At 71.2% G+C, this 56,203-nt stretch carries 51 protein-coding genes, 3 pseudogenes and 1 riboswitch (2 of these 55 cut by a window edge); of the genes and pseudogenes, 33 read left to right on the top strand and 21 right to left on the bottom strand.

Annotated features, from left to right (window positions below):
• From ACSYGN_RS02360 to ACSYGN_RS02340, 5 genes are all read right to left on the bottom strand, one after another.
• Positions 1-277: the start of an aliphatic sulfonate ABC transporter substrate-binding protein gene (locus ACSYGN_RS02360; protein ID WP_460391275.1), read on the bottom strand. The gene continues 830 nt to the left of window position 1, outside the view; the window shows 277 of its 1,107 coding nt (coding positions 1-277); its start codon is at positions 275-277; the stop codon falls past the left edge of the window.
• Positions 278-488: 211 nt separating this feature from the next.
• A complete protein-coding gene (locus ACSYGN_RS02355; RefSeq protein WP_460403175.1) occupies positions 489-578 on the bottom strand; it encodes a putative leader peptide in 90 nt (29 codons plus the stop codon).
• Positions 579-869: 291 nt separating this feature from the next.
• The gene (locus tag ACSYGN_RS02350; protein ID WP_460391273.1) at positions 870-1,097 is read right to left on the bottom strand and encodes a hypothetical protein; all 228 of its coding nucleotides are present in this window, start codon (positions 1,095-1,097) and stop codon (positions 870-872) included.
• Positions 1,098-1,252: 155 nt separating this feature from the next.
• Positions 1,253-2,482: an acyl-CoA dehydrogenase family protein gene (locus ACSYGN_RS02345; RefSeq protein WP_460391271.1), complete on the bottom strand. Its 1,230-nt coding sequence runs from the start codon at positions 2,480-2,482 to the stop codon at positions 1,253-1,255.
• Between the two features lie 13 nt (positions 2,483-2,495).
• Positions 2,496-3,065 carry a winged helix-turn-helix domain-containing protein gene (locus ACSYGN_RS02340; RefSeq protein ID WP_460391269.1) on the bottom strand — a complete coding sequence of 190 codons (570 nt, stop codon included), beginning with the start codon at positions 3,063-3,065 and terminating at the stop codon, positions 2,496-2,498.
• A 1,331-nt stretch (positions 3,066-4,396) separates the two neighbouring features.
• Between ACSYGN_RS02340 and ssuE the strand changes: the two genes are divergently transcribed.
• Positions 4,397-4,963, top strand: a complete 567-nt coding sequence (gene ssuE / locus ACSYGN_RS02335; protein ID WP_460391267.1) for an NADPH-dependent FMN reductase — start codon at positions 4,397-4,399, stop codon at positions 4,961-4,963.
• Between the two features lie 60 nt (positions 4,964-5,023).
• Positions 5,024-6,178 (top strand): LLM class flavin-dependent oxidoreductase, encoded by a 1,155-nt coding sequence (locus tag ACSYGN_RS02330; protein WP_460391265.1) that lies wholly within the window; start codon positions 5,024-5,026, stop codon positions 6,176-6,178.
• Positions 6,179-6,265: 87 nt separating this feature from the next.
• Here ACSYGN_RS02330 and ACSYGN_RS02325 read toward each other — a convergent pair whose 3' ends face one another.
• Both ACSYGN_RS02325 and ACSYGN_RS02320 read right to left on the bottom strand, forming a co-directional pair.
• On the bottom strand, positions 6,266-7,048 hold the full coding sequence (locus tag ACSYGN_RS02325) for a glutathione S-transferase C-terminal domain-containing protein (protein WP_460391263.1): 783 nt from the start codon (positions 7,046-7,048) through the stop codon (positions 6,266-6,268).
• A 111-nt stretch (positions 7,049-7,159) separates the two neighbouring features.
• Positions 7,160-7,225: a putative leader peptide gene (locus ACSYGN_RS02320; RefSeq protein WP_351255692.1), complete on the bottom strand. Its 66-nt coding sequence runs from the start codon at positions 7,223-7,225 to the stop codon at positions 7,160-7,162.
• A gap of 36 nt (positions 7,226-7,261) precedes the next feature.
• A riboswitch (SAM riboswitch) is annotated at positions 7,262-7,407 on the bottom strand.
• A gap of 156 nt (positions 7,408-7,563) precedes the next feature.
• On the opposite strand from ACSYGN_RS02320, the gene ACSYGN_RS02315 reads away from it, so the two are divergent.
• The 11 genes and pseudogenes from ACSYGN_RS02315 to ACSYGN_RS02265 form a co-directional block, all read left to right on the top strand.
• Positions 7,564-7,698, top strand: coding sequence for a hypothetical protein (locus tag ACSYGN_RS02315; protein ID WP_382018561.1), 135 nt, complete (start codon positions 7,564-7,566; stop codon positions 7,696-7,698).
• Between the two features lie 165 nt (positions 7,699-7,863).
• Positions 7,864-8,868, top strand: a complete 1,005-nt coding sequence (locus tag ACSYGN_RS02310; RefSeq protein WP_460391261.1) for an amino acid ABC transporter permease — start codon at positions 7,864-7,866, stop codon at positions 8,866-8,868.
• Positions 8,865-9,701, top strand: coding sequence for an amino acid ABC transporter ATP-binding protein (locus ACSYGN_RS02305; protein WP_460391259.1), 837 nt, complete (start codon positions 8,865-8,867; stop codon positions 9,699-9,701). The genes ACSYGN_RS02310 and ACSYGN_RS02305 overlap by 4 nt, the downstream gene beginning before the upstream one ends.
• A gap of 49 nt (positions 9,702-9,750) precedes the next feature.
• The gene (locus ACSYGN_RS02300) at positions 9,751-10,770 is read left to right on the top strand and encodes an ABC transporter substrate-binding protein (RefSeq protein ID WP_460391257.1); all 1,020 of its coding nucleotides are present in this window, start codon (positions 9,751-9,753) and stop codon (positions 10,768-10,770) included.
• An 89-nt stretch (positions 10,771-10,859) separates the two neighbouring features.
• On the top strand, positions 10,860-11,636 hold the full coding sequence (locus tag ACSYGN_RS02295; RefSeq protein WP_460391255.1) for a GNAT family N-acetyltransferase: 777 nt from the start codon (positions 10,860-10,862) through the stop codon (positions 11,634-11,636).
• 109 nt (positions 11,637-11,745) lie between these two features.
• Positions 11,746-11,862 carry a putative leader peptide gene (locus ACSYGN_RS02290; protein WP_460391253.1) on the top strand — a complete coding sequence of 39 codons (117 nt, stop codon included), beginning with the start codon at positions 11,746-11,748 and terminating at the stop codon, positions 11,860-11,862.
• Between the two features lie 82 nt (positions 11,863-11,944).
• Positions 11,945-13,159 (top strand): LLM class flavin-dependent oxidoreductase, encoded by a 1,215-nt coding sequence (locus tag ACSYGN_RS02285; protein WP_460391251.1) that lies wholly within the window; start codon positions 11,945-11,947, stop codon positions 13,157-13,159.
• Between the two features lie 18 nt (positions 13,160-13,177).
• Complete coding sequence (locus ACSYGN_RS02280; RefSeq protein WP_460391249.1) at positions 13,178-14,551, top strand: NtaA/DmoA family FMN-dependent monooxygenase; 1,374 nt, start codon at positions 13,178-13,180, stop codon at positions 14,549-14,551.
• The gene (locus ACSYGN_RS02275) at positions 14,548-14,715 is read left to right on the top strand and encodes a hypothetical protein (protein WP_460403949.1); all 168 of its coding nucleotides are present in this window, start codon (positions 14,548-14,550) and stop codon (positions 14,713-14,715) included. The genes ACSYGN_RS02280 and ACSYGN_RS02275 overlap by 4 nt, the downstream gene beginning before the upstream one ends.
• 14 nt (positions 14,716-14,729) lie before the next feature.
• Complete coding sequence (locus tag ACSYGN_RS02270) at positions 14,730-15,857, top strand: LLM class flavin-dependent oxidoreductase (RefSeq protein ID WP_460391247.1); 1,128 nt, start codon at positions 14,730-14,732, stop codon at positions 15,855-15,857.
• A gap of 447 nt (positions 15,858-16,304) precedes the next feature.
• A pseudogene (locus ACSYGN_RS02265) lies at positions 16,305-16,856 on the top strand (molybdopterin-dependent oxidoreductase); the annotation flags it as partial.
• Between the two features lie 36 nt (positions 16,857-16,892).
• Here ACSYGN_RS02265 and metX read toward each other — a convergent pair.
• Together metX and ACSYGN_RS02255 are read right to left on the bottom strand one after the other, a co-directional pair.
• On the bottom strand, positions 16,893-18,014 hold the full coding sequence (gene metX, locus ACSYGN_RS02260) for a homoserine O-acetyltransferase MetX (protein WP_460391245.1): 1,122 nt from the start codon (positions 18,012-18,014) through the stop codon (positions 16,893-16,895).
• A gap of 20 nt (positions 18,015-18,034) precedes the next feature.
• The gene (locus tag ACSYGN_RS02255) at positions 18,035-19,396 is read right to left on the bottom strand and encodes a bifunctional o-acetylhomoserine/o-acetylserine sulfhydrylase (RefSeq protein WP_460391243.1); all 1,362 of its coding nucleotides are present in this window, start codon (positions 19,394-19,396) and stop codon (positions 18,035-18,037) included.
• 561 nt (positions 19,397-19,957) lie between these two features.
• Here ACSYGN_RS02255 and ACSYGN_RS02250 point away from each other — a divergent pair.
• From ACSYGN_RS02250 to ACSYGN_RS02240, 3 genes are all read left to right on the top strand, one after another.
• Positions 19,958-21,196, top strand: coding sequence for an isopenicillin N synthase family dioxygenase (locus ACSYGN_RS02250; protein ID WP_460391241.1), 1,239 nt, complete (start codon positions 19,958-19,960; stop codon positions 21,194-21,196).
• Entirely contained in the window at positions 21,193-22,596 is a 1,404-nt protein-coding gene (locus ACSYGN_RS02245) for a DEAD/DEAH box helicase (RefSeq protein WP_460391239.1), read from the top strand. Before ACSYGN_RS02250 ends, ACSYGN_RS02245 begins: the two co-directional genes overlap by 4 nt.
• A 211-nt stretch (positions 22,597-22,807) precedes the next feature.
• A complete protein-coding gene (locus ACSYGN_RS02240) occupies positions 22,808-23,050 on the top strand; it encodes a DUF5302 domain-containing protein (protein WP_460391237.1) in 243 nt (80 codons plus the stop codon).
• Between the two features lie 8 nt (positions 23,051-23,058).
• Here the strand turns inward: ACSYGN_RS02240 and ACSYGN_RS02235 are convergent.
• Positions 23,059-23,187, bottom strand: a pseudogene (locus ACSYGN_RS02235) (aldo/keto reductase); the annotation flags it as partial.
• Positions 23,188-23,366: 179 nt separating this feature from the next.
• Between ACSYGN_RS02235 and ACSYGN_RS02230 the strand changes: the two are divergent.
• Positions 23,367-23,855, top strand: a complete 489-nt coding sequence (locus ACSYGN_RS02230; protein ID WP_460391235.1) for a GNAT family N-acetyltransferase — start codon at positions 23,367-23,369, stop codon at positions 23,853-23,855.
• A 499-nt stretch (positions 23,856-24,354) separates the two neighbouring features.
• Here ACSYGN_RS02230 and ACSYGN_RS02225 read toward each other — a convergent pair whose 3' ends face one another.
• From ACSYGN_RS02225 to ACSYGN_RS02215, 3 genes are all read right to left on the bottom strand, one after another.
• A complete protein-coding gene (locus ACSYGN_RS02225; RefSeq protein ID WP_460391233.1) occupies positions 24,355-26,253 on the bottom strand; it encodes an FHA domain-containing protein in 1,899 nt (632 codons plus the stop codon).
• A 531-nt stretch (positions 26,254-26,784) separates the two neighbouring features.
• Positions 26,785-28,302 carry an aldehyde dehydrogenase gene (gene adh / locus ACSYGN_RS02220; protein WP_460391231.1) on the bottom strand — a complete coding sequence of 506 codons (1,518 nt, stop codon included), beginning with the start codon at positions 28,300-28,302 and terminating at the stop codon, positions 26,785-26,787.
• A gap of 260 nt (positions 28,303-28,562) precedes the next feature.
• A complete protein-coding gene (locus ACSYGN_RS02215; protein ID WP_460391229.1) occupies positions 28,563-29,801 on the bottom strand; it encodes a GAF domain-containing protein in 1,239 nt (412 codons plus the stop codon).
• A 236-nt stretch (positions 29,802-30,037) separates the two neighbouring features.
• Here ACSYGN_RS02215 and ACSYGN_RS02210 point away from each other — a divergent pair, with 236 nt between their 5' ends.
• Genes ACSYGN_RS02210 through ACSYGN_RS02200 form a run of 3 tightly spaced genes read left to right on the top strand, consistent with a single transcriptional unit; the run spans position 30,038 to position 33,640 of the window.
• Positions 30,038-31,435, top strand: a complete 1,398-nt coding sequence (locus ACSYGN_RS02210; RefSeq protein WP_460391227.1) for an iron-containing alcohol dehydrogenase — start codon at positions 30,038-30,040, stop codon at positions 31,433-31,435.
• A 10-nt stretch (positions 31,436-31,445) separates the two neighbouring features.
• The gene (locus ACSYGN_RS02205) at positions 31,446-32,957 is read left to right on the top strand and encodes a sensor histidine kinase (protein ID WP_460391225.1); all 1,512 of its coding nucleotides are present in this window, start codon (positions 31,446-31,448) and stop codon (positions 32,955-32,957) included.
• On the top strand, positions 32,954-33,640 hold the full coding sequence (locus ACSYGN_RS02200; RefSeq protein ID WP_460391223.1) for a MadR family response regulator transcription factor: 687 nt from the start codon (positions 32,954-32,956) through the stop codon (positions 33,638-33,640). Before ACSYGN_RS02205 ends, ACSYGN_RS02200 begins: the two co-directional genes overlap by 4 nt.
• A gap of 49 nt (positions 33,641-33,689) precedes the next feature.
• Here the strand turns inward: ACSYGN_RS02200 and mftM are convergent, their stop codons facing one another.
• From mftM to mdo, 4 genes are all read right to left on the bottom strand, one after another.
• Positions 33,690-34,604 (bottom strand): mycofactocin oligosaccharide methyltransferase MftM, encoded by a 915-nt coding sequence (gene mftM / locus ACSYGN_RS02195; RefSeq protein WP_460391221.1) that lies wholly within the window; start codon positions 34,602-34,604, stop codon positions 33,690-33,692.
• A 166-nt stretch (positions 34,605-34,770) separates the two neighbouring features.
• Positions 34,771-36,288: a VWA domain-containing protein gene (locus tag ACSYGN_RS02190; RefSeq protein ID WP_460391219.1), complete on the bottom strand. Its 1,518-nt coding sequence runs from the start codon at positions 36,286-36,288 to the stop codon at positions 34,771-34,773.
• 27 nt (positions 36,289-36,315) lie between these two features.
• Positions 36,316-37,635 carry an AAA family ATPase gene (locus tag ACSYGN_RS02185; protein ID WP_460391217.1) on the bottom strand — a complete coding sequence of 440 codons (1,320 nt, stop codon included), beginning with the start codon at positions 37,633-37,635 and terminating at the stop codon, positions 36,316-36,318.
• A 132-nt stretch (positions 37,636-37,767) separates the two neighbouring features.
• On the bottom strand, positions 37,768-39,060 hold the full coding sequence (gene mdo, locus ACSYGN_RS02180; RefSeq protein ID WP_460391215.1) for an NDMA-dependent methanol dehydrogenase: 1,293 nt from the start codon (positions 39,058-39,060) through the stop codon (positions 37,768-37,770).
• Positions 39,061-39,422: 362 nt separating this feature from the next.
• Between mdo and mftA the strand changes: the two genes are divergently transcribed.
• From mftA to ACSYGN_RS02140, 8 genes are all read left to right on the top strand, one after another.
• The gene (gene mftA, locus ACSYGN_RS02175; protein WP_460391213.1) at positions 39,423-39,545 is read left to right on the top strand and encodes a mycofactocin precursor MftA; all 123 of its coding nucleotides are present in this window, start codon (positions 39,423-39,425) and stop codon (positions 39,543-39,545) included.
• Between the two features lie 10 nt (positions 39,546-39,555).
• Positions 39,556-39,879, top strand: a complete 324-nt coding sequence (gene mftB / locus ACSYGN_RS02170) for a mycofactocin biosynthesis chaperone MftB (RefSeq protein ID WP_460391211.1) — start codon at positions 39,556-39,558, stop codon at positions 39,877-39,879.
• Between the two features lie 7 nt (positions 39,880-39,886).
• On the top strand, positions 39,887-41,104 hold the full coding sequence (mftC, locus tag ACSYGN_RS02165; RefSeq protein WP_460391209.1) for a mycofactocin radical SAM maturase: 1,218 nt from the start codon (positions 39,887-39,889) through the stop codon (positions 41,102-41,104).
• 49 nt (positions 41,105-41,153) lie between these two features.
• The gene (gene mftD, locus ACSYGN_RS02160; RefSeq protein WP_460391207.1) at positions 41,154-42,326 is read left to right on the top strand and encodes a pre-mycofactocin synthase MftD; all 1,173 of its coding nucleotides are present in this window, start codon (positions 41,154-41,156) and stop codon (positions 42,324-42,326) included.
• Position 42,327: 1 nt separating this feature from the next.
• Positions 42,328-43,428 (top strand): mycofactocin biosynthesis peptidyl-dipeptidase MftE, encoded by a 1,101-nt coding sequence (mftE, locus tag ACSYGN_RS02155; protein ID WP_460391205.1) that lies wholly within the window; start codon positions 42,328-42,330, stop codon positions 43,426-43,428.
• A complete protein-coding gene (locus tag ACSYGN_RS02150) occupies positions 43,425-44,207 on the top strand; it encodes a mycofactocin-coupled SDR family oxidoreductase (RefSeq protein ID WP_460391203.1) in 783 nt (260 codons plus the stop codon). Before mftE ends, ACSYGN_RS02150 begins: the two co-directional genes overlap by 4 nt.
• Entirely contained in the window at positions 44,204-45,697 is a 1,494-nt protein-coding gene (gene mftF, locus ACSYGN_RS02145; RefSeq protein WP_460391201.1) for a mycofactocin biosynthesis glycosyltransferase MftF, read from the top strand. The genes ACSYGN_RS02150 and mftF overlap by 4 nt, the downstream gene beginning before the upstream one ends.
• A gap of 170 nt (positions 45,698-45,867) precedes the next feature.
• The gene (locus ACSYGN_RS02140) at positions 45,868-46,419 is read left to right on the top strand and encodes an adenylate kinase (protein WP_460391199.1); all 552 of its coding nucleotides are present in this window, start codon (positions 45,868-45,870) and stop codon (positions 46,417-46,419) included.
• 92 nt (positions 46,420-46,511) lie between these two features.
• On the opposite strand, the gene ACSYGN_RS02135 is transcribed toward ACSYGN_RS02140, so the two are convergent.
• Entirely contained in the window at positions 46,512-48,974 is a 2,463-nt protein-coding gene (locus ACSYGN_RS02135) for a SpoIIE family protein phosphatase (protein WP_460391197.1), read from the bottom strand.
• A 246-nt stretch (positions 48,975-49,220) separates the two neighbouring features.
• Between ACSYGN_RS02135 and ACSYGN_RS02130 the strand changes: the two genes are divergently transcribed.
• Genes ACSYGN_RS02130 through ACSYGN_RS02120 form a run of 3 tightly spaced genes read left to right on the top strand, consistent with a single transcriptional unit; the run spans position 49,221 to position 52,026 of the window.
• Positions 49,221-49,535, top strand: a complete 315-nt coding sequence (locus tag ACSYGN_RS02130) for a FeoA family protein (RefSeq protein WP_460391195.1) — start codon at positions 49,221-49,223, stop codon at positions 49,533-49,535.
• Entirely contained in the window at positions 49,532-51,475 is a 1,944-nt protein-coding gene (gene feoB, locus ACSYGN_RS02125; RefSeq protein ID WP_460391193.1) for a ferrous iron transporter B, read from the top strand. Before ACSYGN_RS02130 ends, feoB begins: the two co-directional genes overlap by 4 nt.
• Before the next feature lie 14 nt (positions 51,476-51,489).
• Positions 51,490-52,026 carry a NifU family protein gene (locus tag ACSYGN_RS02120; protein ID WP_460391191.1) on the top strand — a complete coding sequence of 179 codons (537 nt, stop codon included), beginning with the start codon at positions 51,490-51,492 and terminating at the stop codon, positions 52,024-52,026.
• A gap of 31 nt (positions 52,027-52,057) precedes the next feature.
• Here the strand turns inward: ACSYGN_RS02120 and ACSYGN_RS02115 are convergent, their stop codons facing one another.
• Both ACSYGN_RS02115 and ACSYGN_RS02110 read right to left on the bottom strand, forming a co-directional pair.
• Positions 52,058-53,614 carry an acetolactate synthase large subunit gene (locus tag ACSYGN_RS02115; protein WP_460391189.1) on the bottom strand — a complete coding sequence of 519 codons (1,557 nt, stop codon included), beginning with the start codon at positions 53,612-53,614 and terminating at the stop codon, positions 52,058-52,060.
• A 114-nt stretch (positions 53,615-53,728) separates the two neighbouring features.
• On the bottom strand, positions 53,729-55,102 hold the full coding sequence (locus ACSYGN_RS02110; protein ID WP_460391187.1) for an FAD-binding oxidoreductase: 1,374 nt from the start codon (positions 55,100-55,102) through the stop codon (positions 53,729-53,731).
• A gap of 319 nt (positions 55,103-55,421) precedes the next feature.
• Here ACSYGN_RS02110 and ACSYGN_RS02105 point away from each other — a divergent pair.
• Positions 55,422-55,505 (top strand): annotated as a pseudogene (locus ACSYGN_RS02105) (hypothetical protein); the annotation flags it as partial.
• A 9-nt stretch (positions 55,506-55,514) separates the two neighbouring features.
• Positions 55,515-55,769 (top strand): hypothetical protein, encoded by a 255-nt coding sequence (locus tag ACSYGN_RS02100; RefSeq protein ID WP_460403173.1) that lies wholly within the window; start codon positions 55,515-55,517, stop codon positions 55,767-55,769.
• Here the strand turns inward: ACSYGN_RS02100 and ACSYGN_RS02095 are convergent.
• On the bottom strand, positions 55,750-56,203 hold the final stretch of the coding sequence (locus tag ACSYGN_RS02095) for a sensor histidine kinase (protein WP_460391185.1). 995 nt of this gene lie beyond the right edge of the window; 454 of the gene's 1,449 nt are visible here — the last part of the coding sequence; its start codon lies beyond the right edge, outside the window — the gene reads right to left on this strand; its stop codon occupies positions 55,750-55,752. The two genes, ACSYGN_RS02100 and ACSYGN_RS02095, sit on opposite strands and share 20 nt — an antisense overlap.

Raw genomic sequence — 56,203 nt, 5'->3', positions numbered from 1 at the left:
GGCCGGCGTTGAAGGTGGACGCCTTGATCTCGGTTCCGCCGAGTTCCTTCTGGAACAGGCCCTCCTGGACGCCCACCAGGGCCGTGGCGTGCGTGAGGTTGGGGAAATAGCCGATCTTCACCTCGTCGGTGGAGAGCTTCTTGGCACCCGCCGCGACCGCGGTCTGCTTGCCGTCGTCGGTGGACTTGGAACCGTAGCCACAGGCGGTCAGAAGGACGGGGATCGTGGCCATGACGGCGATGGTGCGCAGGGTGGTGAGCGGTCTCGCGGCAGACACGGAGGTGTCCTTTCAGGAACGGGTGATCAGGGCGGTACGAAAATGTGAGGCGAAAGCCTGTCGGACGCACCGACACCCCACTACCCCGCCCGTCGGCGGCACGCATGCCGGCGGGTGCTGAGAAGTGGGACGTGGGGGACGCGGTCGGCCGAGGGCGACCGATCCGTCGGCGAGGCGGAGCGGCGGGGAAACAGCGCTGGTTGGGAGAGAGTCAGGCTCTGTGGCGTCGGAGGGGCCGACAGATGGCACTGGAGGTACGACCGAGGTCGATGTGGTGACGCGAGGTCAGAAGGGGCAGCATGCGGCCCGTGTGGTCGAGCGTTCTCATGGCCACCCTCGCATATCCCTAGTTTTCCCACCTGGCTGATAGGGATCGTGGCAGAACGGCGCGCCCATCCCAAGGGGTCTTTCGTATGATGGACATAGCAATCTCACTTTATGAGATCGACTGTGAGTGGCCCAGTGTGTCAGGGGTTTACCAGGCGTCCGGAACGTTGGTCAACACGGGTAAATGGGTGGGCAGTTGGGCCGATGAGTAGTTGGCGAGCGACTCACCTTCAAGGATCTCGCGCACGTTGGACGGCAGCGCGATTCACAGGGAGAAGTCGCGACTGGGCGGGGTCGGCGAGGACAGCTCCGGGAGGCGAATCCCGCGCTCCGAGACCAGCGGTCCGTCCGCGGTGCGGATGACGTCGGCGATGCTGACGGACTCGGCGGGCAGCGTCCCCTGCGGCTTGCCGACCGTCATGGTCAGGCCGCGGTGGGGCGTCTGGTGGAGGTGTCGTCGCTTTGATGACGTGGCTGACGGTGCCGTCGACACGGCGGGGAGGATGCCGGCCGACCATGTCTGCCTGGGCGCCGGCCCATGCTCGCATGGCGGATGTCCCTCACGCCGAGCGGCTGTGAGACACCGAGCCCAGTTCATTGCGGAGCATCCGCGCCTTGTCGCAGATCCGGCGCTCCGGGGACTCTCGGTCAGACAGGCAGGACGAACGGAGGGTGCGCGCCGTTGAGGAAGTAGTCCCCGACGTCGCGGAGTCGGTGGGCGACGGGCTCGTACAGGGTGTGGGTCCGCGCATTGCGCCAGAAGCGGTCGAAGCCCAGCCGCGAGGATACGGAGGGGGCGCCGATGATGTCGAGGGCGCGGGTGGTGGATTCCTGCGCGGCCCTGGAGGCGGCGGCTTCGGCCATGGCCACGAGGACCGAGATGTCCGCGTACTCGTCGTAGGTGAGGTCTTCGCCCCGTGCCAGCCCCCTGTGCACGGCTTCCAGTGCTTGATCGGTGAGTGCGGAGGCGGAGCGGGTGAGGACGGTGAGTTCTCCGTAGGCGGTCAGCACCTGCGGGTCCCGGGGACAGTCGGCCGACCGGACGGGATGCCAGGGGGAGTGGCTCGCCCTGCTGTACTCACGGGCCTCGGCGAGTACTCCCTCGGCCATGCCGAGAAGGAGTTGGACGGAGAGGAGACGTCCGACCGGCGATGTGAGAGCAGCCAGGGGCGACAGGACGTCCTCGTCCGCAGACAGGGAGCCGAGTACGTCGTGGGCGGCGACCGGTACGGCGTCGAACTCTACGCTGCCGCCGCCCGCGAGCCGCTGGCCGAAGGTGTCGACGTCGCTGTCGATCCGCACGCCGTGATGAGCGGGATCGACGACGACGGCGAGTGGTTCGCCGGTGTCGGCCCGCTCGGCCCGCACGGCGAGGCGGTCGGCGACCAGGATCCCGGTGGCGTAGCTGTGCCGACCGTCGAGCACATAGCCACCGGCTTTCCTGGCCAGTCTCAGAGGCAGTTCCCGTTGGGCGAAACCGCCACCCCAGCACCACAGCTCCGCCGCGGACTGCCGCTCGACCTGCGCGGCGAGGCCGGGCTTGGTGAAGAACCGGGTGCTCCATGACAGGAAGTAGTGACAGCCAAGCAACTGACCGATCGCGCCGTCGGCGGCGGCGATCTCCCGGACGACGGCGTACGCCGTCGTCCAGTCCGCGTCGCCGCCCCCGAGCCCGGCCGGTATGAGGAGCGTCAGCAGTCCCGACTCACGCAGCCGGGACACCTCGTCGAACGGGGCCTTGCCTGCCTGCTCCCTGGCCGCCGCGTCCGTGGCCAGGTCGTCCGCCGTCTCCCGGGCCACACGCAGCCAGTACGCACTTCCGGGCCCGGTCCGGTCGGATTCCGGGGCGGGATCGGGCGGCGCGGTGGCAATGCCCATGGCGGTGGTCTCCTCAAGGTCGGCGGCAAGGCGCGGTGCCGGAGCTCTCTTGCTGGCCGGGCACGTACTTGTAGCCCACGCGCCGTACGGTGACAATCCGGTGCCGGTGAGTCTTGCCCAGCTTGCGGCGCAGCCGCGCGATGTGGACATCCACGGTGCGCCCGTCGCCGATGTGGTCGTAGCCCCAGATGCCGGCGATCAGCTGTTCTCGCGAGTGCACTTGATGGGGTTGGAGAACGAGATGGGCCAGGAGCCCGAACTCCAGGTAGGTGAGGTCGAGTTCGCGTCCGTCCAGTTCCGCGACATGGCGTGCGGGGTCGATGCGGATGACCCCGTCTGCCGTCTGTTGCGTGGGAGGCGAGTCCGTGTAGGCGACCGGTCGGATCTCCGGCCGTGTCACATCCTCGGCGAACAGTTCGGCGGGGTCGGTGCCCTCGGGGACGAGCACGAGGTAACCGACGAGGGGCGTGGAACCGTGCTCCTCGGAGCCGTTCTGCGCGGTGCCGTCCACGAGGCGGAGATGGCGCATGTCGGGGAGCGGTGAATCCGATGGAGTGGCCTGGGCCGGAAGTGCGCTGGTCATAGCGGTCGTCCTTCAGAGGTGTGTGGGCCACCAGGCGCAGTGGAAGGGGGCTCGCCTGATCGCCTGGGGTGAGAAGGAAGGAGCGGAGTGGCGCGCGCGACGTGTGAGCCGCATGCCCTACGCGCGGCAGCAGGCGGCGCTGACGACGTGACCAAAGTCGACATGCCGACGACGAACGAGTCGTTGCTGCATATGGAACATGTACGTCATCCTGCGCGGCCGCTGGGCGAGCCGTCAATGCTTCCCTAGTAAATCGATAGGAAAGATAGGGAAATTCCGCTGGGGTGGGCTCACCGGTCGCCGTCGACCGCCGGGCGGGCGTCGGGTGTGGTCCGTCGTGTCCAGCCGGACACGAAGCGAGGCCGGACGGCCGTCGAGTCTTTGCCGGGGGCGTGCGGCAGCGCGCGGGCGGAGCCACGCGCTCAGTGGCGCTCGACGTGGAACTGTCCCGCGCTGAGAAGGCGGCTCTCTTCCGGGTGGCGGCCCGGAGAAGGTGCCCGCTTGGATGAACGGCCACCGGCTGATCTTCGAAGTGTCGAAGCCTGAAGAGAGATCAGCACGATGACCGCACCTGACGGTCTGGCCCTGCGCGCTGACGGAAGACAACCTCGCCGACGCGAGTCCCGATGCGCTGCGCGCGATGGTCAAGACGCTCGCCGCGTCCCTCGACGCGGCCGGTGCGGCTGCCGCGTGCAGCGGAGCCGGTCCGGGCTCGACCGCGTGTATCCAACGCATGCATGTGTCAACCACGCGCAGGAACTGCTCAACGCCTGTCCACCAGCCGGGCCGTGGTTGACGAGCGGCACGATGTACTGCTCAATTAATCGTATGAATGCCGAGCGGCGCCTGGTCACCCGTGACCACATCGACTTCGGTCGGGTGTGGTCCGCCGCGTGTTGCGCCTGATGCGGCAACGCGCCCTCTGGTCGGCCCTTCCCTCCCTCGGTGACCCCGTTGGGGGCTGAGTTGCTCCCTTCGCGGCACCTTCGTATGCATGCGCTGAACACACGCTGAATCCGCGTACGGACGGTCGTGCGAGACCTGACATGCGCTGCCGCCGCCCCACCTTCGTCCGAGGCCATGCCCCGGCGTCATCACACCTGCTCACCACCTTGCTCTCTGCCTCTTGAAGTGCCGTCACACCCGGCCGCATCCGTGGACTGTTCCGCCGTGCCCGCATGCCGACCATGGCGCGGCCGCCTCCGAGGACTTGAGGAAAGGTCATCTCCCATGCCAGTAGCCGTCGCAGGGATACGGGGCCGCAGTATTGCCGTGGTACGCGGCCCCGCACCGCGATCTCACACCAACCTCACGCTCCCGAAGGGTCCGCCATGGCCACCGTCCTGTCCGTCTCCGGAAGTCCCTCCGCCACCTCTCGCACCGCCCGCCTGCTCCGCCACCTGGACCTGCGGCTCACGGCCCAGGGACACGAGGTGATCCCCCTGGACGTCCGCACCATCCCCGCCGATGCCCTGCTCGGCGCCGACTTCAGGCACCCGGCGATCGTCGAGGCGACCGAGTTGTTCGACCGCGCCGACGGGGTCGTCATAGGCACGCCCGTCTACAAGGCCGCCTACTCCGGGCTGCTGAAGTCCTTGCTGGACCTGCTGCCCCAGTACGCCCTGTCCGGCAAGACGGTCCTGCCGCTGGCGACCGGCGGGACCACGGCGCACGTCCTGGCGATCGACTACGCCCTGCGCCCGGTGCTCAGTTCCATGGGCGCCGCGCACATCGTCCAGGGCTGGTTCACGCTCGACAAGGACATCGCGGTGGGCGACGACGGCGCCCTGACCGTCGCCCAGGGCGCGGCCGAGGCCCTCGCTCAGGTCGTCGACCAGTTCTCCGACGCCCTCGGCAGTTGTACGGCCCTCCTGGCGGCCGCCAGGCGAGCGGCTTGACCGTCACGGCCGACGGCGAATGAGTGACCGACGACCACAAGGGAAAGGGCGTAAGCCTCCGTGAGCCTCACCTTCCACTGGTTCCTGCCCACCAACGGCGACAGCCGTCATGTCGTCGGCGGCGGCCATGGCACCGCGGTCACCGCCGCCGGCGGTGACCGGCCGCCGAGCATCGGCTACCTCACCCAGATCGCCCGCGCCGCCGAGGACCTCGGCTTCACCGGCGCGCTGACTCCCACCGGAGCCTGGTGCGAGGACGCCTGGCTGACCACCGCCATGGTCAGCCAGCACACCGAGCGACTGAAGTTCCTGGTCGCCTTCAGGCCCGGCTTCGTCTCGCCCACGCTCGCCGCGCAGATGTCGTCCACGTTCCAGCGGCAGACCGGCGGCCGACTGCTGCTCAACGTGGTCACGGGCGGGGAGAGCCAAGAGCAGCGCGCCTACGGGGACTTCCTCGACAAGGACGCCCGCTACGCCCGCACGGACGAGTTCCTGCAGGTCGTCCGCGTGCTGTGGGACGGTGGGACCGTGGATCTGGCGGGCGAACACCTCCGGATCGAGGACGCGCGGCTCGCCCGGGTGCCCGACCCGCTGCCGGAGATCTACTTCGCCGGCTCCTCGCCCGCCGCGGGCGAGGTGGCCGCCCGCCACGCGGACGTCTATCTCACCTGGGGCGAGCCGCCCGCGGCCGTCGCCGAGAAGATCGCCTGGATCCGGACCCTGGCGGAGAAGGAGGGGCGGAGCATCCGCTTCGGAATCCGCCTCCACGTCATCACACGCGACACCTCCGAGCAGGCGTGGGCCGAGGCACAGCGACTCCTCGACGGCTTCGACCCCGAGACCGTCGCCGCCGTACAGGCCGGTCTTGCTCGCAGCGAGTCCGAGGGGCAGAAGCGGATGCTCGCCCTGCACGGCGGCGGCCGCGACGACCTTGAGATCTACCCCAACCTGTGGGCCGGCATCGGTCTGGTGCGCGGCGGGGCCGGTACGGCACTGGTCGGCAGCCATACCGAGGTGGCCGAACGGATCGCCGAGTACCACCGGCTCGGCATCGACGAGTTCGTGCTCTCCGGATACCCGCACTTGGAGGAGGCGTACTGGTTCGGCGAGAACGTCCTGCCGCGCTTCGCCGCTCAGGGACTGTGGACCCGCGCCACTCGCGCGGACACACACGCCCGGCCTGCCGCCCGGAGCACAACTCCAGACAGGCCCTGAGGACATCGCCCTACGACGGTTCGCTGCAGAAATGGTCCTCCCGGGATCCGTCCCGACCGCTCGCGACGGGAACCTGAGCCCTGGGGCTCACGCCGCGTCTGACACCGCGTCCGCCCTGCCCCGGAAGGCGGGGTGGGCGCCGAGACGGCGTACGTAGTCCCGGAGCCGGGGGTGCGAGCTGAGGGTGCCGACCGGGCCGAGATGGACGAGCGCCACCCACAGGTCCACGTCCGCGGCCGTCAGATCCTCGCCCAGCACATAGGGCTGCCTGGCGAGTCGACGCTCCAACAGGTCCAGTGCCGCCGATCGCCTTGAGGCCTCGGCGGCCGGGGTGACGTCCAGCTCCAGCAGGTCACGGAGGGCGTCGATGTCCGCGGCGAGGGCCGACGGGCGCAGCGCGGAGGGGCAGGCCCCGTCGTGGCCGGACAGCAGGCCCGCAAGGTCGCGGAGGATGTCGGGGGTGTGGTTGCTGACGATGCGTCCGCTCCACCGGTCGCACAGCGCGGGTGCTGTCAGTGGTCCGTCGTAGTGATGGACCGTGGCCTCGTACGCACGGCGCAGTGCGGTGAAGGCGTCGGGCGTCTCGGCGGGGTGTGCCAGGAATGTGGTGGTGACCGAGTCCGTCAGGCCGAGCAGGTCGAGGGTGATTGAGATGCACAGCGAGTGCGGACAACTCGCCGACAGAAACAGCTCATAGCGGTGCGGTGCCGGGTAGAAGCCGCCGGCCGGACCGACGCCGATACGGCTGTGGAAGCGGTGGGGGAAGGCGGACGGTACGGCCGCTCCGGGGCGATGACCCGCAGCGAACGAACTCTGGTTACAGCCACTGGAGTTGTCCGTGCTGGAACTGCGTGAAGCTGTCTGGGGCATGACTCTCCCTTGGGGAACGAGGAAGCCACCGCCGCCTTGTGGGCACCAGCGGCCGAATGCCGGGCGACTGCGCTTGTCGCACCGGTCCGGATCGAACGGACCGGTGGCGGGTCAGTAAGCGCTGGAGACACGCAACAGATCGATGTGCAGGCGCCTCGTCAAGCCGTTCCAGGGCATTCCCACCGGTCCCACCTCCGGGGCTCGCGAGACGCGAGACCACGCTTGCCCCGCCGCGCCGGCGGGACCCGGTCGTCACCCGGGGCACCCCGTCGCGGTGGAAGGGTTGCCTGTCAGCGGGCCGGGGCCGATGACCACATGAGCGGGGTGAACCCGCGCCGTGGGCGCTGACAATCGTGACCGTCCACGTCAGTTTCGGCGCGCTCCGCGACGACGTCAAGAACGCCGAGTATGCGGTCTCACCTGGTGGTCACTCGCATTGACATTCCTTTCGGGACATGCCTAACTTGCGGCGCAGACCGAGATGCCCCAGGGCCGGAGAAGTGATGGTGACAGCGATGTACGCAGCTGACGGGACGGCCGCATGGCGCCGCCTCGGCCGCGTCCTGCTGTGCGCGGACCGCTCCGTCGACCTGCTGCGCGTCAACAGCGCGCTGTGTACGGCCGCTTGTCGCGCCCTCTGCCAAGGCTGACGGCTTTCTGAGTCTCTGACGACCACCGCTGTCGCGGTGTGCCCTCTCCCCGCCCGGCCCCCGTTCCGCGTGCACCCGTGCGTCGCCTCGTGCCGAGCCGCTCCCGCTCGGCGCGGTACTGCCGCATTCCGCGGTCCGGGGTCACCGAATCTGCTGGAGCCCACCATGAGTGAATCTCCGGGCATCGCTGTGTCCTCCGGATCAGCACCGCCCGCCGAGGCGATCCCCCGCCCCGACACCCCCGCCGAGCCGAAGCCCTCTGCGGCGCAGCGGGTCTTTCCGCTCCGGCGTCCCGGCCGCTGGATCATCACAGCCGTCGTGCTCGTGCTGGTCGCCCAGATCACCCACGGGCTGGTGACCAACCCGTTCTACCAGTGGGACCGCTTCCGCTACTGGTTCCTGCGCCCCACCATCCTCGACGGGCTCGTCATCACCCTCGAAGTGACCGCCTTCAGCGCGGTGTTGGGGCTGTTCGGCGGCATCCTGCTCGCGCTCGGGCGACTCTCCGGGAATCCGGTGCTGCGGGCCGTGACCTGGGTCTACACCTGGCTGTTCCGGTCCGTGCCGCTGATCGTCCTGCTGATCTTCCTCTACAACTTCAGTGCCCTGTACAAGACGGTGAGCCTCGGAGTGCCTTTCGGGCCCGCCTTCTTCACCTTCGACGAGTCGAAACTCGCCACCGACATGGCGGTCGCCGTCGTCGGCCTCAGCCTGAACGAGGCGGCGTACGCGTCCGAAGTGGTCCGCGGCGGCATCCTCTCCGTCGACCAGGGCCAGCACGAGGCCGCCGCGGCCCTAGGTCTGCCCAAGGCCTACCAGTTCACCCGGATCGTCTTCCCGCAGGCCCTCAGGTCCATCACCCCGAACTACGTCAACCAGCTGATCGGCCTGATCAAGGGCACATCGCTGGTGTTCTACGTGTCGCTGCTCGACCTGTTCGGCTCGGTGCAGACGATGGGCAGCACCTACCCCGGCGACATCGTGCCGCTGCTGCTGGTCGCCACCGTCTGGTACCTGATCCTCACCAGTGCCGTGTCCGTCGTCCAGTTCTACGTCGAGCGGTACTTCGCCCGGGGCGCCACCCGCACCCTGCCGCCGACCCCGTTGCAGAAACTCCGCGCCGGCCTCAGGGAGTTGCGGGAGCGGGCGCGCAGGGAGGCCGCCGTATGAGCACCGAGACCGCCGAGATCCTGACGACGGCGGCGCCCGCCGCCGTCGAGGTGCACGACGTGCACAAGTGGTACGGCGCCCACCGGGTTCTGGACGGCGTCGACCTGACCGTACGGCCCGGCGAGGTCACCGTCATCCTCGGCCCGTCCGGTTCCGGCAAGTCCACGCTGCTGCGGGTCATCAACCACCTGGAGAAGCCAGAGGTCGGCTACGTCAGCGTCAACGGCGAGCTGATCGGCGTGAAGCGCCAGGGCGACCGAAGGGAGACAGGGGTCCCCCCGGCCGAAGGCCGGGGGAGGCTGAAGGAGCTGAGCGAGCGTGCGATCCTGGCGCAGCGCAGCCGTATCGGCTTCGTCTTCCAGAACTTCAACCTCTTCCCGCATCTCACCGTGCTAGCCAACGTGGCCGCCGCCCCGGTCGCGACCGGGAAGCTCACCAAGCCCGAGGCTCAGGAACTGGCCCGGGAACTACTCGGCCGGGTGGGCCTGGCCGACAAGACCGGTGCATATCCACGGCAGTTGTCCGGCGGCCAGCAGCAGCGGGTGGCCATCGCGCGGGCCCTGGCCCTGCGGCCCGGCGTGATCCTCTTCGACGAACCCACCTCCGCCCTCGACCCCGAGCTCGTGGGCGAAGTCCTCGCTGTCATCAAGGACTTGGCGACGAGCGGCACGACCCTCGTCATCGTCACCCACGAGATCGGCTTCGCCCGAGAGGTCGCCGACCGGGTCGTGTTCATCGACGGCGGCCGGATCGTCGAGCAGGGCCCGCCGTCCGAAGTCCTCGACCACCCGAAACACGAACGGACCAGGGACTTCCTCAGCAAAGTCCTCTGACCGCCGCCTGCCCCACCTCATTGCTCACCGCTCACCATCAAGGACAGCCATGCGCACCCTCAGCTTTCGCAGCCGACTCCTCCGCGGTCTGACCGCAGGCACAGCCATCGCCACGCTCGCCGCCGGACTCGCCGCCTGCGGGGGCAGCAGTGACGCCGCCACCACGACCGACGCAGCCGGCACGGTCACCGTGGGAGAGCGGTCCAACGGGGCCGCCGAGCAGACCGCGCTCAAGGTGGCCGAGGTGAAGTCGATCAGCGCCGAACTGCCCGCGTCGGTCAGCAGGAGCGGCAAGCTGGAGATAGGCGTCGGCGCCCTTCCCGACGGATTCCCGCCGCTGGCGTACGTCGGCTCGGACCAGAAGACCCTCACCGGCGCCGAACCCGACTTCGGCCGCCTGGTCGCCGCCGTCCTCGGCCTCAAGCCCGAACTGCAGAACTCCACTTGGGAGAACATGTTCGTCGGTATCGACAGCGGCAAGGTCGACGTGGCCTTCTCCAACATCACCGACACCGAGGAGCGCAAGAAGAAGTACGACTTCGCCTCCTACCGCAAGGACAACGTCGGCTTCGAGGTGCTCAAGAAGAGCACCTGGAACTTCGACGGCAACTACGAGAACCTCGCAGGGAAGACCGTCGCCGTCGACAACGGCACCAACCAGGAGAAGATCCTCCTGGAGTGGCAGACCAAGCTGAAGAAGGAGGGCAAGACCCTCACCGTCAAGAACTACGCCAGCAAGAACGCCGTCAACCTGGCGCTGACCGGCGGCAAGATCGACGCCTACTTCGCCGCCAACCCGGGCGTCGCCTACCACATCACGCAGACCGCCAAGTCGCCCAACCCGACCCGCAGCGCGGGCACGTTCTCCGGGGCCGGCGCCACGCTCCAGGGCCTGATCGCGGCGACCACCAAGAAGGACAGCGGGCTCGCCAAGCCCATCGCCGACGCGATCAACTACCTGATCAAGAACGGTCAGTACACCAAGTGGCTCGCCGCCTACAACCTCTCCAACGAGGCCGTCGCCACCTCCGAGGTCAACCCGGCCGGCCTACCGCTCGACAACTCCTGACCGCCGTCCGCCCACCGGACTCCGCCGTGACGCGGCGGAGTCCCGGCCGCGCCCCGCAGCGTTCCAGACAGGGGAGACTCCGCACCGCCATGTCCACCAGCGTCCACCACGTCCCGTCCCCGAGCCCGACGGAACCGCACATCCTGGACAACGCCGCCTGGGCCGCGCTGACCGGCCCGCACGCCCACCTCGCCGAGCGCGTCGGCCGGGCTGCCCGCTACCCCACGGACGTCTCCCCGTTCACCGCCCTGGAAGACCCCGCCGATCCCCGAGCCTGGGACGACCTGGCCGCACTGGTCGGACCCGGCACCGTCACCCCGGTCACCGCGGTCCAGACCGTGCCCGGCGGCTGGGAGACCGAGGACAGCGTTGAGGGCGTCCAGATGCTCGACACCGCGCTGTACGCCGAACCCGCACCCGAAGCGGTACGGCTCGGGCCCGCCGACGTACCCGAGATACTCGACCTGATCGCCCTCACCCAGCCGGGCCCCTTCCTGCCCCGTACCGTCGAACTCGGCACCTACCTAGGCATCCGGGATCGCGGACGCCTGGTCGCCCTGGCCGGCGAACGACTCCGCCCGCCTGGCTGGACCGAGATCAGCGCCGTCTGCACCCACCCGGAGCACCGCGGCCGGGGCCTGGCCACCCGGCTGGTCCGCGCGGTCGCGGCGGGGATCAGGGAACGCGGCGAGACCCCTTTCCTCCACGCCGCAGCGAGCAACACCCACGCGATCCGGCTCTACGAGTCCATCGGGTTCACCCTGCGCCGCCGTACGCGGTTCGCGCTCGTCCGCACGCCGGACGGACAGCCGGAAAGCCAAGGCCGGGACGAACAAGAAGCCGGACAGCCGGAAGAAAAGGCATAGCCGTGCTGTTGTGCTCGCTGAAGAGTGAGCGGCGCCCCTTCAGGGGTCCGCGAGCGTGAGGCCGACAAGACCCCGGGGTCGCCGGGCCGGAAGGGCGGAGGTGAGGCACATGCGTCCCGTGTCCCGTCACCCCGCCGTGAAACCCGCCCCGCCCCGCCGCCTGCATCTGTATTCCCGGCCGCACATCGACCTGCTGCGCGTGGCCGGCGCGCTCTGTTGCTCCTGACCCGTTGTCCGTTGTCCTCGCAGCCGCACCCTTCGTACGGGGCCGGCTCCCTCGTACGGCTGATCAGGAAGGCACGCCTCCCTTGTCCTCGTCACCCTCCCCTCTGCACCTCGCCGTCGCCCTCGACGGCGCCGGCTGGCACCCGGCCGCCTGGCGCGAGCCCGTCGCCCGGCCCCGCGAACTGCTCACCGCCGCCTACTGGACCGACCTCGTCACCGAGGCCGAGCGCGGTCTGCTCGACTTCGTGACCATCGAGGACGCCCTCGGCCTTCAGTCCTCGTCCTTCACCGAACCCGACGGCCGCACCGACCAGGTCCGCGGCCGCCTGGACGCCGTCCTCATCGCCGCGCGGGTCGCCCCGCTGACCCACCACATAGGGGTGGTGCCGACGGTGGTCGCCACCCATACGGAGCCGTTCCACATCTCCAAGGCGATCGCCACCCTCGACTATGTGAGCACCGGCCGCGCGGGGCTGCGCGTACAGATCACGGCACGCCAGAACGAGGCCGCGCACTTCGGGCGTCGTACGTTCCCGCATTTCCGCATAGAGGACTACGACACGCCTGCTGTGCAGGAAGTGGTGGCCGACGCCTTCGACGAGGCCGCCGACCACGTCGAGGTCGTGCGCCGGCTCTGGGACAGCTGGGAGGACGACGCGGAGATCCGGGATGTCGCCACCGGCCGCTTCATCGACCGGGACAAGCTGCACTACATCGACTTCGAGGGCCGCTTCTTCAGCGTCAAGGGCCCCTCCATCACGCCCCGCCCGCCCCAGGGCCAGCCGATCGTCAGCGCTCTGGCCCACGCGACCATCCCCTACCGGCTGGTGGCCCGGGCCGCCGACATCGGCTACGTCACCCCGCACGACACCGGCCAGGCCCGCGCCATCGTCGAGGAGATCCGCACCGAGCAGACAGCGGCCGGCCGCTCCGACGAGACCCTGCACATCTTCGGCGACCTGGTGGTCTTCCTCGACGACGATCCCGCCGAGGCCGCGGCCCGCCAGCAGCGCCTGGACGCCATCGCAGGACACCCGTACACCAGCGACGCCCGGATCTTCACCGGCACCCCCGCCCGACTCGCCGATCTGCTGCAGGAACTGCAGTCATCGGGGCTGTCCGGCTTCCGGCTGCGGCCCGCCGTCACCGGTCACGACCTCCCGGCGATCACACAGGGCCTGGTCCCCGAGCTCCAACGCCGGGATGTCTTCCGCCGCGTCTACGAGGCCGACACCCTGCGCGGGCTGCTCGGGCTGTCCCGCCCCGCCAACCGCTACGCCGCTGCCGCGCACGCCTGAGCCGGAGGGATCTACGACATGAGTAAGCCGCTGAAGCAGATCCACCTGGCCGCCCACTTCCCCGGCGTCAACAACACCACGGTGTGGAGCGCCCCCGAGGCCGGCAGCCACATCGAGTTCAGCTCCTTCGCGCACTTCGCGCGGACCGCCGAGCGCGCCAAGTTCGACTTCCTGTTCCTCGCGGAGGGGCTGCGGCTGCGCGAACAGGGCGGGAAAATATACGACTTGGATGTCGTCGGCCGACCCGACACCTTCACGATCCTCGCCGCGCTCGCCGCCGTCACCGAGCACCTCGGGCTGACCGGCACCATCAACTCCACCTTCAACGAGCCCTACGAGGTGGCCCGCCAGTTCGCCAGCCTCGACCATCTCTCCGCCGGACGGGCCGCCTGGAACGTCGTCACCTCCTGGGATGCCTTCACCGGCGAGAACTTCCGTCGCGGAGGCTTCCTGCCGCAGGAGGAGCGCTACTCCCGGGCCAAGGAGTTCCTGGCCACCGCGAACGAACTGTTCGACTCCTGGCACGGTGACGAGATTGTCGCCGACCAGGCCACCGGCGTCTTCCTGCGCCCCGCGAAGGCTGGGGCCTTCGTGCACCAGGGGCAACACTTCGACATCCACGGCCAGTTCAATGTCCCCCGCTCGCCGCAGGGCCGCCCGGTGATCTTCCAGGCGGGCGACTCCGACGAGGGCCGCGAGTTTGCCGCCTCCAGTGCCGACGCCATCTTCAGCCGGTACAGCGCTCTGGATGGCGGCCGGGCCTTCTACACCGACGTCAAGTCTCGCCTTGCCAAGTACGGCCGCCGCCACGACCAGCTGCTGATCCTCCCGGCCGCGACCTTCGTGCTCGGCGACACCGACACCGAGGCCGAGGAACTGGCCAAGGGGGTGCGCCGCCGGCAGGTCAGCGGCGCCACTGCCATCAAGCACCTCGAGTTCGTGTGGAACCGGGACCTGTCGTCGTACGACCCGGACGGGCCGCTGCCCGACATCGACCCGGACGTCAGCGAGAACCACATCTCCAAGGGTCGCGCACAGGTGCGCATGTACCGCGACCCGCTGGCCACGGCCCGCGAGTGGCGCGAGCTGGCCGCCGCCAACGAGTGGTCGATCCGCGACCTGGTCATAGAGACCGGCAACCGCCAGGCCTTCATCGGCTCACCAGCCACCGTGGCGAAGACCATCAACGACTTTGTCCAGGCCGATGCCGCCGACGGCTTCATCCTCGTCCCGCACATCACTCCGGGCGGTCTCGACGCCTTCGCCGACAAGGTCGTCCCGCTCCTCCAGGAACAGGGCGTCTTCCGTACCGAGTACGAGGGCCCGACCCTGCGCGACCACCTCGGCCTCGCCCACCCGGCCGAGGTGCGCGACGAGCGGGCGGCGTCATGAAGTTCCTCGCCATCACGCTGATCGTGCACGCCCCGCACCCGGTGCCGGGCGTACGAAAGCCCACCCAGGACCGCTTCCGCGAGGTGCTCGACAAGGCACCGCCGTTTTCATGGGGCCCGGTCCTCGCGGAGCCTGTGCCCGCGTCCGTGCCCGCCGACCACTGAGGAGCCCTCCCTACATGTCCGACATCCCCCTCGGCGTCCTGGACCTGATCCCGATCTCGTCCGGTTCCACCGCCACCGAGGCGCTGCGCAACTCCATCGACTTGGCCCGGCAGGCCGAGAGCTTCGGTTACACCCGTTACTGGTTCGCCGAACACCACCTCAATCCGGGCGTGGCCGGAACCTCGCCCGCGGTCGTCCTCGCTCTGACCGCTTCCGCGACCTCTGCCATCCGGCTCGGGTCCGGTGCCGTACAACTGGGCCACCGCACGGCCCTGTCCACGGTCGAGGAGTTCGGTCTGATCGACGCACTGCACCCCGGGCGCCTCGACTTGGGGCTCGGCCGTTCCGGCGGACGCCCGCCCGGTGGGCCCGCCACCCCGCTGCCGACCGCGACTGAGGTGGTCGACGGTCGCGCCCCCAACGGCCTGCGCATCCCGCCCCGGTTCTCGTTCGAGTACCTGCTCGGCTCACCGCGCGTCGCCCTCCAGCGCAAGTTGCTCCTCCTGCCGAACGCAGAGTCGCAGGACTACGGCGAGCAGATCGACGACATCCTGGCGTTGCTGGCGGGCACGTACCGCTCCCCCGATGGTGTCGAGGCCCACGTCGTGCCGGGAGAGGGCGCCGGCATCGAGATCTGGATCCTGGGCAGCAGCGGCGGCGAGAGCGCCCAGGTCGCGGGCCGCAACGGTCTGCGGTTCGCGGCGAACTACCACGTCAGCCCGGCCACGGTGCTGGAGGCGGCGGAGGGTTACCGCGCAGCGTTCCAGCCTTCCGACGTCCTGGACAAGCCCTACGTCAGCGTCTCCGTGGACGTCGTGGTCGCCGAGGACGACGAGACCGCCCGCGAACTCGCCACGGGCTACGGCCTCTGGGTCCGCAGCATCCGTACCGCCGAGGGCGCGATCCAGTTCCCCACTCCCGACGAGGCGCGCGCCCACGCATGGTCCGACGCGGACCGGGCGCTGGTCCAGGACCGCCTCGACACCCAGTTCGTCGGCTCCCCGGGGCGCGTCGCCGACCAACTGGCCCAGCTCCAGGAGGCCACCGGCGCCGACGAGCTGCTGATCACCACCATCACGCACGGCCACGCGGACCGGGTGCGTTCCTACGAGTTGCTGGCCGAGGAGTGGCGCAAGAGGTGAGGCGCGAGAGGTGAGGCGCGAGACGCTCGGCGCCAGGACTGACGGGTGATCAGCGGGTGGCGGCGCGAGAGAGCGGGGTTGCGACAGGTTCGAGGCCGACGCAGCGGCGCGGCAGGTCGGCCGCCTCCCTCTGGACGTTCCCGGCGGGGCCGGTCCTGCTGCCGAAGCGTGTCGTCACGGCTGTCGGTTGTGCACGGTGCCAGGCCGGCGCGCGGCTGGGTCAGGCGGTCGATGTCGGCGTCGAGGACCGTGAGTCCGCGGTCGACCACCCCGGAGCCGGGGACATCGGAGTCGGGCTGCCCGCACTGCCGTTGCGGGTTCTCGACCAGCAATCGGGCTCCTGACGCGAACGCTCCATCGACACCCTCCGCCCCGCGTGCCTGCATCCCGCGCCAGTGGCTCGCCGAGGGGCCAGGGCCGACGGGGGCGCCCGCCGCCGGCTGCTGCGAGACGAACGGTGAGCCGCTTCCGTACGACCACGGGTATCCGGTGCGAGTGCCTGTGCCCTTCTGGGTGGGGATCGCGTCGGTCAAGTGGGTCGGCGACATCGAGGTGTCCGCGCAGCCGCTCAACTTGCCCTGGAATACCACCTTCTACCGGCTCTTCGGTCCCTCCCATCCGGAGGGCGGCAGTGCGCCGCTCACCCGGCAGGCCACGAAGAGCGCCATCGAGCTGGCAAGCGGTGCCACGTTCACGGCGGGCGGAGGCACGTGCTGCACGGACGGTCGTGGTCGGACGCGGGCGCCGTCGCCACCGACGGCGGGGCGAACTGGCGGCCTGCCCGCCTGCACGACCGGCCGCGTGCCGGTACCTGGACCCGCTGGTCCCTCGGCTGGTGGCCCGACGCACCTGGCGACACCCATCTGATGGCCCGCGCCACGGACACGTCATGCCGTGTCCAGCCGTACGGTATGCCGTACTCAGCCGGACATCGCCGTGCCCAGCACACAGGGCTACCTGTTCGACGCGGTGGTGCGGCATCCGGTGAGCGTGGTGTGACGGACAGCCGTCTCGATCGGACCTCGACGGCCGTCGCTAATGGATGAGTTCGCGAACGAGCGCGGCGACCTGCTCCACTTCGATCAGGAAGCCGTCGTGACCGTACGGGGATTCGATCACTCGGAGGTGATCCGCTGTGCGGATCCCGGTGGCCAGTTCCGCCTGCTGAGTGAGGGGATACAGGCGATCCGAGCTCACTCCGGCGACCAGCGTCCTGGCGGTCACGCGGTGCAGGGCGGTGCGCGTACCGCCGCGACCGCGGCCGATGTCGTGCGTGTTCATGGCGTCTGCCAGCACGACATAACTGCCCGCGTCGAAGCGGCGTACCAGCTTGGCGGCGTGGTGGTCGAGATAGGACTCGACCTGGTACCGGCCGCCGTTCCGGGGGTCCTCCGTGCCCTGGGGCGTGCGACCGAATCGGACCTGCAGCTCCGGCTCGCTGCGGTAGGTGACGTGGGCGATGCGGCGGGCCAGGCCGAGTCCCGCGTGCGGACCGCGGCCTGTGTCGTGGTAGTCGCCGCCCCGCCAGTGCGGGTCGCTGCGGATGGCATGGAGCTGGACGTTCGCCCAGGCGATCTGCTCGGCGCTTGCCGCCGCCGTGGTGGCGAGCAGGAGGAGTGCGTTCGTGCGCTCCGGATACGACACGGCCCACTCCACGGCGCGCATGCCGCCCATGGAGCCGCCGATCACCAGGGCCCAGCGGTCGATGCCGAGTGCGTCGGCCAGGCAGGCTTCCGCGGTGACCTGGTCGCGCTGTGTCAGAGAGGGGAAGGTTCCGCCCCAGTGTCGTCCGTCGGGACGCGTCGAGGACGGTCCGGTACTGCCCTGGCAGCCGCCCAGGACGTTGGGAGCGACGACGAACCAGCGGTCGGTGTCCAGTGCCAGACCGGTCCCGATGAGCCCGTCCCACCAGCCGGGGGAAGGGTGACCGGGTTCGGCCGGTCCGGCGACATGGCTGTCGCCGGTGAGCGCGTGGAGTACGAGTACGGCGTTGGAGCGGTCCGGTGCCAGGCGCCCCCAGGTTTCGAATGCGAGCCGCAGACCGGGCAGTTCACCTCCGGCCTCCAACGGCAGCTGTTTCTCCCGCTCGTGCCATTGGCGGCGCCCTGGCGGGTCCCCCTCCCGCCAGGCCCCGGAGGCCGGCGGGAGGGGGACCACGGAGGTCGCCAGTGCGGTGTTCAGGACGCGCCCTTCGCCGCGCGGAAGCCTGCCTCAAGGTCCGCCTTGAGATCGGCCAGGTTCTCGATGCCGACCGACAGGCGAACCAGACCGGGCGAGGTGCCGGTCGCCGCCAACTGCGCGTCGTCCAGCTGGCTGTGGGTGGTGGACGCCGGATGGATGATGAGACTGCGCACGTCGCCGATGTTGGCGAGATGGCTGAACAGCTCGACGGCATCGACGAACCGCTTGCCCGCCTCGACCCCGTCCCGCAGTTCGAAGGCCAGGACCGCGCCGGCGCCGCGGGGCAGATAGCGCCGCCCTGCCTCGTACCACCGGTTGGACTCCAGGCCCGGGTAATGGACGGCGGCGACCTCGTCGCGCTGTTCCAGCCATTCGGCCAGAGCCTGGGCGTTGGCGGAGTGCCGTTCGAGGCGCAGGCTGAGCGTCTCCACGCCTTGCAGCAGCAGGAAGGCCGAGTGCGGGGAGAGGGCGGGGCCGACGTCGCGGAGCAGTTGCACGCGCAGTTTGACGGCGAAGGCACCCGGGCCGAGCGCGGGCCAGTACTGCAGGCCGTGATAGCTGGGGTCCGGTTCGCTGAAGTCGGGGAAGCGGTCGGCGTGCGCGCCGAAGTCGAAGGTGCCGCCGTCGACGACGACGCCGGCGATGGTGGTGCCGTGGCCGCCGAGGAACTTGGTCGCGGAGTGGACGACGATGTCGGCGCCGTGCTCGATGGGCCGCAGCAGATACGGGGTCGGCACGGTGTTGTCCACGATCAGCGGGACGCCCGCACCATGGGCTGCGTCGGCCACTGCCCGTACGTCGAGCACATTGCCGCGCGGATTGCCGAGCGTTTCAGCGAACAGGGCCTTGGTGTTCGGCCGGATCGCCGCTCGCCAGGCTTCGAGGTCGTCCGGGTCGTCGACGAAGGACACCTCGATGCCGAACTTGGGCAGGGTGTGGCGGAAGAGGTTGTACGTGCCGCCGTACAGGGACGTGCTGGAGACGATGTGGTCGCCGGCGCTCGCCAGAGTCAGGATGGCGAGGGTCTCCGCGGCCTGCCCGGAGGCCAGGGCCACGGCGGCGACGCCGCCTTCGAGTGCGGCGATCCGCTGCTCGAAGACGTCCTGGGTCGGGTTGTGGATACGGGTGTAGATGTTGCCCGGCTCGGCGAGCGAGAACAGGTCGGCGGCGTGCTGGGTGTCGCGGAAGACGAACGAGGTGGTCTGGTAGATCGGCACCGCCCGGGCCCCGGTCGTCGGGTCCGGCGCGGTACCGGCGTGGATCTGCTTGGTCTCGAACGACCAGGCCGAGGTGTCGGGGCCGGCTTGTTCGTCCTCGGGGGTGTGGCCGGCGGTGACGGAGTCGATCGGCTGGCTCATGGTTTTCCTTTGCGCGGGGCGTACAGGGTGCGTGAAGAGAACGCGGGGCCGCTGTCCGGACCGGAAACGAGCAGGGCGGAGGACAGCGCGGCGCGGTGGTGAAGAGGGGGAATCAGCTCCGGAGCGAGGCGTCAGCTCACGGTGGAACAACACGTGGTGGTGACACGCACGTAGTCAACGTGGCGGCGGGTCACAAGCACGGTCATGGGGCCAGATAACCACAGATGGTGGCGGGGCACCAGCACGACCGCCGTCAGCCCGGTCCCGTCTCACCTGTCGGGACGCCCAGTGGATGCACCTGTGGGCGTGTGCTTTGATGCGGCCATGGAGACCACTGGCCAGGCACACACGGTGCTGCTCGGCCCCTTCTGGGTGAGCCGCCGCGCCGACCAGTTCGACCAGATCTGTCGCTGACCGCCGTGTAACGGCCCCGATCTCGTCCCTCCCTTCCCGACCCGTTCTCGGCGCACCTTTCTGCTCGGTCGCCAATCGGCCGTTCCCGCACGGCTGTTGCCACACGCGCCGCCGCGTACGGGTCCGCTGCCGCCGCGAAGGAATCCCATGGCACAGCCCATCGTCCTCCCCGTCATCGACATCTCCCGCTTCCGGGATCCCGGCACCGACCGCGACGCCTACCTGGCCGAACTCCGCGCCGCCGCCCACGATGTGGGGTTCCTCTACGTCACCGGACATGGCGTTCCCGCGTCCGTACGGGCCGAGGCGCTGGACACGGTCCGCACCTTCTTCGCTCTGCCGGAAGAGCTCCGGCTGGAGTTGGAGAACCTCAACTCGCCCCAGTTCCATGGATATACGCGCACCGGAACCGAGTACACGGCCAGCAGCGCCGACTGGCGCGAGCAGATCGACATCGGCCCGGAGCGCCCGGCCCTGGACGTCGGACCGGGCGATCCTGATTACCTCCGGCTCGTCAGAACGAACCAATGGCCCTCCGCGCTACCGGAGTTGCGCGACACCGTGCTGCGCTGGCAGGCGGAGGCGCTGCGAGTGAGCTGGGAGGTGCTGCGGGCACTGGCGGCCGCGCTCGGACAGGACGAGAGCTACTTCGATCAGTGGTTCGACGATGAAGCGGCCGTGCACGTGAAGATCGTGCACTATCCGCCGCGCCCCACCGACGACGCCGACCAGGGAGTGGGCGCACACAAGGACTACGGCTGTCTCACCCAGGTCGCGCGTGTTCCAGTAGTTCACGCTGCTCCCTGCCCGCCTTCGCCGGTCCTGGCCGGGGCGGCCCGGAAGCTGCTGATCGTTCCTCGTCCGGAAGGGTGCGCCCTTGTCATGACAGGGCGGAACGGCGGAACCTTGGTCTGGACACATAACAGCCCTACGTGTACCGGACGTTGGATCCCGAAGGTACTACGGTGGTCCAGGAGGTTCCCGGATGTCGATTTCACCGCAGTGCGGTGTCGAAGGGCGCCCAGTCGTCACCGAACGCGAGGCGGAGGTGCTCGTCGAGGGAATCTGCTTCAAGACCGGTCCGCCCAGCACCGTCGGTGTGGAGGTCGACAGGTGGGCGGGGCGGTCACCCCGGTGACGCATTGGCGGAATTCGGTGAGTCGGGGGCCCGGGCGAGGTATGCCGGAAGGGCTGTCGGGCGGCGTCGGTCATCGACCCGGAGGGACGACCGGTACCACGGGTGCGATGTCATGCCTCGTGTTAGTCTCATGCGTTTGCGTGGTCGTCGCGGTGGGCGATTCTGCCTGTGCGGTTCCGCTTGCGTGTGGGCCGTTCGATCCTGCCGGGCCTTCCTCGGTACGTTCCCCTGCGGAAGGCTGTACATGAAACATTCCGATGACTCCGGCATCGCTCACGGCGGTCCCGCCCAGCCCGCGGCCACGACCCCGGCGGGCTCCTTCACCGGTCTGGGACTGCCGGTGGAGGTGCTGCGGACACTGAGCGGACTCGGGGTGCGCGAACCCTTTCCGATCCAGGCCGCCACGCTGCCCGATGCCCTGCAAGGGCGCGACGTCCTGGGGCGCGGGCGCACCGGATCGGGCAAGACGCTCGCCTTCGGCCTGCCCCTGCTGACACGTACGGCCGGGCGGCACGCCGAACCGAAGCAGCCTCTGGCCCTGATCCTTGTGCCCACCCGGGAGCTGGCCCAACAGGTCACGCAGGCGCTGGCGCCGTACGCCGAGGCGCTGCGGCTGCGGACGGCCACGGTCGTCGGCGGCATGTCGATCGGCCGGCAGATCGCCGCGCTGCGCCAGGGAGCCGAGGTGGTCGTCGCCACGCCCGGACGCCTGCACGACCTGATCGAGCGCAACGCCTGCCACCTGGGAAGGGTACGGATCACCGCGCTCGACGAGGCCGACCAGATGTGCGACCTGGGATTCCTGCCGCAGGTTGTCGACCTCCTCGACCAGGTGCACCCCGACGGCCAGCGGATGCTCTTCTCCGCCACTCTGGATCGCGACGTCGATCAGCTGGTCCGCCGCTACCTCAACGACCCCGTCGTCCACTCGGTCGACCCGTCCGCCGGTACGGTCACGACGATGGAGCACCATGTTCTGGTCGTCCACGGCCCGGACCGCTACGCCGTCACCACGGAGATCGCCGCCCGTGACGGCCGCGTACTGCTGTTCCTCGATACCAAGCACGCCGTCGACCAGCTCACCCGGCATCTGCGGGCCAGCGGGGTGCACGCCGGGGCACTGCACAGCGGCAAGTCACAGCCACAGCGCACACGGACCCTGGCGCAGTTCAAGAACGGCCAGATCACCGCTCTGGTGGCGACCGATGTCGCGGCCCGTGGTCTGCACATCGACGACCTCGATCTCGTGGTCAACCTCGACCCGCCCACCGACCCCAAGGACTATGTGCACCGGGCGGGCCGCACCGCCCGAGCCGGTGAGTCCGGCAGCGTGGTCACACTCGTGCTGGCGGGCCAGCGCCGCGAGACGAGCCGGATGATGGCCGAGGCCGGCATCGAGGCGACCGTCACCAAGGTGCGTTCCGGCGAGGCGGAGCTGAGCCGGATCACCGGCGCCAAGGCTCCCTCCGGGACCCCGCTCGACGGCGGGCCCGCAGCTCCCCGCCCCAAGAACACCAACGTTCCCTTCCGCGGCATCGGCACCGGCAAGGGCACCTCGTACGGCTCCGGCGGCAAGTCCCGCAAGGCCGGCGAGGCCCGCAAGCTCGCCGAGGCACGCAAGGCCGCCCTCGTGCGTCGCAACGGCTGAGAGCCGTTGCCCGGGAAGTGAAGTCCTGGCCGCGGGATCGACAATCCTCGGCCCCGCCCGAAGCCGTCCTGTGCGCCTCACCTGTGAAGCGAACGCCCTTGGCCGGGAGAGGGACACCCGCCGAAACGGAGCAGAATGATGTTGCCGGCGCCCCGCACCGCGTCCGGCATGACAAGCTGTGCTTGCCCACCCCCGAACCCAGGAGGTCACCATGACCGCAGAGCCCGTATCCACGGAAGGTTCGGAGCCGGCCGCCCCCGAGACGTCCCCTCTGGAGCCGGACAGCGACGGCAACTACGACCTCAAGCGCAAGTTCCGCGAAGCCCTGGCGCGCAAGCGTGGTGCGCAGGCGGACGCCGCCGATGCTGCCGCCAACACCGATGCGTCGAAGGTGCGCGCGGCGCACGGCCCGGCTGCGAGCCAGCGGTCGTTCAGGCGCAAGAGCGGCGGCTGAGTCGATCAGTCCCGCGTTCCGGCAAGAGCTTCGCCTACCAGTTCCTCATGGGTGAAGGGGCCGTAGACCTCGGCGGTGTCGCAGAAGGTGACGCCGCTTTCCACGGCGTGATACGGCAAAGCCCCGTCGGGAACCATCCCGACGGGACTTTGCGGGGTTCGTCGTGGCCGCCGGTGACGGCCTACGCGGGCCGGTCACCTGGCCTGCCGAGGCCGAGGCCGACGCCCGCGCCGTTCCCCGGGAGCGGTGCAGGAGCGCCTGCGCGAGCAGCCGACCCGCCGCACGAAGGCATTCCCCGGTGCGACATACTCTCCCGATGAGTTCACGCACTTCCCCGATCAGCCAGCCGATCACGATACGGAGGGCCGTCGCGCGGGATGCCAAACGGCTCACGCGGCTCGTGCGTGGCTCAGGCGCTTACGAGGGTAAGTACGCGGCCGCAGTCGCGGGCTACCGGGTCGGTCCTGATTACATCGAGGCCCACCGCGCCTTTGTGGCCGTCGGCGCCGACGAGCACGGAGGCCGGGTCCTCGGGTTCTACTCGCTCGTCCTCGCTCCACCGGAGCTCGACCTGCTGTTCGTCGCCGACGAAGTGCAAGGACGCGGTATCGGACGACTGCTCGTCGCGCACATGCGGTCCGAGGCCCGTGCCGCCGGGCTCCACCGTCTCAAGGTCGTGTCGCACCTTCCCGCCGAGGGCTTCTACCACCGCGTCGGTGCGGTGCGGATCGGGACCGCGCTCGCGAACCCGCCCGCCGTGCCGTGGGACCGTCCCGAATTCGAGTTCCGCATTCCTTCGGAATGACGCGGTGGCCGGTGAACGGCCCTGGGTCGGATGGAGGCTCCGGAGTGCCCTGCGCGACGAGGAAATGGCATGCGCTGCTTCGTGCCACTCCACTCCGAAACGCTCCCAGGTGTCTCACCGGCGGCCGAGTGCGGTCAAGGCCGCGGACTCGCTCGCGAGGACAGGAGCACTGCCTTGCCCCAGGCCCTGACCCGGCACCGCCGCCCCTTGGACCGGTCTCCCCGGTCGAGGCTGTGGTGCGGTCCCGCTGCCGGCGGCGCCGCCGACGCGCGCCGGTCGGACCGGTGGAGGTCCCGACGTGTTCCTGCTGCGCGTCGGCGGAGCCTTCGCGCCGGGTACCCCCGCGCCCCAGGGGGCCGTGGGAAGCCGCCGGGCAGCGTCAGGGCGCAGTAGGGAGCCTGGATTCTGCTGGGGCGCGGGAGCCGTGGATCACGGGCCCGCTCCCTGGGCCGTCGTCGGCCGGTGTGCTACCTGGTCCGTTCGCAGTGCGCCGAGCTCCTCAGGGCTGGGCGGCCGGTTCAAGGGCCTCGACTGCCGCTGCTGCGGCGGCCGAGTCCTGGCCGTAGAAGATGTCGATGTCGACCTCCTCACCGCCCATGGTGAGTGTGTCCCAGGCGCCGCTGAGCACCAGCATGCGGAGCGTTCGGTCCTCCAGGGTCCCCAGTCGTTCCAGGATCGCCTCGTCGTCCGGCATACCGGGCATGCGCGTCGCCAGCCGGCAGCGGATTCCCCGCAGTCGCTCCAACATCGTCGCGGTGTCCGCCTCGCGATCCGGTTCCTCGGCGATCCCGTCGATGCCGTGGGCGATGATGTCCTTGATGGCCCAGGTGGCGCCCTGCTCGTCGGTGGTCACCATGGCCTTCCAGGCGCGGCTCTTGTGGCGGTACTGGAGCATCGACATGGCGGCCTCGTGGCGCAGGAAGTCCGCGTCCCTGAAGGGCCTGCCCTTCCACGCTCCGTTGAGGGACCGTGCGAGCGAGATCGCGGAGGCCAGGCCGCTGTTGAGTCCCCGCCCCGGCCAGAAGTGGATGGCGTTGGCGGCGTCGCCCAACAAGAAGCCGTACGTACCGGTTGAGTTGGCCGTGGATGGCAGCAACTCGGCTGTGAAACGGGGACGTTGCACCATGTCCAGACGGAAGGAAGTGACCGCGCTCAGTCCGTCCGGCTCGACGCCGAACAGGCGCAGCCCCTCGCCCACCCGCTTCCACAGGGCCGAGCCCTTGATGAGGGCCGGCAGGAACAGGGTGCTGTGCGTGGAGCACCGGAAGTCGCCGTGCTTGTCGCGCCCCATCAGACAGGGGCGTGAGGCGATGCACTCCTCGAAGACGCGGCGGACCGGATCGATACCGACGACCTCCGTAGCCTCCGCGTCCGTCAGGCGCATGTTGAGGAACCCCTCGCCGCGCAAGGAGTTCAGCAGAAACCGGTTCTGTCCCACGGTCAGCAGCACCGTCATGGGGTCGGGCAGAGCCGATTTCACGCGCAGGCCGAGGACCACGTCCTGGAGATGGCGGTCGTTCAGCGAGTAGATGGACGCGTCCGCTTTGCCGAACTTGGCGGCGAAGTGCTCGCGGGTGCGCGACCGCCCGCCGTCGCAGATCGCCAGTACATGTTGGTCGGTCAAGGCGTCCTGCTGCTCGTCGATGCTGAACCGGGCGGGAACGAGCCGGATTCGGCTCGGCCTCTCGTTCGCCACCTCCAGCAGCCGGTCCTCGATGTAGGCGATGCGCATGTTGCGCGGATGGTGACCGCCGATCGAGTCGGGGCCGGAGGGCCACATCTCGGTGTAGTCGTCAGGGGCGAAGAGCCGGGCCTGGACCTCCTCGGGCAGGCTGAGGTACTGGCGACTCTGTACGGTCACCACCTGCTGGCGCCGCACATTGCCCTGACTCGCGTCCTTCCAGACGATTCTGCGGCCCTGTTTGCGCCACCGGCCGTCGTACACGGTGATGTTCACCTGGGCGCCGAGGAAGTGCTCGAGAAGCAGGGCGAGTGACAGGCCGACAGGGCCTCCCCCCGCGATGGTGACCCGCAGCACCGGCCCGTGTTCGATCTCCTCGTCGGCATGGGTCAGGGACCTGGGCAGGGAGAGCGCCATGATCGTCTCCATGGCGTCCGGAACCTCGAAGTGGAACTCCTGGTCGCCGATGGTGATGTCGTCCCCGGGCTTGAGGAGCTGGGAGTCGATCTCCTCACCGTTGATCAGCGTTCCGTTGCTGCTCCCACAGTCGCGCAGCACGTAGCCCTGGGTGTCGTCGAGGACGATCTCCGCGTGGAAGCGCGAAACGCTCAAGCTGGAGATGACGACGGTGTTCTCGGGATTGCGCCCGAAGGTGACCCGCGTGCCGATCACCGGTATGCGCTCTCCGACCAGCAGTCCTTCGCGTCCGACAAGCACCGGCGCCAAGATACTTCCTTTCGAGAATGACGGCATTGCTGCCGCTGCGGTGCCACTGGGACGCACGGTTGCGCGGGCGTGACCGGCAGCGTGGAAGGCAGGGCGAAGTGGTATTCACCCGACGTATGTGAACGGCGACTGGCTCGGTTCTGATGACAACACGACATTGCTCGACCGGTGCAGATGATGCATCATGCCCGATTTCGAAGGCGTCCGGGAGAGGCCCTCCGGCGGCTGTGGAGCCGACCGCGCGTACCTGAGACGCCGATGTGGGGGTCGGCCTGCCGGAGGCCGACCCCCACACCTCATTCCTCGATCATGAGCGGTGGCCCGAGGCGGACCTTCGTCTCGTGGCTCAGGTCCTGCCGGTACCCCGGCTCCGATCCATCGCGACCCGGCCGAGGACCCGTGGGATGGCGTCCCTTGAAGTGGTGTAGCCGTTCTTGGCCGTGTTTCGGCCGGTGGTCCTACTGTGCGTCGGCAAGGGCGCCTGACGGGTATCTTCCCAGGTCAGGCGCCCATTTTCCGGCTCTAGAAGAAGCCCAGCTTCTGGGCGGAGTACGACACCAGGAGATTCTTCGTCTGCTGGTAGTGGTCCAGCATCATCTTGTGGGTCTCGCGGCCGATGCCCGAGCCCTTGTAGCCGCCGAAGGCCGCGTGGGCCGGGTAGGCGTGGTAGCAGTTGGTCCAGATGCGGCCCGCCTTGATCTCGCGGCCGACGTGGTACGCGGTGTTGGCGTCGCGGGTCCACACGCCGGCGCCGAGGCCGTAGAGGGAGTCGTTGGCGATCTTGAGGGCCTCGTCGACGGAGTCGTAGGTCGTGACGGAGACGACCGGGCCGAAGATCTCCTCCTGGAAGATCCGCATGTCGTTGGTGCCGCGGAAGATGGTGGGCTCGACGTAGTAGCCCTCCTCGAGGCCCCTCACCGTGCGGGAGCAGCCGCCGGTGAGGATCTCGGCGCCTTCCTTCTTGCCGATGTCGATGTACGACATGATCTTCTCGTACTGGTCCACGCTGGCCTGCGCGCCGATCATCGTGGCCGGGTCCAGCGGGTCGCCGCTGACGATCGCCTTGGTGCGCTCGACGCAGCGGGCCATGAAGTCGTCGTAGATCGAGGAGTGGATCAGGGCACGGGACGGGCAGGTGCAGACCTCGCCCTGGTTGAGGGCGAACATCACGAAGCCCTCCACCGCCTTGTCGAGGAAGTCGTCGTCGGCCGCCATCACGTCCGGCAGGAACAGGTTGGGGCTCTTGCCGCCCAGTTCCAGGGTGACCGGGATGATGTTCTCGCTGGCGTACTGCATGATCAGTCGGCCGGTGGTCGTCTCACCGGTGAACGCGATCTTTGAGATGCGCGGGCTGGACGCCAGCGGCTTGCCCGCCTCGACGCCGAAGCCGTTGACGATGTTCAGGACGCCCGGGGGGAGCAGGTCCGCGATCAGTTCGATCACCAGCAGCAGGCTCACCGGGGTCTGTTCGGCCGGCTTGATGACCACGCAGTTGCCCGCGGCCAGCGCCGGGGCCAGCTTCCACGCGGCCATCAGGATCGGGAAGTTCCACGGGATGATCTGGCCGACCACGCCCAGCGGCTCGTGGTAGTGGTACGCGACCGTGTCCGCGTCGATCTCCGAGATGCTGCCTTCCTGGGCGCGCACCACCCCGGCGAAGTAGCGGAAGTGGTCCACGGCCAGCGGCAGGTCGGCGGCCAGCGTCTCGCGCACCGGCTTGCCGTTCTCCCAGGTCTCGGCGACGGCGAGCTTCTCCAGGTTCTGCTCGATCCGGTCGGCGATCTTGTTCAGGACGTTCGCCCGCTCCGTCGTCGAGGCTCGGCCCCAGGTTTGGGAGGCGGCGTGTGCGGCGTCCAGGGCGAGCTCGATGTCCGCCGCGGAGGAGCGGGCGACTTCGCAGAACACCTTGCCGTTCACCGGCGAGATGTTGTCGAAGTAGCGGCCCTCCACGGGGGCGACCCAGTCGCCGCCGATGAAGTTGTCGTAGCGGGGGGCGAAGCTGACGATGCTGCCGTCGGTTCCCGGCTGGGCGTAGACCATGGCGGCTCTCCTCGGGGAGGGAGGGGGCAGGGCAGGGGGATGACTGCGGTTCGCGCCGCGACGGCCCACGTCGTCGTGGCGTGGGTCACTGTGGAGGTCCGAGGTTGGCGTCAGGTTGGTGCCGACGGGATGCCGCCCGCCCGGTGCTGCCGGTCCAGGTGGGGCCCGTCAGTGGCACCGCCCAACGTCAGTCAGTGGCACCGCCCAACGTCAGTCAGTGGCACCGCCCAACGTCAGTCAGTGGCCTTGCCCGCCGTCCGTCAGCGCAATGCCGTGGTCAGACGGCCCGCCGCGATCGCCCGGCGCGCGTCGTCCAGGTCCAGCAGGCCCAGCGCGTGCTCGTGCACCTCCGCGTCGTACGGCGCCTGCCGGCCGTAGTGCAGCGCGTGCTCCGGGCGGACGCTGGCCAGCACCGCCTCCCGTACGGCGACCTCCAGATGGGTGCGCCACTCGTCGATGCCCGGCGCCGAGGAGCGCGGCAGCAGCGGGCCGCGGTACAGGCGCAGCGCGGTCTCCGTGTCGCCCTGCTCCAGGGCGGCGAGGACTTCGGTGGCGTCGCAGGAGACGGGGGCGGTGAGGGCGTAGCGGCGGGTGGCTATGCCGCCGCCGAGGGCCCGGCGCAGATGGGAGATCTCCGCCTTGAAGGTGGACACGGTCACGGGGCGCTCGCCGTACAGGGCCTCGCGCAGCCGCTCCGGGGACCAGCCGTCCGGGTCGAGCGCGAGCAGGGTGAGGATCTCCAGCTGGCGCGGGCGCAGGGCCAGCGGGGCGCCGTCGCGTACGGCCTCCTCGGCGCCCAGACAGTTCAGCCGTACCGGCGGGCCCTCGGCACCGGGGCGGCGGGAGGGCAGGGCGCTGCGCAGGCTCGCCTCCATGGCGGAGGCCAGGCCGCGCACCGTGGACATGGCCAGTGGATGCGAGCGGTCCCAGGTGGTGGAGAGGTCCAGGACGCCCAGGACCTGGCCGTCGGGACCGTGGATCGGTGCGCAGTAGCAGACCCAGCCGTGCAGGGCCGTCACCAGGTGCTCGGCGGAGAACACGGTGCTGGGGCGGCCGGTGCGCAGGGCCAGGGAGAGGGCGTTGGTGCCCATGGCCTGTTCGTCCCATCGTCCCCCCGGCGCGAAGTTGACCCGCTCGGCCCGCCGGCGCATCGTCCGGCCGCCGTACGTCCACAGGATCGTCCCCGACTCGTCGGTGACCGCCGTGACGAACCCGGCGTCCTCGGCGACGCTGCGCAACTCGTCGGCGAGGTCGTCCACCGGGCGGCGCAGCGGGGAGCCAGACCAGCGTCCATGCACCGCGCCGCCGTCGCTCACCGGGGCGCTGTCCCGGGCCGGGTCCACGCTGCTCAGGGAACGCGCCCAGGACTCGGTGACCTCGTGGCGCAGCGGATCGCCGACGCTCGGGGCCGTGCCCGGGTCCTTGAGCCGCGGTACCAGCCGGGACCATTCGCCCTCCAGCGTGGCCCTGCGCCGTCGGAGGTCCTGCTGCTGTGCCATGTGCCTCCCCTGTCTGCGGGCGGGGACAACGTTCCATTGTCCGCAATCGGCCCGGAATTGCACCCTGCCCGTTCGGACAGGGTTCCCCGTCCGTCCGGACAGGTGCCGCCTTTGCCGACGCGCCCCTAGCTTTGGTCCGCGGTTTCAGGACAGTGTTATCGACGAAGGAAGTAGTGAAAATCAAGGTTTCGTTCATGTTGCGGAGTTCACGGCCCCCGGGAGGTCATATGTCGCTGATGACCGGGAGCACGGTGGCCGGTGGCAGCGAGCCGCGCCGTGACCAGGGCTTCGACCGGGATCGGCAGCGTGCTCCGGACCGGGATCGGCAGCACGCTCCGGACCGGGATCGGCAGCGTGCTCCGGACCGTGGCCGGGGCCGGGACCGCGGCCGGAGCAGTGATCCGAGCGGTGACTGGAGCCGCGACGAGGGCCAGGGCGAGCTCCTGGGACCGCAGCAGACGCCCACCGACGATGTGCGCAGGTCGGCGCGGCTCGCGAAATTCCATGTCCCGGAGGTCGTCTTCGGGCCCGGTTCGCTGGCCGAACTCGGGCACTGCGCGCTACGGCTCGGCGGGCGCCGCCCCTTCCTGGTCACCGACCCCGGTCTGATCGAGGCGGGCTGGACGGACGAGGCCGTCGGCCATCTGCGCCGGGTCGGACTGCGCCCCGTGGTCTGGCACGAGCTGACGCCCAACCCCAAGGACCACGAGGTCGAGGCCGGTTTCCGGCGCTACGAGGCGAGCGGCTGCGACGTCATCGTCGGCGTGGGCGGCGGCTCCGTCATCGACGCGGCCAAGGGTGTCGCGATCCTGTCCAGCAACGGCGGACGGATCCTCGACTACGAGGGGGTGGACCGGGTCGGCCGGCCCACCCCGCCCACCGTGATGGTGCCGTCGACGGCGGGCACCGGGGCGGACGTGTCGCAGTTCGCCGTCATCACCGACACGACCGAACACATCAAGATCACCATCGTGAGCCGCACCCTTGTCCCGGAGATCTCGGTGATCGACCCGCGGCTGCTCACCACCATGCCGGGCTGGCTCAACGCGGCCACCGGCCTGGACGCCCTGACGCATGCCGTCGAGGCGTTCGTCTCCCGCGCCCACAACCCGCTCACCGACACCCACGCCCTGCACGCCGTCGGCCTCATCACCGGGAATCTGCTCCGCACCCAGGTCCAGCCCAGGGACTTCGGCGCCCGTCTCGCGATGGCGCAGGCATCCCTGGAGGCGGGCATGGCCTTCACCAACGCCATCCTCGGCGCCACCCACGCCATGAGCCACCAGGTCGGCGGCCTGCTCGACGCCCCGCACGGCGTGGTCAACGGGGTACTGCTGCCGCATGTCATCCGGTTCAACGCGGAGGCGTGGCCGGAACGGTTCGTCGCCCTCGGCGCGGCGGCCGGGCTGCGCACCGAGGGCGTGCCGCCGCAGGAGGTCGCCGCCCAGCTCGCGGAACTGGTGCGCGCCCTCGCCGACGACGTCGGGGTCCCCAAGGGGCTGGCCAGCCTCGGTGTCGCCGAGTCCGATGTGCCGGTGCTGGCCCGCACCACCCTCAAGGACGCCTGCATGGCCACCAACCCCAGGGACGTCGACGTACGGGACATCGAGACCCTGTTCCGCGAGGCACTGTGAGGCGGCCGACGTGAGCGTCCCCGAACCGGCCGTACAGTCCGCAGACCTGGCCGTGCAGCCCGCCGACCTCGGCGTGCTCACCGGCCTGCGGTCCGGCAAACGGTCGTACTACCCGGCCTACGTCCGCTCCACCGAGCGCCTCGAACGCACCGTGGAGGCCCTCGACGGCATCTCCCGCGCCCTGGTCCGCACCGCGGAGGGTCCGCGTGCCCTCGTCGAGGCCGTCGTCCGCACCGCCGCCGAGCACCTCCAGGCGCGCTGGCTGCTGCTCGCCGTCGCCGACGGCGCGCTGCGCGCCGCCCGTCCCCGCTTCCTGCTGTACGCCGACGACGTGCTGATCGACGACGATGCCGCCGTCCCCGCCGAGGTGCGCGACCATCTGCGCCTGCTGCGCACCCGCCCCTGGGAGGCACAGGCGCGGGACGACGCATCCGCCCCGGACCGCGGCCCCGGCTGGGTGCGCGCGCCGATGACCCTGGACGGCGAACCGGTCGGCGGCATCGCCGCCCGCCCCGGTGCCGGGGTCGAGGTCGCCGACACCGACCTGGCGATCCTGCGGGTGCTCGCCAACCAGGCCGCCGTCGCCCTGCACAACACGTTCCTCTTCCACGCCGCCGCCACCCTGCGCGGACGCACCGAGGAACTGTCCGAGGCCGCCGAGCGCCAGGCCCGCGACCTCGCCGCCCGCAACGCCGAACTCGCCGAGACCCAGGCCCGGTTGCTGGACGCCATGCAGCGCCAGGCCCTCGACGACGAACGCCGCCGTATCGCGCGCGAACTGCACGACAGCGTCACGCAGTACGTGCTCAGCGCGGGCATGACGGTCGAGGTCGCCCGCGCCGAACTCGCCGCGCCGGACGGCGCCGGGGTCTCCGCGGGGCGTGCCGCCGTCATCGCCGCGCGGCTCGCCGAAGCAAAGGACCTCAACCGGCAGGCCGTGGAACGGCTGCGTGCCGCGATCTACGCCCTGCACCGCACCTCCCGTGAAACCGCGGGCCCGCTCCCGGTGATGCTGGCGCAGCTGTCGACCGTCCACCTCACCACCGACCTCGACGTACGGGTGCGGGTGCAGGGCAGTCCGCAGCCGCTGCCGCCCGAGGCCGAGCAGTCCCTGTTGCGGCTGACCGGCGAGGCACTGTTCAACTCCGCCACGCACGGCAAGGCGGGCCGCGCGCTGGTCGGCCTGCGGTATGTGTCCGGATCTGCGGTGCCGGTGCCCCGATCCGACGCGCATGTGCCCGGATCTGACGCGCATGTGCCCGGGCCTGGTGTGCCTGTGCCCGGATCCGTCGTGCTGACGGTGTCCGATGACGGCACGGGTGAACCGGCGAAGCTGCGCCGCGCCCTCAGGCTGTCCCGGGCCACCGATCTGTCGGGACGGCACCGCGGGCTCGCCAACATGGTCGCCCGCGCCGAGGAACTGGGCGGCAGACTGGCCATCCGCCGGTCCCGTATGGGCGGAGTCCTGCTGAGGGTCGAGATCCCGCTGCCCGTGAGACAAGGACCAGGAGGCGGCACATGACGACGGAGGCGAAGACCGCGATGACCGAGGAGCAGCCGGCGCCGCCCGCGGCCCCGCAGCGGATCGTACTGGTCGACGACCACGCGATCATCCGGCACGGACTGCGCTCGATCCTGGAGCGGGAGAGCGATCTGGAGGTGGTGGGGGAGGCCAGCACCGCGGCCGAGGCCGCCGCGGTCGTCGAGCGGACCGGCCCGTCGATCGTGCTCCTCGATCTCAAACTGTCCACCGGGGACGACACCGAGGGCATGGAGTTGTGCGCCCGCCTGACCGCACGCCATCCCGGGCTCGCGGTCCTGGTGCTCACCACCTTCCTCGACGACTCGCTCGTCGTCGAGGCCATCCGGCACGGCGCGCGTGGCTATGTCGTCAAGGACGTCGACACCACCGAACTGCTGCGCGCCATCCGGGCCGTCGCCCGCAACGAGAGCGCCTTCGACTCCCACGCGGCCGCCGCCATGGTCCGCTCCATGCGGGTGCAGCCCGACCGGCCCCGCTTCACCGAACGGGAGCTCAAAGTCCTGAAGTTGCTCGCCCGCGGGCTCAGCAACCGGGACATCGGCACCCAGTTGTACATCTCGGAGACCACGGTGAAGTTCCACGTCCGCAACATCATGCGCAAGACGGACGCGAGCAGCCGGGCCGAAGTCGTCTACGAGGCGAGCAAGTTGGGTGTCATCTGACGAGGCATCAACAACGAAGCATCAACAACGAAGCGTCAAGCCCGAAGCGTCAAGCCAGGTCGAGCACCAACCAGCCCCCGTGATACGACTCCACTCGGAACCGCTCCCCGCTGCCGCGCCCCAGCCCGGCGAGCTTCCCGGGGTCGAAGCACCGCACATGACCGTACGCCGCGGTCGGCTCGTCCTCGTACGGCACCGCCACCACCACCCGCCGCCGCGCCAGCCGCAGCGCCTCCCGTACGACGGCCTCGCCGTGCCCGGGGTCGAGATGCTCCAGCACATGGATGACGGTGACGGTGTCCACCGCGCCGTCGGGCAGCGGCACCCGTGCCGCGTCGCACACCAGCGTCTCCAGCCGCTGTCCGCGCGCCCCGGCCACGGCGTCGAGTAGCCGCATGGTGCCCCGCGCCAGATCCGAGGCGATCACCTCGTGCCCCTCCTTCGCGGCGAGCAGCAGCGGCAGGAAGCCGAAGCAGGAACCCAGGTCCAGCACCGCACCGGGGGCGACCAGGTCGAGGGTGCGCCGGTAGACGGGTGCGAAACCGGCGATGGAGGAGTGGTCCGCCGGGTCCTCGGACTGCCAGGAGGCCCGGATGCCGGCGAGGGTGTTGGCGTAGAAGGTGGTCCAGGCGGGCAGCGCGCCGTCCACGCAGGTGCGGACCACGCCGGTGAAGACGCGCTCGAAGACATCGCTGCCGGACAGCCAGCCGGGTGCGAACAACTCCTCGGCGAGCAGTCCGGCCAGGTCGTTGTCCAGCCGCCCGGGGTCCAGTGCGTGGCTCAGTTCGATACGGCGGCCGTGGCGGCGCAGCGTGAAGTGCGGGGTGCGGGCCACGGGTTGGCGCGCGTCGCGGTCGGCGGAGGCCGTGGGGCCGTCCCGTACCACGCTGACCAGGTGGTCGGTGTACCGGCCCGGCGGGTGCGGGGCGAGAGGGTCGATGCGGTGTGCCGCCGCGGTGCTCACTGGCGGACCCTCCCTTCTGCGAGCCCTGAGAGACTGAGCAGGTCGGGCGAAGTCCGCTGCGGTCCGGCAGCGCCCTGAAGGGGCGCGGGGAACTGCGCGACCAGCCACGACGGTGCCGCAGACGACAGAAGACACATCGCGGCACTTCCAGCGGAGCGCTCCGTGGTCATCGGCCGGTCGCCTCCGCCGCCATCCGGTGGGCCGTGCGCTGCAGCCCGGCGAGGTCGGCGACCACCTGGACCCGGTCGCAGTGCTCCGCGTAGCGCGGCAGGTCGCAGGCGCCCAGGCCCCAGGAGTAGCGGGGTTCGGGGGTGAGCCAGACGGTCTGCCGGACCCGGCGGGTGATCTCCCCGAAGACCTCGGTACGCGGGGCGTTGCCGTTGCCGCGGCCGTCGCCGAGCACCAGCAGGGTGGTACGGCGGCCGAGCGCGGGGGCGTGTTCGGACAGCAGGAGCTCGAAGGTGCGGCCGTAGTCGGAGGTGGCGTCGGTGTCGAGCAGCCCGCCGGCCGGCAGCCCGTCGAAGACCAGGCCGAGGGCCTTCTCCAGCGGGTGCTCGGCGAACAGCTCGGTGATCTCGGTGGGTTCGTCGACGAAGGCGTAGGAGCGGACCTGCCCGAACAGGGACTGGAGTCCGTGCACCAGATGCAGGGTGAACCGGGCGGTGGCCCGCACCGAGAGGGAGACGTCCGCGAGGATCACCAGCCGGGGCCGGTCCTCGGCGCGGGTGACGGTGACCGGGCGGAAGGGCACGCCGTCGTAGCGCATGTTGCGGCGCATGGTGCGGGCCGGGTGGACCCGGCCGCGCGGGGACTCCCGCTTGCGGCTGGTGAGCGCGCCGCGCAGGGTCCGGCCGACACGCCGCAGCGCCTCCTCCAACTGGTCGCGTTCGTGCTCGTCCACGGCCTCGACACGGGCGCCTTCGTCCAGGACGCCCGACTCGACGGCCACGGAGCCCAGTTGGGCGAGCCGGTCCAGATGGCGTCGCAGCAGTTCGGGCAGGTCCTCGACGATGCCCGCCAGGTCCTGGCGGGTCAGGCCGGGGCCGTCGTCGTCGGCATCGGTGTCCGCCAGCCAGCCGAACAGGGTGTCCTGCTGGGCGACGGTGAGGGCGGTGTCGAGTGGGTGCCCGGTCGAGGGGGCGAGTCGGCCGGGGACTCCCGCGCGGTGCAGCCGCTCCGTCTCCAACTGGACGGACGGGCCGACGTCCTGGCCGCCCGCGCCGCCGTCCTTCGACAGCACGATCTCATCGGTCAGCGCGGCCAGGTCGATCTTGTTGGCCTCCTGGTGCAGGTTGTACTGCTGCGCCAGGTCCTGCTGGTCGAAGTAGTCCCGGATGTCGGCCGGTTTCCCGTGACTGTGCCCCTGCTGGGGTGTCTCGGAGGGCTCGTCGGAGACGGTGAACGACTCCAGCTCACCGGTGTCGGCCAGGTCGTCGTGCTCATGGCTGTGCCCGTGGCCGTCGTCCGTCCCGCCGACCGGGCGCAGTGAGAAGAACGCGGTGAACAGGTCGTCGTACACGGCGTCGTCCCTGCGGTCCTTGACCAGCGTCATCCGCAGCGCCTCACGCAGCGTCTCCCGCTCGCCCAGCACGCCCGGCTGGGCGCCGGCGCGCATGGCGTCCACGGCCTCCGACACGGACACCCGCAGCCCGAACAGCCTTAGGACACGAACGAATCGGTGCACACCCGCTTCCACGCCCGCCCCCCCGGCTCAGTCGGTACGGCGCCGGGAGACGGCGGCGAAGGCGCGGGCACCCTGACCGCCGCCCGCGGTGGTCCGCCGGTCCGGGCCGGGGCCGGGAGCGCCGTAGTAGCCGTCGTCGTGCCGGCCCTGCCGGTCCATCGCGGCCCGTACGGCCCGGCCGTCCGCCTCACCGGGTTCCGCCGTCCCCTCCGGGGCGGCGGGCGGCGCACCGTGGTGGTGATGCTGGTCGTCGTGCCCGTGGCTGTGCCCGTGTCCATAGCCGTCTCCGTGCCCATGGCCGTGCCCATGGCCGTGTCCGTGGCCGTGGTGGTGTCCGTGGCCCGGTTCCGGCAGGACGCGGTTCGGGTCGACGAGGCGCGGCAGATGGTCGAGGGCGCGGTGCAGATCGCGCTCGTACTTGAGCACCACGTTCGCCGTGTCGGCGAGCACCGCCGGGTCCAGCTCGTCGACGCCCAGCACGGCCAGGGTGCGGGCCCAGTCGACGGTCTCGGAGATGCTGGGGTTCTTGCGCAACTGGAGCTCGCGCAACCCCCTTACCACCTCGACCAGTTGGCGTGCGGCGGCGTCCGGGAGACCGGTGTCCTTCGACCGCACGATCTCCAGCTCCCGCTCCGCGTCCGGGTAGTCGAGGAAGAGATGCAGACAGCGGCGCTTCAACGCGGCCGACAGATCACGGGTGTTGTTGGAGGTGAGCACCACGTACGGAGGCACCTTCGCGGTGTATGTGCCGATCTCCGGCACCGACACCTGGTATTCGGCCAGGCACTCCAGCAGGACGGCCTCCAGCGCCTCGTCGGCCCGGTCCACCTCGTCGATCAGCAGTACTGCCAGCTGCTCGCCGCGGACCGCCTCAAGGAGCGGGCGCGGGGCGAGGAAACGGTCGGAGAAGAACACACTGTCCTGCTCCTCGATGCGCCGGATCGCCGACGGCAGATCGGGGGTGTCCGCGATGAGGTCGCCGATCTTGTCGCGCAGCATCTGGGTGTAGAGCAGCTGCTTGCCGTAGTCCCATTCGTACAGCGCGCGGCTCTCGTCCTGGCCCTCGTAGCACTGCAGCCGCAGCAGCCGGCGGCCGGTGACCGCGGCGAGGGTCTTGGCGAGTTCGGTCTTGCCGACGCCCGCCGGGCCCTCCAGGAGCACCGGCTTGTCCAGCCGGGTCAGCAGGAACACGGTGGTGGCGAGGCGCCGGTCGGTGATGTAGCCGTGCTCGGCGAAGCGTTCGGACAGGTCGTCGATCGAGGCGAACGCCTGCGGCGGGTCGGCCTGCGCGTCGCTGTGCAAGTCGGCCTGCGCGCCGGGGATCTGGGGCTGTGGTGCGGTGGACACGGTTCCTCCGTCCGGGAGACGGGGGCGGGGGAGGACGTGAGGGCGTCCGTCCCCCGCCCCCGGGCGGGTCGGGCTCGGCAGGTGGGCCTGGCAGGTGGGCCTGGCGGGTGGGCCTGGCGGGTGGCCCTGGGCTCAGCCGAGCAGGTCGTCGAGGTCGCCGGTCATGCAGTGTTCGACGACGGGCCGGACGGTGTCGAAGGTGCACTCCTTGGCGTTGCCCGGGGTGCAGGCGTCGCCGAGGACGTGGTTGGTGATGCGGTCGACGTCGGTGGCGTCGCCCTTGATGACATCGGCCCGCTCGTAGTACTTCGTCGGGCCCTGTCCGAGGCGGTTCTTGGAGTACGTGTCCTGGTGGACATCGGTGAACTTCTCCGGGATGCCGACGTCACGCAGCAGCCTGATGCCCGCGGCGAGCGCGGCCTCGGCCGCCTTCACCTTGGTCATGCCGTGCGTGTCGACACCCATCGCCTCCGCGATGTCCGCGAACCGCTCGTACTGCGCGGGCATGTTGAACGCCCACACCCTCGGCAGCGCGATCGCGTTGTTGAGGCCGTGGTGGGTGTCGTAGAAGGCGCTGACCGCGTGCGAGATGGAGTGCACGATGCCCAGGCCACCGGAGTTGAACGCCTGCGCCGCGATGTACTGCGCGTACATCATGCCCTCGCGCCCGGCCAGGTCCTGCCCGTTCCACACCGCCTGCCTCAGATGACGGGCCGTCAGTCGGATGGCGTGCAGCGCATTGCCCAGCGACGGCTGGAAGTTGAGGCGGGAGACATACGGCTCCGAGGCGTGCGCGAGGACGTCGAAGCCGCACTGCGCGGTGTAGTCGAGCGGGCAGTCGTAGTAGAGGGTCGGGTCGTCGACGGCGAGGGAGGCGACCGAGGCGTCGTCGAAGGCGACGTACTTGTGCGGGTTGTCCGGGTCGGTGGTCGTGTCGGTGATGACATACGCCCAGGACGTCTCCGAACCGGTGCCGGCCGTGGTGGAGACGGCGATGTGCGGCGGGTTCTTCGGGTTCTCCGACTTGTTGAAGCCCTCGAAGTCATTGACGTTGCGCCCGTCGTGCGCCACCGAGATACGGGCGCCCTTGCACGCGTCGTGCGAGGAGCCGCCGCCGATGGAGACGAACGAGTCGCACTTGTTCTCCTGGTACAGCGCCACGGCGTCCATGACGTTGTAGTCCTTGGGATTCGACTCGACCTTGTCGTACAGCACGACCTCCAGGCCGTGGTACTTCAGCGACTCGACGATCTTGTGCACGGTGTCGCTGCTGCGCAGCCCCGTCGTCATCACCAGCACCCGCCGGAACCCGAGCTTCTTGGCCTCCGGGCCGATCAGCTCATGGGCGCCCGGGCCCATCAGGGCACGCGGGAAGGGGTGGAATTCCTTGATGGGGAACGGCTTGAGAAGCTCTTCGACCTTCATGTTCGCGACTGTCCTCTCCGCGCGGCGATGCCGCGCGTGCTGCGTCGACTGCTCTGTCGCCGGTGGCGCAGACGGTCCGGAGTTCGTGGCGTGACTCACCTTCCGGGAAGCCGCCCTGCGCCGACACCGGCCACCCGGACGGCAGCCCGGCGCGGACGGACGGGATCCGCACCTGTCCGAACGGTCAGGGTCCCGGCCCCGCTTTCGGACACCTGTCCGACCGGACAGGGCGAGGGCGGCCGGAAGCAGGGCGGCACACGGCGGTCGCGTCCGTAGCGTCGATGACGGCGGGTCCCGCACGACCACCGTCGGACCACGCAGAGGACCGCCGCTCAACTCCCCGCCTGCCCAGGAGGATTGCCATGCCCGAGGACCGTCCCACCGCCGAGTCCGAGACCGCCGTCGTGCCCGCCGACCTCGACGACATGAGCGAGGAGATCCTTGTCGAAGAGGTGTCGATCGACGGCATGTGCGGCGTCTACTAGGCCGGCCGCCATGACCTCCCCGGCGTTCGACACGACCCTCCCGTACCGTCTCAGCCCCTCCGTCGCGCTGCGCCCCGAGCCGTTCGGGGCGCTCGCCTACCACTTCGGCAACCGCCGGCTGTCGTTCCTCAAAGCACCGGAACTCGTCGAACTGGTCCGGGGCCTGGCCGGTCACCCGAGCGCCGGGGACGCCCTGGCGGACGTGCCGGAGAGCCGGCGGGACGCCTTCCGGCGCGCGCTGGCCTCACTGGCCGCCGCCGACATGATCGTCCAGCGGCACGGCGGAGCCGGCGACGGCAGCGCCGCTGCACCCAGCGGAACCGGAACACGGTGACGACCTCATGACCACCATCCTCCCCGCACCCCTGCCCCCGGCACCCGGCCATGTTCCGTCCCTCGTCGAGCAGTTCAAGGGCGGTCTGCACGCCCCCATCTGTCTCACCTGGGAGTGGACCTACGCCTGCAACCTCTCCTGCGCCCACTGCCTGTCCTCCTCCGGACGCCGCGACCCCCGCGAACTGTCCACCGACGAGATCAAGTCGGTGATCGGCCAGCTGCGGCGCCTGCAGGTCTTCTACATCAACGTCGGCGGCGGGGAGCCCACCGTCCGCCCCGACTTCTGGGAACTCCTCGACCATTCGGTCGATCACCAGGTCGGCGTCAAGTTCTCCACCAACGGCCTGCGGCTGACCCCCGACCGCGCCCGCCGCCTCGCCGCCACCGACTACGTCGATGTGCAGATCTCCCTCGACGGCGCCACCCGAGAGGTCAACGACGCGGTGCGCGGCCGGGGTTCGTACGACACCGCGGTACAGGCGATGGAGAACCTCGCCACCGCCGGATTCCGCGACTTCAAGATCAGCGTCGTGATGACCCGTCAGAACATCCCGCAGCTCGACGACTTCGCCGCCCTGGCCGACCGCTACGGCGCCCAGCTGCGCATCACCAGACTGCGTCCCTCGGGCCGCGGCGCCGATGTGTGGGACGAACTGCACCCCACGGCCGACCAGCAACGCGAGCTCTACGACTGGCTCTGCGGGCACGGCGAGCGGGTGCTCACCGGGGACTCCTTCTTCCATCTCAACGCCCTCGGTTCCGCGCCGATCCCGGGCCTGAACCTGTGCGGCGCCGGGCGCGTGGTCTGCCTCATCGACCCCGTCGGCGACGTGTACGCCTGCCCGTTCGCCATCCACGACGCCTTCCGGGCGGGCAATGTCCGTGCGCCGGGCGGCTTCGAGCGGGTGTGGCGGGACTCGGCGCTCTTCGTCGATCTGCGGCGGCCCTCCTCGGGCGGGGCCTGCTCGGTCTGCCCCGCCTACGACAACTGCCAGGGCGGCTGCATGGCCGCGAAGTTCTTCACCGGCCTGCCGCTCGACGGCCCCGACCCCGAATGCGTCAGGGGTCACGGCGCCGCCGCCCTCACCGCCGTGGAACCGGACGCCCTCCCGCAACAGGGCAACGACCACTCGCACCGCACCGTGCCCCTGGGCATGCCCGCCGTCCGCACCCGCCGCCCGGACCGCCGGTGCGACGAGAGCCCGCTGAGCGGCGGCCGGTGAATTCGCAACTCGCAGACCACACACCAGAGATGAACGAGAGAGGACGCACATGAGCGGGTGGATCGAGACGGTCGCCGAGGCCCAGCGGCGAGCACGCAGGCGGCTGCCGAAGTCCGTCTACAGCGCGCTCCTCGCCGGCTCCGAGCAGGGCGTCTCCTACGAGGACAACACGACGGCGTTCGGTGAGCTCGGCTTCGCCCCGCACGTCGCCGGGCTGTCCGCCAAGCGCGACCAGGCGACCACCGTCCTGGGCGAGCAGCTCGCGATGCCCGTGATCATCTCTCCGACCGGGGTGCAGGCCGTGCACCCGGACGGCGAGGTGGCCGTGGCCCGCGCCGCCGCCGCCCGCGGTACGGCCATGGGCCTCAGCTCCTTCGCCAGCAAACCGTTGACCGACGTGGTTGCCGCGAACCCGCGGACCTTCTTCCAGATGTACTGGATGGGCTCCAAGGATGCGATGGCCCGCCGCATCGAGTACGCCCGTGAGTCCGGCGCCAAGGCGCTGATCGCCACCCTCGACTGGTCGTTCTCCTACGGCCGCGACTGGGGCAGCCCCCAGATCCCCGAGCGCCTCGACCTCAAGGAGATGACGCGCCTGGCCCCCGAGGCCCTGTCGCGCCCCCGCTGGCTGTGGGACTTCGTCAAGACCGGCAGCCTCCCCGATCTGCGCACCCCCAACCTCGCCGAGTCCGGACAGCAGGCCCCGACCTTCTTCGGCGCCTACGGCGAATGGATGCAGACCCCGCCGCCCTCCTGGGACGACGTGCGCTGGCTGCGCGAGCAGTGGGACGGGCCGTTCGTGCTCAAGGGCGTGTGCCGGGTCGACGACGCGCTGCGCGCCGTGGACGCCGGGGTGACCGCGATCTCCGTGTCCAACCACGGCGGCAACAACCTCGACGCCACCCCGGCCCCGATCCGCGCCCTGCCCGCCGTCGCGGACGCCGTCGGCCATCAGGTGGAGTTGCTCCTCGACGGCGGGGTGCGGCGCGGCAGCGATGTGGTCAAGGCGCTGGCGCTCGGCGCGAAGGCCGTGATGATCGGCCGTGCCTATCTGTGGGGCCTCGCCGCGGGCGGGCAGGGCGGGGTGGAGAACGTCCTCGACATCCTCTCCCGCGGCATCGACTCGGCGCTGCTCGGCCTCGGCCGTGCCTCCGTCCAGGAGCTGAACCGCGACGACCTGGTGATCCCGCCCGGCTTCACCCGGACCCTCGGAGCGGTCTGAGATGCCTGCCGCGCCCGCCTCCGAGGCTGCCGCGCCCGCCTCCGAGGCTGCCGCACCCGCCTCCGAGGCTGCCGCACCCGCCTCCGAGGCTGCTGCGCCCGCCTCCGAGGCTGCTGCGCCCGCCTCCGAGGCTGCTGCGCCCGCTTCTGCGGCTGCCGCGCCCGCTTCTGCGGACCCCGTGCCCGCCTCCGCGGACGCCGTTCCCGACCCCGTGGCTGCGCTGCCCGCCTCCATGACTGCCGCGCCCGCCTCCGAGGCTGCTGCGCCCGCTTCTGCGGACCCCGTGCCCGCCTCCGCGGACGCCGTTCCCGACCCCGTGGCTGCGCTGCCCGCCTCCATGACTGCCGCCCCCGCCCTCGCGGACCTCCCCTGGCCCGAGCTGACCGGCCGCCGCCCCCTGGTGCTGCTGCCGCTCGGTTCCTGCGAGCAGCACGGCCCGCACCTCCCGCTGGACACCGACACCGCCGTGGCCACTGCCGTCGCCGAACGCGCGGCGGCCCGGCTGGGGGAGGCCGGCGGTGTGCTCGTCGCGCCGGCCCAGCCCTACGGTGCCAGCGGTGAGCACGAGGGCTTCCCCGGCACCGTGTCCATCGGCCACGAGGCGCTGCGCCTGCTGCTCGTCGAGACCGGCCGCTCGCTGCTGCGCTGGGCATCCCGGCTGCTCGTCGTCAACGGCCACGGCGGCAACCTCGACGGTCTCACCGACGCCGTCACCACACTGCGCCGCGAGGGCCGGGACGTCGCGTGGTGGCCCTGCGTCCCGCCGGGCTCGGACGCCCACGCCGGGCGCACCGAGACGTCCATGATGCTGACGCTGCGGCCCGCCGCCGTGCGCACTGAGCGGGCGGTGGCCGGACCGACCGAACCGGTCCACCTCCTGATGGACCGGCTGATCGCCGAGTCCGTCGGCGGGGTCAGCCCCTCCGGCGTCCTCGGCGACCCCGCAGGGGCCCACGCCGAGGAGGGCGGACGGCTCCTCGACGCGATGGCCGACCGCCTCACCGCCGACCTCGGCGCCTGGCGAATCACCGGCAACGGCCGCCTCGGCGCCCCCGCAACCGCCACAGCCCAGGCCCCCGTTCCCGCCGGAGCGCGACGATGACCCCCCGCGTCGCCGTCGTCACCGGAGCCGCCCGCGGCATCGGTGCCGCCACCGTACGGCGGCTGGCGGCCGACGGCTGGGCCGTCGTCGCGGTGGACCGCTGCCAGGACGACCCCTACGTGCCCTACCCCCTCGCCGACGCCGCCCAACTCGACGCCCTCGCACGGGAGTTCCCGCTGGTCCACACCGTCCGCGCCGACGTCCGCGACGCCGCCGCCCTGCAAGCCGCCGTCGACCTCGCCGAGCGCGAGCACGGCGGGCTCGACGCCGCCGTCGCCGCCGCGGCCGTCATCCTCGGCGGTGGCCCCGTGTGGGAGCAGACCGACGCCCAGTGGCGCACCCTGCTCGACATCGACGTCCTCGGGGTGGCCCACCTCGCCCGCGCCGCCGTACCCGCCCTGCTGCGCAGACCCCAGCCCCGCACCGGCCGCTTCGTCGCCCTGGCCTCCGCCGCCGCCCACCGGGGCCTGTGGGGCCTGGGTGCCTACTGCGCCGCCAAGCACGCCGTCGCCGGACTGGTCCGCGCCCTCGCCTGCGATCTGCGCGACACCGGAGTGGGCGCGGTCGCGGTGTCCCCGGGCTCCACCCGCACCGACATGCTCCGCGCCACCGCCGACCTCTACGGCTTGCCAGACATCGACAAGCTCGCCGAACAGCAGCTCACCGGGCGCCCGTTGGACCCTGACGAGGTCGCCGCGGCGGTCGCCTGGGCGTGCTCGCCCGACGCCGCCGCACTCACCGGATCCGTACTGCACGCGGACGGAGGCTTCACCGTATGACGGCACTCGTCCCCCGTACCGGCGCAACCCCGCAGGGCACCCGGCTGACCGCCCCGCCGGACATCGCCCTGCCCGCCGGATTCACCGTCGAACTCGCCCCCCGCGTCCACCGTTCCAACGACGGCCGCCTGGCCCTCGGCGGTTCGCCCCCGAGGCTGGTACGGCTGTCCGCGCGCGCCGCCCGGCTCCTCGACGCCGGGCGCTTCACCGTCACCGACCCGCCGAGCGGACGTCTCGCGCGGCGGCTGCTGGACGCGGGGATCGTGCATCCGCGCCCGGCGCCCGTCCCGGTCCGCGACACCACCGTCGTGGTCCCGATCCACGACCGCGCCGACCAGCTCGACCGGCTGCTCACCGCCCTGCGTACCGCACCGGACACTGCGCCTCTGCCGGTCCTCGTCGTGGACGACGGCTCCTCCGACCCCGCCGCCCTGGCCCGCGTCGCCCGCGCCCACGGCGCCGAACTCCTCACCCACCCCCGCAACCTCGGCCCCGCCGCCGCCCGCAACACCGGCCTGCGCCGCGCCCGTACGCCGTATGTGGCGTTCTGCGACTCCGACGTGGTCCCCGAACCCGGCTGGCTCGGCCCCCTGCTGGCCCAGTTCACCGACCCCGCCGTCGCACTCACCGCACCCCGCGTGGTGGCCCTGCCGGTGCCCGGCCCCGGACTCCTCGACCGCTACGAGGCGCTGCGCTCCCCGCTCGACATGGGCGCCGCCGAAGGACCCGTCGTACCGGTGTCCGCGCTGTCGTACGTCCCCAGCGCCACCGTCGTCGTCCGCCGCAGTGCCGTAGGACCGGGCTTCGACGAGGCCATGCGGGTCGGTGAGGACGTCGATCTGTGCCTGCGGCTGCACGAGGCCGGCTGGCGGGTGCGCTACGTCCCCTCCGCCCGCGTCGGCCACCGTCACCGCACCCGCCCGCGCGGCTGGCTCGCCCAGCGCTACGGCTACGGCACCGGCGCCGCCGATCTCGCCCTGCGTCACCCCGGACAGGTGCCCCCGCTCTACGCGGCGCCCTGGTCGCTGGCCGCCTGCGCCCTGCTGCTCACCGGCAGGCGGCTCCCGGTGGCGGCGGCGCTCGCCCTGACCGGTACGACCGCGGTGCGCGTGGCCCGCCGGATGCCCGACGCCGACCATCCCGCCCGCGCCGGGGCCCTGTTGTCGCTGGCCGCGCTGCGGGGGACGGCGGAGCAGCTGCTGCACTGCGCCACCCGCCACCACTGGCCGGTGGCGGCCGCCGCGGCGGTGGCCAGTCGCCGCGCCCGCCGGCTGCTGCTCGCCGCGGCCGTCGCCGAGGGCCTGGCCGACCACCGGCGCTCCGGCAGCCCCCTGCCGCCCCTCGCCCACACCGCGGTCCGTCGCCTCGACGATCTGGCCTACGGCTCCGGCGTGTGGGCGGGCGCCCTGCGGCGCCGTACGACGGCACCGCTGCGGCCCCGACTGGCCCTGCGGACGGTGGGCCGTTGGACGGCGGGGGAGAGGCCGTAGGGCCCTGATTTTTCAGGGAAACCGCAGGGAAATCACGGGCCCGGCAGAAAAGATTGCCGTCGGGTTCCCGCAGGCGAGCGGAACATGACAGCCCGGTTCTAACCTAGGGGTCCGGGCTCAACAATGCGCCCGCGCGGGCGGGCGCGACGACCGGAAGGCACGGACGGCAGATGCGACTCGTCCTTATCGGCCCACCCGGGGTGGGCAAAGGCACCCAGGCAGTGATTCTCGGCAAGAGGCTGGGGATCCCCCACATTTCCACGGGGGATCTTTTCCGCGACAATGTGACCCGCCGGACTTCGCTCGGCAGGGAAGCGGGACACTACCTGGACACCGGTGAGCTCGTCCCCGACCACATCACCGTGGGCATGGTCCACGAGCGGCTGGCCCAGCCGGACGCCCGGCGCGGCTTCATGCTCGACGGCTTCCCCCGCACCGTGCCTCAGGCCCTCGACCTCACCGACGTACTGGACCGCATCGGGGCCCACCTGGACGCCGTGGTGGAGTTCACCGCGCCCGAGGACATCCTGGTGACCCGGCTGCTCAAGCGCGGACGTCCGGACGACACCGAGGGCGTCATCCGCCACCGCCAGCAGGTCTACGGCATGGAGACGGCCCCGCTGCTCGACCACTACGCCGGCATCCTGCTGACCGTCGAGGCCACCGGACCGGTGGACGACATCGCCTCACGCGCTCTGAAGGAGCTCGAACGGATCGCGTGACACCGTAGCGGTGAGAGGCCGGGGCGTACGGGAGTCCGGGTACGCCCCGGTTTCTGTTTTCTGTTTTCCGTTTCGCTCCTCGCGAGGGGTGCTCAGGACGGCGGCGGCAGTGTCTGTTCCGCCCAGATGGTCTTGCCCGCCGCGGTCTGGCGGCTGCCCCAGCGTTCGGCGAGCTGGGCCACCAGCAGCAGACCCCGGCCGCCCTCGTCGTAGATCCGGGCCCGGCGCATATGGGGTGCAGCGCCGCTTCCGTCGGAGACCTCGCAGATCAGCGTGTCGTGCCGGATCAGCCGCAACTGGATGGGCGGGACGCCGTAGCGGATGGCGTTGGTGACCAGCTCGCTCACGATCAGCTCGGTCGCGAACACCGAGTCCTGCAGGCCCCACGCGGCCACCTGGTCGCAGGCCGACTTCCGGGTCTCCGCGACCATCGCCGGGTCCGACGGCACCTGCCAGGTGCGGACCTGGCCGGCCTCGAGGGCGTGGGCGCGGGCGAGGACCAGGACCACGTCGTCGGTGGGACGGTGGCGCACCACCGAGTGCAGGACCTCCTCGCACGTCTGGTCCAGGGTGGGGGCGGGCCGGCCGAGCGCGGTGCGCAGCATGTCGAGGGCGACGTCGACGTCCTGGTCGGCACAGGCCAGCAGCCCGTCGGTGTAGAGGGCGAGCGTGCTGCCCTCCACGAGGTCGATCTCGGCGGACTCGAACGGCAGACCGCCGAGGCCGAGCGGCGGTCCCGGGGGCAGGTCCAGGTAGCGCGCGGTGCCGTCGGCGGAGACCAGGACCGGCGGTGGATGTCCCGCGCGGGCCAGGGTGCAGCGGCGGCTCACCGGGTCGTAGACGGCGAACAGACAGGTCGCGCCGATGTCCCCGCCGACCTCGTGCGGCTGTCCGCGCGCCTCGGGGCCCTCCTCCTTGTCGAGGCGGATGACGAGGTCGTCGAGCTGGGTGAGCAGTTCGTCCGGGGCGAGATCGACGTCGGCGAGGGTGCGTACGGCGGTGCGCAGCCGGCCCATGGTGGCGGAGGCGTGGATGCCGTGGCCCACGACGTCCCCGACGACCAGGGCGACGCGGGCGCCGGACAGCGGGATCGCGTCGAACCAGTCGCCGCCGACCTCGTTGCCCGAGCCGGCCGGCAGATAGCGGTGGGCGATCTCCAGTGCCATCGCCTGGGGCAGCCGTTCGGGCAGCAGACTGCGCTGGAGGGTCAGTGCGGTACGGCGTTCACGGGTGTAGCGGCGGGCGTTGTCGACGCTCACCGCCGCCCGGGCGCCGATCTCCTCGGCGAGCGCCTGGTCGTCCGGGCCGAAGGGCTCCGGGTTGCGGTGCCGGACGAACTGGACCAGGCCCAGGGTGACACCGCGGGCCCGCAGCGGCACCAGCATCATCGAGTGCACCCCGTACCGCTGTGCGCTCTCGGCGCGCGCCGGGGACATCTGCACCCAGTTGCCCATGAAGGCGTCGCCCGAGTGGTACCGGAAGGCGTGGCCGCTGTGCAGCGTCAGAGCGTGCGGGGAATTGGGCGGACAGACCTCGGTGTCGCCCGGGGAGAGCACGGACTCGGGGCAGCCGGGCAGTACCGACTGCTGCGCGCAGCGCAGGAAGGAGATCGGCGCGCCGAACGGCACCGGCGGCGGCTCGTCGCCCCGGACGACATGGTCCAGCAGATCGACGGAGACGAAGTCCGCGAACGCCGCCACCGCCACCTCGGTCAGCTCCTCCGTCGTCCTGATCACGTCGAGGGTGCTGCCGATCCGCACCGCGGCGTCGTTGACGACGGCGAGATGGCGGCGGGCACGGTGGTGCTCGGTGGTGTCGAACACCGTCGCGCACATGCCCCGCACCTCGCCGGTCTCGTCCCTCAGGGGTGAGAAGTACGTCGAGAGCGCCCGCACGGTGGTCTCCCCGAGCGGCGGGGCCTGCGACTCGCGGTGCAGGGTCTCGCCGGTGCGCAGCACCTGCCGCTGGAGCCGGTCGAACTCGTCGAACGGCGGCCGGGGCAAGATCTCCCACACGGTCAGACCGCGCATCTCCTCCACCGACTGACCGGTCAGCCGGGTCATGCTCTCGTTGGCGCCGACCAGCCGGGCGTCCCGGTCGTAGACCGCCACCGGCATGGGCAGCTGGATGAGGGTGGACTCCCACAGCCCGGCCGCGCCGGACGCCGTGTGCCCTCCCCCGAGCGACGCCCTGTGCCCTCCCCCGAGCCCTTCGAACAGGGGGGACCCCCGGGGCGGGACGGGATCCACGGCGGTCACGACCCACAGGGGCGCCGCCCCGGCGGCTGCCAGCGGCACCGCGCGCAGCCGCGCCACGACCTGCCCGCCGTCCCGGTGACGCAGCGCCACCTCGCCGGCGTACTCCTGTCCCTCCGTGATGCTCCGGAGCGCCTCCGGAGCCAGCCGCGCGGCGAGGAGCCCGGCGGCGGACCGGCCTACGATCTCGCCCGGCGGGTACCCGAGGGCATGCTGTGCCGTGGCGCCCCAGGCCGTGATCGTCCCTCCGGCGTCGATCACCGCCGCCAGGCCGTCCGCTCCTGCCCCGCCTACGGTCACGTGGTTCAGCATCCCGCCGGACCGCCCCGTACGCCATGGGAGAACCCTCGGGGGCGCCGGTAGCGCGGACAGCCCTCTGTGTGCCGGATCACACCAGGGGCCGGAGGTCCGGAAAGGGTGGGCCGAAGGTCCCGGATCGACGGGACGGGCGGCCGGTCTTGACCCGGATGTCTGAGGTTAGCCTCTCCTTAGCTAAAGTGTGCGGCCGGGCGGGATTCGCCCGGCATTCGGAAGGCGGAGGCGTCGATGAGCGTTGCCGAGGAGCTGGTGGGGCGGGAGCGCCGTGGCACGGCGGTCGGGTACGGCGGCACACGGCGCCCCCTGGCCGAACTGGCGCCCGGCGCACGGGCCACCGTCGTCGAGGTCGTCGTCTCCGGGGCACCGGAGACAGCCCGCAGGCTGGGGGCCCTCGGCTTCACCCCGGGCGCCGTCGTGGAGGTCGTACGCCGCGCACCGCTGCGCGACCCCGTCGTCTACCGGGTCAAGGACTACGAGATCTGTCTGCGCCGTGCCCAGGCGGCCTGCGTGAGCACCGTCGAGACCGACGGGACCGGGCGGTGAGCGCCTCCTGCCACGACGACGGGAGCACGGCGGTCGTCACCGGCGACGCGCGCCTCGCCCTGCTCGGCAGCCCCAACGCCGGCAAGACCAGCGTCTTCAACGCCCTGACCGGGCTCAACGCCAAGACCGGCAACTATCCCGGAGTGACCGTGTCCCGGTTCGTCGGGACCTGCCGGGCGGGCGGCCGCGACCATGTCGTCGAGGACCTGCCCGGCACCTACAGCCTCGACCCGATCAGCCCCGACGAGCAGATCGCCGTGGACGTCCTCGGCGGGCACATCGACGGCTCGCCCCGGCCCGACGCCCTGCTCGTGGTCGTCGACGCCACCACGCTGCGCCGCTCGCTCGGCCTCGTCGCGCAGGCGCTCACCCAGGCCCTGCCCACCTGTGTCGTCCTCACCTTCACCGACGAACTGTCCGTGCGTCAGGGCCATGTCGACGCCGCCGCGCTCTCCGAGGCCCTCGGTGTCCCCGTGCTGCCCGTCGTCGGCCACCGCAGACACGGGATCGCCGCTCTGCGGGAACGTATCGCCGACTGGCAGGACTGGCCGGTGCCCGTCATCGCCCCGCCCACCGAACCCGCCGAACTGGACGCCTGGGCCGAGTCCGTCCTCGCCCACGCCGAGTACCGGCCCGCCGAACGGCACAAGGCCACCCAGCGCCTCGACGCGGTGCTGCTGCACCCCCTGTGGGGCACCGTCGTCTTCTTCGCCGTCATGATCACGTTCTTCGAGACCGTGTTCACCGTCGCCGCCCCGCTCCAGGGCGCCGTGGAGTCCGGCTTCGCCTGGCTCTCCCGCCTCGTCGCCGACCACGTCGGCAACCGGTGGCTCGCCGGGGTCCTCGGCGACGCCCTCATCGGCGGCGTCGGCGGTGTGCTGACCTTCGTCCCGCAGATCATGCTGCTGTTCCTGCTCCTCGCCCTCCTCGAAGGCGTGGGGTATCTGTCGCGGGCCGCGTTCCTCATGGACCGGGTCATGGCCCGCGCGGGCCTGGAGGGACGGGCGTTCGTCGCCCTGCTGTCGTCGTTCGCCTGCGCGATCCCCGGCATCATGGCCACCCGCACCCTGCCCTCCGCCAAGGACCGCCTGGCCACAATGATGGCCGCCCCCCTCATCACCTGCTCGGCACGCCTGCCGGTGTATGTGCTGCTCATCGGCCTGCTCGTCGACCCCGGCGCCAGCATCGGCCCGTTCGGCGCACAGGGCCTGATCATGTTCGGCCTGTATCTGCTCGGCGCCGTCTCCGCGATGACCGCAGCCTGGGCCATCAAGAAGATCACCGACCGGAACGGCACCTCCATGCCGTTCTTCATGGAGATGCCGCCCTACCGGCTGCCCTCGCCGCGCGCCGTCCTGCTCGCCATGTGGACCTCCGCCAGCGCCTTCCTGCGCAAGTGCTCCACCATCATCGTGATCACCTCCCTCGGCCTGTGGCTGGCGCTCAACCTGCCGCTGCACTCCGACGCAGAACTCCGTGCGGCCCACGTCGACACCGGCGACACCACCGCCGTGACCGCCTACACCATCGACCACAGCTACGCCGCCGACCTCGGCCGCTTCGTCGCCCCGGTCTTCGAGCCGCTCGGCTTCGACTGGCGCGTCAACGTCGGCGTGATGTCCGCGCAGTCGGCACGGGAGACCTTCGTCGCCACCCTCGGCCAGGTCGCCGCCGCCCAGGACCCCGGCAACCCCAGCCACGCGCTGCGCACCATGACCTACCCGGACGGGCCGCACCAGGGCGAGCGCGTCTTCACCCCGCCCACCATCGCCGCGCTGCTGGTCTGGTTCGCCTTCGCCCTCCAGTGCATGGCCACCGTCGCCGTGATCCGCCGTGAGAGCGGCACCTGGAAATGGCCGGCCATCGCCTTCACCTATCTGACCGCGACGGCCTGGGTGATGGCCTACCTGGTCCACGCCGCCACCGCGGCGCTGACCTGAGGACAGGTGCCGCCATGATCCCCCTGCACCCCCAAACCGTCCCCGACAGGCCGGAACAGCTGCGCTGGGTCATCCCGGCCGCCACCCTCACCTGCACCGGCGCCCCTACGGCGGTCCCCGAGCCGCTCGCGGCCCTGCTCACCGACGGCACCCTCGACCAGGTCACCGTGGAGCCCGCGGCCGTCGTCACCAGCCTCGGCGCGGGCCGTTCCTGGCGCGGCGACGGCCCCCGGGTGCGCACCGCCCTGCACACCGCCCTGGAGGACCCGGACGGCTGGCACACCGGGGCTGGCACGGGCACCGGGACGGACGAGCAGCTGTACGAGGCCGCCCAGGACGTCCTCACCGAACTGGTCGGACCGCACGCCCGCTCGCACGGCGGCAGCATCGAACTCGTCGACGTGCGGGACGGCGTCGTCAGCGTCCGCCTCGGCGGCGCCTGCCACGGCTGCCCCGCCGCCTGGTTCACCCTGCACCAGCGTCTGGAACGCCTGCTGCGCCGCCGGTGCCCGTACCTCGTCGAGGTGCGGGACGCCGGGCGGCACGGCTGAGAACCCTCCGAGCAACGGAGGTCGACAACCCTCAGAACAGCGGCGGCACCACGGCCTCGATCAGATGCGGCCCCGGCTCGGCGAACGCCTTGTGCAACTGGTCCGTCAGATCCTCCGCGGCGGTCGCGCGTGACGCCGGTACGCCCATGCCGTGCGCCAGCGAGACGAAGTCCAGGCCCGGCCGCGACAGGTCCAGCAGATCGCGCCGCGCCGTCCCCTCGCCCGACGACGCGCCCAGCCGCTGGTACTCCATCTCCAGGATCGAGTAGGCGCCGTTGGCGAAGACCACGGTCGTGATGTCCAGACCCTCCCGGGCGTGCGTCCACAGCGCCGAGACGGTGTACATGGCACTGCCGTCGGCCTCCAGGCACAGCACCGGCCGGTCCGGGCAGGCGAGCGCGGCACCGGCGGCGAGCGGCAGACCCTGGCCGATCGCGCCACCGGTGAGCGTCAGCCAGTCGTGCCGCGGCGCGCCCGCCGTGGCGCCGGGCAGCCACAGCCCCGAGGTGTTGGCCTCGTCCACCACGATCGCGCCCTCCGGCAGCACCGCCGCCACGGCCGCCGCCGCGTTCTCCGCGGTCAGCGGACCACTCGGCGCCTCGGGACGGAACGCCGGCGCGACGGCGGCCTCGGCGTGCGGGCCCAGCAGATCGGCGAGCGCGCCGAGGGCCTGTGCCGCGTCGTCGGCGGGCGTGGCCAGGGTGTGCACCCGGCAGCCCTCGGGCGTGAGCCGCCCGGGCAGCCCGGGGTGCGCGAAGAACGACACCGGCACCCGGGCACCCACCAGTACGAGGTGCCGCACACCCTCCAGTTGGGCGATGGCGCCCTCGGCGAGATAGCCGAGCCGCTCCACCTCGGGCAGGCCCGCCCCGCGCTCCAGCCGCGCGGGGAAGGTCTCGCACAGCAGCCGGGCACCGGTGGCCGCCGCGACCCGGCCCGCCGCCCGCAGCGGAGCCTCCCGGGTCGCCGGTCCGCCCAGCAGCAGCGCCACGGACTCGCCGCCCCGCAGCGCCTCGGCCACCTCGGCCAGGGTCCGCTCCGGCACCGGCGAGGCCGCCCGGGGCGCGACCGGCGGCGCGGGCTCGGCGCCGTCGGACCAGGACACGTCGGCGGGCAGCAGCAGCGTGGCCACCCGGCCCGGGGCACCGCTCGCGGCGGCCACCGCCTCGGCCGCGTCACCGGGCGCACCGGCCGCGTCGGTGCAGCGGCGCACCCAGCCGGAGACGGTACGGGCCGCCGCGTCGACGTCCGACTCCAGCGGCGCGTCGTAGCGCTTGTGGAACGTCGCGTGGTCGCCCACCAGGTTCACCACCGGGGTCCCGGCGCGGCGCGCGTTGTGCAGGTTGGCCAGACCGTTGGCGAGGCCGGGGCCGAGATGCAGCAGGGTGGCGGCCGGGCGGCCGGTCATCCTGCCCCAGCCGTCGGCCGCTCCCGTCGCCACGCCCTCGAACAGGCACGGCACGGCCCGCAGCCCGGGCTCGTCGTCGAGGGCGGCCACGAAATGCAGCTCGGACGTGCCGGGGTTGGCGAAGACGATCTCGACCCCGCTGTCCAGGAGGGTACGGGCCACGGCTCGTGCACCGTTCACGCTGGTTTCCGCCTTTCACACACTCTGTCGGTCACGCCGTCGGTCACGCCGTTGGTCACCCGGTCGGCCACCCGGTCTCCGGGACCCGGTCCCCGGACCAGTCACCGGGACCCGTCAGTCGAACAGGACGTCCGGGTTGAGGATCCCGCCGGGATCGAAGGCCAGCTTGATACGGCGCATCAGCTCCACCTTGGCCGGATCCGCGAGCTCCAGGAAGTACCGCTTCTTCGCCGTGCCCACCCCGTGCTCACCGGACACCGCGCCGCCCAGCGCCGTACTCGCCCTGAACAGCCGCTGGAGGACCACGTCCCGCGCCCTCGCGTCCGGCTGGAACAGCGCCAGATGCACATTGCCGTCGCCCGCGTGCCCGCAGCCCGTGACGATCGAGCCGCTGTCCCGGGCGATCACGTCCGCCTCGGCGAGCAGCCCCGGCAACGAGGCCCGCGGCACCACGAGATCCACCACGTCGTCGGCACCGGCCGCCTTCGCCGTCCAGAACGCGTGCTCGCGCGCCTCAACCAGACGGCGCGCTGCGGCCGGAGGCAGCACATACACGTCGAGCGCGCCCAGCTCCAGCAGCCGCTCACCGGCCGTCTCCACGTCCTCCTCCAGCCGGTCCGGCGAGTGGTCCTCCAGGACCACGGCCAGATAGCCGAGGGCGGTGTCGCGGATCTGTTCGGGGACCCCGAGCCCGAAGTCGTGGTCGGCGATGATCGCGGCCATGGTCAGCAGGTCGATGTACTCCAGCGCCAGCGGTTCGAGGCCCGCCGTCAGCAGCCGCGGCACCGCCCCGGACACCTCGTCGGCCGAGCCGAACGGCGCCAGCACCGTCGCGGTGTGCGCGGCGCGCGGCACAAGGCGCAGCGTCGCCTCCGTGACCAGCGCGAGCGTGCCCTCGGAGCCGACGAGCAACTGCGTCAGGTCGTAACCGGTGCTGGTCTTGACGTACTTGCCGCCGCTGCGCACGATCTCGCCGGAGGCCAGCACCGCCTCCACGCCGAGCACATGATGCCGGGTCACCCCGTGCCGTACGGCGTACATGCCGCCCGCGTTGGTGGCGATCGTGCCGCCGACCGACGCACTCTGCTCGCCCGGCCGCACCGGATAGCACAACCCCGCCTCCGCGGCCCGCGCGTCCAGCTCGTCCAGGGTGACGCCGGGCTGCACCACGGCGACCTGGTTGACCGTGTCGAGCTCCAGGATCCGGTTCATCCGCTCGAACGACACCACGATCCCGTCCGCCCGGGGCACACAGGCGCCGGACAACCCGGTGCCCGACCCCCGCGCCGTCACCGGGACCCGCAGCGCGCCCGCCACCTCCAGGACGCCCGCCACCTCCGCCGCCGACGCCGGACGCACCACATGCTCGGGCAGCCGCGCGGGAGCGGTCAGCGACTCGTCGTGACCGTACTCCTCGGGAACCGCGTCCCCGCTCAGCACATGCTCCGCACCCACCACCCCGGCCAGCAGGTCCACCGTGTCCGCCATGCCCCGGCCCCCTCACCGCCGCCGCCCGTACCCGCGGCACCCTGCCGCGCCGCGCCATGATGCGCCCACCGGACACCCCGATGAACCGGCCCAACTGGCCCCGGAACAGGGCCGGTTGACCCTGTCCTGGTCGCGTCCGAGGCGTGTTCCGGCCGTGCCCCCGGCCGTGCCTCCAGCCGTGTCCCGTCCGATGTCCCAGCCGATGTCCCGGCCGATGGTCCGGCCGATGGTCCGGTCACGGACCCGGCCGGTGGCCGCCCGGGTCCGTGACGTGGTCAGGATGAGTTCAACGTGATGGTCTCCAGCCACGTTCGGCACCTCCATGGGCGACTTCCTGTCCGACAGCTCCGGCCTCGGGTATCTCGGGGGCGCCCTGCTGGTCTCGGGGACGCTCGCGGTGCTCGTCGCGCTGATGAGGGTGCCGGTCGTGCCGAACGTGCTGCTGTTCTGGATCGCCTTCGTCCTCACCCGCCCGCTCGGCGCCACGGCCGGGGACTTTCTCACCAAGCCGGTCGCCAAGGGCGGCCTGGACCTCGGCACCGCGGGCTCCTCCGCTGTTCTGCTGGCCGTCCTGTTCGGTCTGATGGCCCACGCCCATGTCCGCGAGCGCAGGACCACGATGACGTACGAGGAGCCGGAGCGGGAGCTCAGCCGGGAGGCAGGGTGACGGTGAAGCGGGCTCCGGGGGCGTGCCCGGGGTCGTGGGACACCTCGCCGCCGACGGCGCGGGCCAGACGCCGTGCGAGCGGCAGTCCGAGGCCCGCGCCGTCGTGCCCGTCCGCCCGGTCGGCGCGCCGGCCGGGCTGGAACAACTCGGCGGCGAACCCCTCCGGCACGCCCGGCCCGTCGTCGGTCACCTCGATCCGTACGGCACCGGGCACGGCCCGCGCGGACACGGTCACCCTGGAGCGGGCGTAGCGCACGGCGTTGACCAGCAGCGGGCTGACGATGCGCTCCAGCAGCGCGGACGGGACACCCGCCTTGGGCTCCGGGCGTGTCGTCTCCACCCCGGCCGTCACTCCCTCCGGCGTGTCGAGGCGCCCGACCAGCCCGCGCAGCACCGGCGCCACGGACGCCGTACCGGGCGCGGCCGGCGGATGC

The sequence above is a fragment of the Streptomyces sp. YIM S03343 genome, from assembly GCF_054729195.1.
Note: the sequence above shows the minus strand (reverse complement) of the source record. Positions and strands in the feature narration are given on the sequence as shown.

What these genes read in the sequence shown, in the direction of transcription:
- ACSYGN_RS02315 (WP_382018561.1), top strand. Translation starts at nt 7,564, where the DNA reads ATGTACGCAGCTGACGGGACGGCCGCATGGCGCCGCCTCGGCCGCGTC.
- ACSYGN_RS02255 (WP_460391243.1), bottom strand. Translation starts at nt 19,396, where the DNA reads ATGAGCCAGCCGATCGACTCCGTCACCGCCGGCCACACCCCCGAGGAC.
- ACSYGN_RS02250 (WP_460391241.1), top strand. Translation starts at nt 19,958, where the DNA reads ATGGCACAGCCCATCGTCCTCCCCGTCATCGACATCTCCCGCTTCCGG.
- ACSYGN_RS02340 (WP_460391269.1), bottom strand. Translation starts at nt 3,065, where the DNA reads ATGACCAGCGCACTTCCGGCCCAGGCCACTCCATCGGATTCACCGCTC.
- ACSYGN_RS02280 (WP_460391249.1), top strand. Translation starts at nt 13,178, where the DNA reads ATGAGTAAGCCGCTGAAGCAGATCCACCTGGCCGCCCACTTCCCCGGC.
- mftE (WP_460391205.1), top strand. Translation starts at nt 42,328, where the DNA reads ATGCCTGCCGCGCCCGCCTCCGAGGCTGCCGCGCCCGCCTCCGAGGCT.
- ACSYGN_RS02270 (WP_460391247.1), top strand. Translation starts at nt 14,730, where the DNA reads ATGTCCGACATCCCCCTCGGCGTCCTGGACCTGATCCCGATCTCGTCC.
- ACSYGN_RS02325 (WP_460391263.1), bottom strand. Translation starts at nt 7,048, where the DNA reads ATGCCCCAGACAGCTTCACGCAGTTCCAGCACGGACAACTCCAGTGGC.
- ACSYGN_RS02295 (WP_460391255.1), top strand. Translation starts at nt 10,860, where the DNA reads ATGTCCACCAGCGTCCACCACGTCCCGTCCCCGAGCCCGACGGAACCG.
- ACSYGN_RS02240 (WP_460391237.1), top strand. Translation starts at nt 22,808, where the DNA reads ATGACCGCAGAGCCCGTATCCACGGAAGGTTCGGAGCCGGCCGCCCCC.
- ACSYGN_RS02210 (WP_460391227.1), top strand. Translation starts at nt 30,038, where the DNA reads ATGACCGGGAGCACGGTGGCCGGTGGCAGCGAGCCGCGCCGTGACCAG.
- mftD (WP_460391207.1), top strand. Translation starts at nt 41,154, where the DNA reads ATGAGCGGGTGGATCGAGACGGTCGCCGAGGCCCAGCGGCGAGCACGC.
- ACSYGN_RS02305 (WP_460391259.1), top strand. Translation starts at nt 8,865, where the DNA reads ATGAGCACCGAGACCGCCGAGATCCTGACGACGGCGGCGCCCGCCGCC.
- adh (WP_460391231.1), bottom strand. Translation starts at nt 28,302, where the DNA reads ATGGTCTACGCCCAGCCGGGAACCGACGGCAGCATCGTCAGCTTCGCC.
- ACSYGN_RS02110 (WP_460391187.1), bottom strand. Translation starts at nt 55,102, where the DNA reads ATGGCGGACACGGTGGACCTGCTGGCCGGGGTGGTGGGTGCGGAGCAT.
- ACSYGN_RS02290 (WP_460391253.1), top strand. Translation starts at nt 11,746, where the DNA reads ATGCGTCCCGTGTCCCGTCACCCCGCCGTGAAACCCGCCCCGCCCCGC.
- ACSYGN_RS02230 (WP_460391235.1), top strand. Translation starts at nt 23,367, where the DNA reads ATGAGTTCACGCACTTCCCCGATCAGCCAGCCGATCACGATACGGAGG.
- mftA (WP_460391213.1), top strand. Translation starts at nt 39,423, where the DNA reads ATGCCCGAGGACCGTCCCACCGCCGAGTCCGAGACCGCCGTCGTGCCC.
- ACSYGN_RS02245 (WP_460391239.1), top strand. Translation starts at nt 21,193, where the DNA reads ATGAAACATTCCGATGACTCCGGCATCGCTCACGGCGGTCCCGCCCAG.
- ACSYGN_RS02100 (WP_460403173.1), top strand. Translation starts at nt 55,515, where the DNA reads ATGAGGGTGCCGGTCGTGCCGAACGTGCTGCTGTTCTGGATCGCCTTC.
- ACSYGN_RS02215 (WP_460391229.1), bottom strand. Translation starts at nt 29,801, where the DNA reads ATGGCACAGCAGCAGGACCTCCGACGGCGCAGGGCCACGCTGGAGGGC.
- ACSYGN_RS02150 (WP_460391203.1), top strand. Translation starts at nt 43,425, where the DNA reads ATGACCCCCCGCGTCGCCGTCGTCACCGGAGCCGCCCGCGGCATCGGT.
- ACSYGN_RS02140 (WP_460391199.1), top strand. Translation starts at nt 45,868, where the DNA reads ATGCGACTCGTCCTTATCGGCCCACCCGGGGTGGGCAAAGGCACCCAG.
- ACSYGN_RS02120 (WP_460391191.1), top strand. Translation starts at nt 51,490, where the DNA reads ATGATCCCCCTGCACCCCCAAACCGTCCCCGACAGGCCGGAACAGCTG.
- ACSYGN_RS02130 (WP_460391195.1), top strand. Translation starts at nt 49,221, where the DNA reads ATGAGCGTTGCCGAGGAGCTGGTGGGGCGGGAGCGCCGTGGCACGGCG.
- mftC (WP_460391209.1), top strand. Translation starts at nt 39,887, where the DNA reads ATGACCACCATCCTCCCCGCACCCCTGCCCCCGGCACCCGGCCATGTT.
- mftF (WP_460391201.1), top strand. Translation starts at nt 44,204, where the DNA reads ATGACGGCACTCGTCCCCCGTACCGGCGCAACCCCGCAGGGCACCCGG.
- ACSYGN_RS02300 (WP_460391257.1), top strand. Translation starts at nt 9,751, where the DNA reads ATGCGCACCCTCAGCTTTCGCAGCCGACTCCTCCGCGGTCTGACCGCA.
- mftB (WP_460391211.1), top strand. Translation starts at nt 39,556, where the DNA reads ATGACCTCCCCGGCGTTCGACACGACCCTCCCGTACCGTCTCAGCCCC.
- ACSYGN_RS02310 (WP_460391261.1), top strand. Translation starts at nt 7,864, where the DNA reads ATGAGTGAATCTCCGGGCATCGCTGTGTCCTCCGGATCAGCACCGCCC.
- ACSYGN_RS02200 (WP_460391223.1), top strand. Translation starts at nt 32,954, where the DNA reads ATGACGACGGAGGCGAAGACCGCGATGACCGAGGAGCAGCCGGCGCCG.
- mdo (WP_460391215.1), bottom strand. Translation starts at nt 39,060, where the DNA reads ATGAAGGTCGAAGAGCTTCTCAAGCCGTTCCCCATCAAGGAATTCCAC.
- ACSYGN_RS02275 (WP_460403949.1), top strand. Translation starts at nt 14,548, where the DNA reads ATGAAGTTCCTCGCCATCACGCTGATCGTGCACGCCCCGCACCCGGTG.
- ACSYGN_RS02355 (WP_460403175.1), bottom strand. Translation starts at nt 578, where the DNA reads ATGCTGCCCCTTCTGACCTCGCGTCACCACATCGACCTCGGTCGTACC.
- ssuE (WP_460391267.1), top strand. Translation starts at nt 4,397, where the DNA reads ATGGCCACCGTCCTGTCCGTCTCCGGAAGTCCCTCCGCCACCTCTCGC.
- ACSYGN_RS02345 (WP_460391271.1), bottom strand. Translation starts at nt 2,482, where the DNA reads ATGGGCATTGCCACCGCGCCGCCCGATCCCGCCCCGGAATCCGACCGG.